The organism is Bacteroides difficilis, from assembly GCF_048319815.1.
GTDB lineage: Bacteria > Bacteroidota > Bacteroidia > Bacteroidales > Bacteroidaceae > Bacteroides > Bacteroides zhangwenhongii.
Genome location: NZ_CP182814.1, coordinates 2,768,228 through 2,825,898, shown reverse-complemented (window position 1 = coordinate 2,825,898; position 57,671 = coordinate 2,768,228). Strand labels below are relative to the sequence as shown.

49 protein-coding genes and 3 tRNA genes (2 of these 52 running past the window's edge) are annotated in these 57,671 nt (G+C 44.4%); 33 read left to right on the top strand and 19 right to left on the bottom strand.

Going from position 1 to position 57,671, the window contains the following annotated elements; all coding sequences use genetic code 11:
- The 3 genes from queC to ACNOGP_RS10520 all read right to left on the bottom strand — a co-directional run.
- A protein-coding gene (gene queC / locus ACNOGP_RS10530) for a 7-cyano-7-deazaguanine synthase QueC (protein ID WP_418212834.1) crosses the window boundary here: on the bottom strand, nt 1-223 show its 5' portion. 437 nt of this gene lie to the left of the window's left edge; the window shows 223 of its 660 coding nt (coding positions 1-223); its start codon is at nt 221-223; its stop codon lies beyond the left edge, outside the window.
- 9 nt (nt 224-232) lie between these two features.
- Nucleotides 233-913 (bottom strand): queuosine precursor transporter, encoded by a 681-nt coding sequence (locus ACNOGP_RS10525; protein WP_007765749.1) that lies wholly within the window; start codon nt 911-913, stop codon nt 233-235.
- Between the two features lie 181 nt (nt 914-1,094).
- Entirely contained in the window at nt 1,095-1,601 is a 507-nt protein-coding gene (locus ACNOGP_RS10520; protein WP_195476268.1) for an RNA polymerase sigma factor, read from the bottom strand.
- A 163-nt stretch (nt 1,602-1,764) separates the two neighbouring features.
- On the opposite strand from ACNOGP_RS10520, the gene ACNOGP_RS10515 reads away from it, so the two are divergent.
- Nucleotides 1,765-3,054 (top strand): DcaP family trimeric outer membrane transporter, encoded by a 1,290-nt coding sequence (locus ACNOGP_RS10515; protein ID WP_195476270.1) that lies wholly within the window; start codon nt 1,765-1,767, stop codon nt 3,052-3,054.
- A gap of 90 nt (nt 3,055-3,144) precedes the next feature.
- Here ACNOGP_RS10515 and ACNOGP_RS10510 read toward each other — a convergent pair whose 3' ends face one another.
- Nucleotides 3,145-4,680 carry an OmpP1/FadL family transporter gene (locus ACNOGP_RS10510; protein WP_418212833.1) on the bottom strand — a complete coding sequence of 512 codons (1,536 nt, stop codon included), beginning with the start codon at nt 4,678-4,680 and terminating at the stop codon, nt 3,145-3,147.
- A 210-nt stretch (nt 4,681-4,890) separates the two neighbouring features.
- Between ACNOGP_RS10510 and ACNOGP_RS10505 the strand changes: the two genes are divergently transcribed.
- The 6 genes from ACNOGP_RS10505 (at nt 4,891) to ACNOGP_RS10480 (ending at nt 9,650) form a co-directional block, all read left to right on the top strand.
- A complete protein-coding gene (locus ACNOGP_RS10505; RefSeq protein ID WP_007765742.1) occupies nt 4,891-5,892 on the top strand; it encodes a 2-hydroxyacid dehydrogenase in 1,002 nt (333 codons plus the stop codon).
- A 60-nt stretch (nt 5,893-5,952) separates the two neighbouring features.
- Nucleotides 5,953-6,657: a pirin family protein gene (locus ACNOGP_RS10500; protein WP_143866543.1), complete on the top strand. Its 705-nt coding sequence runs from the start codon at nt 5,953-5,955 to the stop codon at nt 6,655-6,657.
- Nucleotides 6,654-7,304 carry a pyridoxamine 5'-phosphate oxidase gene (pdxH, locus tag ACNOGP_RS10495; RefSeq protein WP_418212832.1) on the top strand — a complete coding sequence of 217 codons (651 nt, stop codon included), beginning with the start codon at nt 6,654-6,656 and terminating at the stop codon, nt 7,302-7,304. Before ACNOGP_RS10500 ends, pdxH begins: the two co-directional genes overlap by 4 nt.
- 67 nt (nt 7,305-7,371) lie before the next feature.
- Nucleotides 7,372-8,103 (top strand): MBL fold metallo-hydrolase, encoded by a 732-nt coding sequence (locus ACNOGP_RS10490; RefSeq protein WP_195476279.1) that lies wholly within the window; start codon nt 7,372-7,374, stop codon nt 8,101-8,103.
- A gap of 13 nt (nt 8,104-8,116) precedes the next feature.
- Nucleotides 8,117-9,259, top strand: a complete 1,143-nt coding sequence (locus ACNOGP_RS10485; protein WP_418212831.1) for a DUF4468 domain-containing protein — start codon at nt 8,117-8,119, stop codon at nt 9,257-9,259.
- Between the two features lie 13 nt (nt 9,260-9,272).
- Nucleotides 9,273-9,650 carry a VOC family protein gene (locus tag ACNOGP_RS10480; RefSeq protein WP_007758123.1) on the top strand — a complete coding sequence of 126 codons (378 nt, stop codon included), beginning with the start codon at nt 9,273-9,275 and terminating at the stop codon, nt 9,648-9,650.
- Nucleotides 9,651-9,706: 56 nt separating this feature from the next.
- Here the strand turns inward: ACNOGP_RS10480 and ACNOGP_RS10475 are convergent, their stop codons facing one another.
- Entirely contained in the window at nt 9,707-9,892 is a 186-nt protein-coding gene (locus ACNOGP_RS10475; protein WP_007758122.1) for a hypothetical protein, read from the bottom strand.
- Between the two features lie 96 nt (nt 9,893-9,988).
- Between ACNOGP_RS10475 and ACNOGP_RS10470 the strand changes: the two genes are divergently transcribed.
- Nucleotides 9,989-10,720: a class I SAM-dependent methyltransferase gene (locus ACNOGP_RS10470; protein ID WP_418212830.1), complete on the top strand. Its 732-nt coding sequence runs from the start codon at nt 9,989-9,991 to the stop codon at nt 10,718-10,720.
- A 97-nt stretch (nt 10,721-10,817) separates the two neighbouring features.
- Here the strand turns inward: ACNOGP_RS10470 and ACNOGP_RS10465 are convergent, their stop codons facing one another.
- Nucleotides 10,818-11,420 carry a TlpA family protein disulfide reductase gene (locus ACNOGP_RS10465; RefSeq protein ID WP_143866558.1) on the bottom strand — a complete coding sequence of 201 codons (603 nt, stop codon included), beginning with the start codon at nt 11,418-11,420 and terminating at the stop codon, nt 10,818-10,820.
- Between the two features lie 102 nt (nt 11,421-11,522).
- Here ACNOGP_RS10465 and ACNOGP_RS10460 point away from each other — a divergent pair.
- Nucleotides 11,523-11,596, top strand: a tRNA-Thr gene (locus tag ACNOGP_RS10460).
- A 64-nt stretch (nt 11,597-11,660) separates the two neighbouring features.
- Here ACNOGP_RS10460 and ACNOGP_RS10455 read toward each other — a convergent pair.
- Entirely contained in the window at nt 11,661-12,539 is an 879-nt protein-coding gene (locus ACNOGP_RS10455) for a DMT family transporter (protein WP_418212829.1), read from the bottom strand.
- 186 nt (nt 12,540-12,725) lie between these two features.
- On the opposite strand from ACNOGP_RS10455, the gene ACNOGP_RS10450 reads away from it, so the two are divergent.
- Nucleotides 12,726-13,208 carry a GNAT family N-acetyltransferase gene (locus ACNOGP_RS10450; RefSeq protein WP_418212828.1) on the top strand — a complete coding sequence of 161 codons (483 nt, stop codon included), beginning with the start codon at nt 12,726-12,728 and terminating at the stop codon, nt 13,206-13,208.
- 241 nt (nt 13,209-13,449) lie between these two features.
- On the opposite strand, the gene ACNOGP_RS10445 is transcribed toward ACNOGP_RS10450, so the two are convergent.
- The 3 genes from ACNOGP_RS10445 to ACNOGP_RS10435 are packed head-to-tail and all read right to left on the bottom strand — an operon-like array spanning nt 13,450 to nt 15,643.
- On the bottom strand, nt 13,450-14,211 hold the full coding sequence (locus ACNOGP_RS10445) for a Fic family protein (RefSeq protein WP_418212827.1): 762 nt from the start codon (nt 14,209-14,211) through the stop codon (nt 13,450-13,452).
- 2 nt (nt 14,212-14,213) lie between these two features.
- Nucleotides 14,214-14,954 carry a Fic family protein gene (locus tag ACNOGP_RS10440; RefSeq protein WP_418212826.1) on the bottom strand — a complete coding sequence of 247 codons (741 nt, stop codon included), beginning with the start codon at nt 14,952-14,954 and terminating at the stop codon, nt 14,214-14,216.
- A 26-nt stretch (nt 14,955-14,980) separates the two neighbouring features.
- A complete protein-coding gene (locus ACNOGP_RS10435; RefSeq protein ID WP_418212825.1) occupies nt 14,981-15,643 on the bottom strand; it encodes a helix-turn-helix domain-containing protein in 663 nt (220 codons plus the stop codon).
- A gap of 135 nt (nt 15,644-15,778) precedes the next feature.
- On the opposite strand from ACNOGP_RS10435, the gene ACNOGP_RS10430 reads away from it, so the two are divergent.
- Entirely contained in the window at nt 15,779-16,021 is a 243-nt protein-coding gene (locus tag ACNOGP_RS10430; RefSeq protein WP_418212824.1) for a hypothetical protein, read from the top strand.
- A 211-nt stretch (nt 16,022-16,232) separates the two neighbouring features.
- Here the strand turns inward: ACNOGP_RS10430 and ACNOGP_RS10425 are convergent, their stop codons facing one another.
- From ACNOGP_RS10425 to feoB, 4 genes are all read right to left on the bottom strand, one after another.
- Nucleotides 16,233-16,601 (bottom strand): hypothetical protein, encoded by a 369-nt coding sequence (locus tag ACNOGP_RS10425; RefSeq protein WP_418212823.1) that lies wholly within the window; start codon nt 16,599-16,601, stop codon nt 16,233-16,235.
- A gap of 139 nt (nt 16,602-16,740) precedes the next feature.
- Nucleotides 16,741-16,815 (bottom strand) — tRNA-Cys (locus tag ACNOGP_RS10420).
- Between the two features lie 51 nt (nt 16,816-16,866).
- Nucleotides 16,867-17,082 carry a hypothetical protein gene (locus tag ACNOGP_RS10415; protein WP_186968059.1) on the bottom strand — a complete coding sequence of 72 codons (216 nt, stop codon included), beginning with the start codon at nt 17,080-17,082 and terminating at the stop codon, nt 16,867-16,869.
- On the bottom strand, nt 17,079-19,565 hold the full coding sequence (feoB, locus tag ACNOGP_RS10410) for a ferrous iron transport protein B (protein WP_418212822.1): 2,487 nt from the start codon (nt 19,563-19,565) through the stop codon (nt 17,079-17,081). Before feoB ends, ACNOGP_RS10415 begins: the two co-directional genes overlap by 4 nt.
- A 164-nt stretch (nt 19,566-19,729) precedes the next feature.
- Between feoB and tilS the strand changes: the two genes are divergently transcribed.
- Nucleotides 19,730-21,010, top strand: coding sequence for a tRNA lysidine(34) synthetase TilS (gene tilS / locus ACNOGP_RS10405; protein ID WP_418212821.1), 1,281 nt, complete (start codon nt 19,730-19,732; stop codon nt 21,008-21,010).
- Here the strand turns inward: tilS and ACNOGP_RS10400 are convergent.
- Nucleotides 20,995-21,831: a 4Fe-4S binding protein gene (locus ACNOGP_RS10400; protein WP_418212820.1), complete on the bottom strand. Its 837-nt coding sequence runs from the start codon at nt 21,829-21,831 to the stop codon at nt 20,995-20,997. The two genes, tilS and ACNOGP_RS10400, sit on opposite strands and share 16 nt — an antisense overlap.
- 236 nt (nt 21,832-22,067) lie before the next feature.
- Between ACNOGP_RS10400 and rho the strand changes: the two genes are divergently transcribed.
- The 10 genes from rho to ACNOGP_RS10350 all read left to right on the top strand — a co-directional run bounded on the left by rho (nt 22,068) and on the right by ACNOGP_RS10350 (nt 36,148).
- A complete protein-coding gene (gene rho, locus ACNOGP_RS10395; RefSeq protein ID WP_418214721.1) occupies nt 22,068-24,263 on the top strand; it encodes a transcription termination factor Rho in 2,196 nt (731 codons plus the stop codon).
- 255 nt (nt 24,264-24,518) lie between these two features.
- On the top strand, nt 24,519-25,991 hold the full coding sequence (locus tag ACNOGP_RS10390) for a sulfatase (RefSeq protein WP_418214720.1): 1,473 nt from the start codon (nt 24,519-24,521) through the stop codon (nt 25,989-25,991).
- Nucleotides 25,992-26,075: 84 nt separating this feature from the next.
- Nucleotides 26,076-27,923, top strand: coding sequence for an ATP-binding protein (locus ACNOGP_RS10385; protein ID WP_418214719.1), 1,848 nt, complete (start codon nt 26,076-26,078; stop codon nt 27,921-27,923).
- Nucleotides 27,920-29,878 (top strand): histidine kinase dimerization/phospho-acceptor domain-containing protein, encoded by a 1,959-nt coding sequence (locus ACNOGP_RS10380; protein WP_418214718.1) that lies wholly within the window; start codon nt 27,920-27,922, stop codon nt 29,876-29,878. Before ACNOGP_RS10385 ends, ACNOGP_RS10380 begins: the two co-directional genes overlap by 4 nt.
- Before the next feature lie 39 nt (nt 29,879-29,917).
- Nucleotides 29,918-31,240 (top strand): MATE family efflux transporter, encoded by a 1,323-nt coding sequence (locus tag ACNOGP_RS10375; RefSeq protein WP_007765678.1) that lies wholly within the window; start codon nt 29,918-29,920, stop codon nt 31,238-31,240.
- Between the two features lie 57 nt (nt 31,241-31,297).
- Nucleotides 31,298-32,620 carry a signal recognition particle protein gene (gene ffh, locus ACNOGP_RS10370; protein WP_418214717.1) on the top strand — a complete coding sequence of 441 codons (1,323 nt, stop codon included), beginning with the start codon at nt 31,298-31,300 and terminating at the stop codon, nt 32,618-32,620.
- A gap of 24 nt (nt 32,621-32,644) precedes the next feature.
- Nucleotides 32,645-33,526: a bifunctional methylenetetrahydrofolate dehydrogenase/methenyltetrahydrofolate cyclohydrolase FolD gene (gene folD, locus ACNOGP_RS10365; RefSeq protein WP_418214716.1), complete on the top strand. Its 882-nt coding sequence runs from the start codon at nt 32,645-32,647 to the stop codon at nt 33,524-33,526.
- Nucleotides 33,523-34,677, top strand: a complete 1,155-nt coding sequence (locus ACNOGP_RS10360; RefSeq protein WP_418214715.1) for a CapA family protein — start codon at nt 33,523-33,525, stop codon at nt 34,675-34,677. Before folD ends, ACNOGP_RS10360 begins: the two co-directional genes overlap by 4 nt.
- 65 nt (nt 34,678-34,742) lie before the next feature.
- Nucleotides 34,743-34,816, top strand: a tRNA-His gene (locus tag ACNOGP_RS10355).
- A 615-nt stretch (nt 34,817-35,431) separates the two neighbouring features.
- Nucleotides 35,432-36,148, top strand: coding sequence for a DUF169 domain-containing protein (locus ACNOGP_RS10350; RefSeq protein ID WP_143866578.1), 717 nt, complete (start codon nt 35,432-35,434; stop codon nt 36,146-36,148).
- A gap of 7 nt (nt 36,149-36,155) precedes the next feature.
- Here the strand turns inward: ACNOGP_RS10350 and ACNOGP_RS10345 are convergent, their stop codons facing one another.
- Both ACNOGP_RS10345 and ACNOGP_RS10340 read right to left on the bottom strand, forming a co-directional pair.
- Nucleotides 36,156-36,959 (bottom strand): TrmH family RNA methyltransferase, encoded by an 804-nt coding sequence (locus tag ACNOGP_RS10345; protein WP_418214714.1) that lies wholly within the window; start codon nt 36,957-36,959, stop codon nt 36,156-36,158.
- A gap of 6 nt (nt 36,960-36,965) precedes the next feature.
- Complete coding sequence (locus tag ACNOGP_RS10340; protein WP_418214713.1) at nt 36,966-38,000, bottom strand: alcohol dehydrogenase; 1,035 nt, start codon at nt 37,998-38,000, stop codon at nt 36,966-36,968.
- Between the two features lie 360 nt (nt 38,001-38,360).
- On the opposite strand from ACNOGP_RS10340, the gene ACNOGP_RS10335 reads away from it, so the two are divergent.
- Together ACNOGP_RS10335 and ACNOGP_RS10330 are read left to right on the top strand one after the other, a co-directional pair.
- On the top strand, nt 38,361-39,596 hold the full coding sequence (locus ACNOGP_RS10335; RefSeq protein ID WP_004291422.1) for a site-specific integrase: 1,236 nt from the start codon (nt 38,361-38,363) through the stop codon (nt 39,594-39,596).
- An 11-nt stretch (nt 39,597-39,607) separates the two neighbouring features.
- A complete protein-coding gene (locus tag ACNOGP_RS10330; RefSeq protein WP_004291423.1) occupies nt 39,608-39,970 on the top strand; it encodes a hypothetical protein in 363 nt (120 codons plus the stop codon).
- Nucleotides 39,971-40,047: 77 nt separating this feature from the next.
- On the opposite strand, the gene ACNOGP_RS10325 is transcribed toward ACNOGP_RS10330, so the two are convergent.
- A complete protein-coding gene (locus tag ACNOGP_RS10325) occupies nt 40,048-40,353 on the bottom strand; it encodes a helix-turn-helix domain-containing protein (RefSeq protein WP_004291424.1) in 306 nt (101 codons plus the stop codon).
- A gap of 31 nt (nt 40,354-40,384) precedes the next feature.
- Entirely contained in the window at nt 40,385-40,684 is a 300-nt protein-coding gene (locus ACNOGP_RS10320) for a helix-turn-helix domain-containing protein (protein WP_004291426.1), read from the bottom strand.
- Nucleotides 40,685-40,885: 201 nt separating this feature from the next.
- Between ACNOGP_RS10320 and ACNOGP_RS10315 the strand changes: the two genes are divergently transcribed.
- From ACNOGP_RS10315 to ACNOGP_RS10275, 9 genes are all read left to right on the top strand, one after another.
- A complete protein-coding gene (locus ACNOGP_RS10315) occupies nt 40,886-41,248 on the top strand; it encodes a helix-turn-helix domain-containing protein (RefSeq protein ID WP_004304264.1) in 363 nt (120 codons plus the stop codon).
- Between the two features lie 3 nt (nt 41,249-41,251).
- Nucleotides 41,252-41,602 (top strand): helix-turn-helix domain-containing protein, encoded by a 351-nt coding sequence (locus tag ACNOGP_RS10310; protein ID WP_004291454.1) that lies wholly within the window; start codon nt 41,252-41,254, stop codon nt 41,600-41,602.
- A gap of 20 nt (nt 41,603-41,622) precedes the next feature.
- On the top strand, nt 41,623-43,194 hold the full coding sequence (locus tag ACNOGP_RS10305; RefSeq protein ID WP_004291455.1) for a DUF3945 domain-containing protein: 1,572 nt from the start codon (nt 41,623-41,625) through the stop codon (nt 43,192-43,194).
- A 60-nt stretch (nt 43,195-43,254) separates the two neighbouring features.
- A complete protein-coding gene (gene topB, locus ACNOGP_RS10300) occupies nt 43,255-45,342 on the top strand; it encodes a type IA DNA topoisomerase (protein ID WP_004291456.1) in 2,088 nt (695 codons plus the stop codon).
- A gap of 162 nt (nt 45,343-45,504) precedes the next feature.
- The gene (locus tag ACNOGP_RS10295; protein ID WP_004304266.1) at nt 45,505-45,957 is read left to right on the top strand and encodes a DUF1896 domain-containing protein; all 453 of its coding nucleotides are present in this window, start codon (nt 45,505-45,507) and stop codon (nt 45,955-45,957) included.
- Entirely contained in the window at nt 45,947-51,763 is a 5,817-nt protein-coding gene (locus ACNOGP_RS10290; protein ID WP_004291462.1) for an N-6 DNA methylase, read from the top strand. Before ACNOGP_RS10295 ends, ACNOGP_RS10290 begins: the two co-directional genes overlap by 11 nt.
- A 657-nt stretch (nt 51,764-52,420) precedes the next feature.
- Nucleotides 52,421-54,346 carry a tetracycline resistance ribosomal protection protein Tet(Q) gene (gene tet(Q) / locus ACNOGP_RS10285; protein WP_004291466.1) on the top strand — a complete coding sequence of 642 codons (1,926 nt, stop codon included), beginning with the start codon at nt 52,421-52,423 and terminating at the stop codon, nt 54,344-54,346.
- Nucleotides 54,346-56,664 (top strand): ATP-binding protein, encoded by a 2,319-nt coding sequence (locus ACNOGP_RS10280; protein ID WP_004291467.1) that lies wholly within the window; start codon nt 54,346-54,348, stop codon nt 56,662-56,664. The genes tet(Q) and ACNOGP_RS10280 overlap by 1 nt, the downstream gene beginning before the upstream one ends.
- Nucleotides 56,657-57,671 carry the 5' portion of a sigma-54-dependent transcriptional regulator gene (locus ACNOGP_RS10275; protein ID WP_004291471.1) on the top strand. Its footprint extends 308 nt past the window's final position, so 1,015 of the gene's 1,323 nt are visible here — the first part of the coding sequence; it begins with the start codon at nt 56,657-56,659; the stop codon falls past the right edge of the window. The genes ACNOGP_RS10280 and ACNOGP_RS10275 overlap by 8 nt, the downstream gene beginning before the upstream one ends.

Below are 57,671 nucleotides of genomic sequence, written 5' to 3'. Positions count from 1 at the left end.
AAGAGTTATGTCCAAGTTGCCCGACAAAAGACACGTCCATCACATCAAATTCCACTTCCGCTTTCCAGGCTATCTCCCGTGCAAACTCCACTTCTTTCTGATGTTTCTGACCATACAGGAAACTCAGGGCATACACTTTCTTAAAGTTGCGTTTTGCCCAAAACAGACACGTAGTAGAGTCTTGTCCTCCACTGAACACAACCAATGCTGCTTCTCTATTCATAAATCTATCTTAAATATCTTTGACTTTCAGTACATTATAGGAGATATCGGTATCGTAAACATCGCTACCATCTATTTGCTTAATAGCTTTCACCACACGGATAGTTACCGGAAGGATAATCACTTCGTACATGGACTTCAGCACAATTTGAATACCCATCATAATAAGCAACTCTTTCCAAGCGATGATTCCACCGAAAGCCACCGGGAAGAATATCAACGAATCCGCCGTTTCACCTACAACGGTTGACAAAATGGCACGAGCGGAAAAGTTACGCCCTTGACTGGCAATTTTCATTTTGCTCATCACATACGCATTGAGGAACGAGCCAACCAAGAAAGCCATCAGACTGGCAGCTACGATACGGGGAGCCATACCGAATACAAAATCGAAATGTTCTTCTCCTTCCCAGAAAGGGGCAGCCGGAATGGCTACGGCTATCAGTCCGAGAGTGACAACAAAGAAATTCATGGCAAAACCGCTCCAAATTATCAAGCGTGCTTTCTTGAATCCCCATACTTCGGCGATACAATCATTAATAATATAAGAAATTGGGAAAACCAACAATCCTGCAGTCACGGTCAGACTACCAATCTGGATTACTTTTGTCTCAAGAAGATTCGCCGCAATAAGGCATACATTAAATAAAATGCCCAGCAGCATAAAAGGTACGGATACTTTTTCTTTCATAATTCCTGTTTTTTACGTGGTGTTCTAGAATACACGACCGCTATTCACGGCATCATACTTTATTTTTATCTTTCGGGGTGCAAAGATAGAAAATAAAACTGAAACAAGCGCATCAAGACTGCCGAATTCTATTATCCATATATAGAAAAACAGGCACACCACTCAAAATCAAGAATTTGCTTTAAGCAGAGAAGTCTTTAAGTTCCTCCTTTAGCCGTTTGCGGATAAAGAATAAACGGCTCTTTACCGTTCCCATCGGCAACCCTAACTTGTCGGCAATCTCCCGATACTTAAATCCTGCCACAAACATCTGGAAAGGAACTTTCATTTCTTCCGGTATCGAATGTATCACACGATACAGATGTTTCATGTCGTATGTAAATTCAAATCGGTCCGCATCTTCATCCTCAATCTGATATTGTTGATTGATAGAATAATTATCATCCATGATATTCATTTCGCGAACGGTGCGACGATAGTTATTGACAAAAATGTTCCGCATCAGTGTATACATCCACCCCTTCAGGTTCTTACTGTACGTAAACTTCTCTTGATTATCCAATGCCTGCAACACACAATCCTGCACCAAATCATTGGCAGAATCACGGTCTGACGTCAACTTATATGCAAAGCGGTGTAAATCCGGCTGTATCGCTAATATTCCTTGAGTAAATTCTACTTTTTCCATCGTCGTATTTTCTTTATCTGATTACTACGGTACAAAAATCCGTCTTTTTAGAATGATTATAAATAGCAATTCTTCCGATTAGTTTGGCAATTTTTCCTTTGCCCCTCTCAACCATTTCTTTTTTTAGTTGTTCTTTGGGCATTCACCTAAAACTTAACTGATAATGAAAACTAGTTTTAAAATGGTAGCAATGCTACTGGGGATGGGAATTTTCCCCCTCTGTGCCAATGCGCAGAAAAAGGTAATCATCGAAGACGAGGAACCTAATTCCATCATGTTTATCTCCCGTGACAAAGCAGGAGACGAGATCATCCGGATTATGAACGACCGTTCGCAACTGCGTTTCCATGATCCGAATGCTCCCCGCTTCCTGCTGACTGACCAGAAAGGAAAATTCGCTTTAGGTATCGGAGGCTACGTCCGTGCGACAGCAGAATATGACTTTGGCGGTATTGTAGATGATGTGGATTTCTACCCGGCGTTGATTCCGCAACGTGGAAGCGGAAATTTCGCCAAAAATCAGTTTCAGATGGACATCACCACTTCTACCCTCTTCCTTAAATTGGTAGGACGTACGAAGCATCTCGGAGACTTTGTTGTCTATACTGCCGGAAACTTTCGTGGAGACGGGAAAACGTTTGAATTACAAAATGCTTATGCACAATTTCTCGGTTTCACCATCGGTTACAGTTACGGTTCGTTCATGGACCTCGCCGCTCTCCCTCCCACTATCGACTTTGCAGGCCCTAACGGTTCAGCATTCTACCGTACTACGCAATTAAGCTATATGTATGACAAGTTGAAAAACTGGAAGTTCGGTGTCGCTATGGAAATGCCTTCGGTAGACGGTACAACCAACAGCGATGTTTCCATCAACACGCAACGTATGCCGGACTTTGCTACTTCCGCACAATATAACTGGAACAGCAACAGCCATATCAAACTAAGCGCTATTATACGTAGCATGACTTATTCAAGTAATGTGTACGACAAAGCTTATTCCAAAACCGGATTCGGTTTGCAAGCGTCTACAACATTCAATGTCACAAAAAAATTACAGGCTTACGGACAGTTCAACTATGGCAAGGGAATCGGCTCTTATCTTAACGACTTGAGTAATCTGAATGTAGATATCGTCCCCGACCCGGACAATGAAGGTAAAATGCAGGTTCTTCCTATGTTAGGATGGTATGCAGGATTACAGTACAACTTCTGCCCAAGCTTCTTTGTTTCCGGAACGTACAGCCTGTCCAGACTATATTCCGAAAACGGATACCCAAGCGGAAATCCGGAATCATACCGCAAAGGCCAGTATTTAGTAGCCAATGCCTTCTGGAATGTCAGCAACAATATGCAGGTCGGAGTTGAATATCTGAGAGGATGGCGTACAGATTTCAGCTCTTCAACCCGTCACGCGAACCGGTTAAACTTGCTGATGCAGTATTCCTTCTAACCCACTATCATTACTACAAAAAACAAGAAAGTCATTTCAAAACAATGTTTGAAATGACTTTCTTCATATATAAAAGTTCGGATTATGAATTTAAAACTTATAGTCAAGCCCTACACCAAACACCTTATTGGTACGAGTAAAAACATCTGTACCAGCAATCCCTGTTCCATTATAATCATCCATATTTTTAGTATACTTATCATAATCAGTCCAAAAATAGGCTACATTTAATTTGAGGTTTTTCATCAAATTAAATCCAGCACCAAAACCATAAGAATAAGAACTTACAGCAAAACTCATATCTGTTTGATAATTATCCTTCACTCCATATTTAGTACGTTGCATTCCTGCACTTATTTGAGCCCATTTACAAATATCCCACTCAATACCCCCTAAATATTCATTAGTTCCATTACCTATATAATTACGTTTGTCTACCAAATCCCCAGTTATCGGATCCTGTACCGTTGCCATCTTAGCATGAGTATCAAAGAAATGATGATATCCAATAGAAGCCCGCAATGCTGGTAAGATTTCATAAGATACGCCTACTGTCAGCAAACTCGGAATATCGTGTGGTGTATTTACTCCATCACGATAATTTGCAAATTTATCGGAACCATCAGTACTAGGTGGAGGAAGATTTCCTTTTGTTTTATTCTCGACATTCAATTTCGTATTAAACTCATACTTCACACCAATATTCCATTTTCCTTTTTTAAAATCAGCACCAATAATAGGAGTTACTCCCCATCCTGATTGTTCGCAATCTAACTCCATATCAGCAGTTTGTCCAGCTACCGCTTCAGCCTTATCAGCCATAGCTGTATATTTCTCGGCAGAAGCTAAATCACCAGCAGCAGTAAAGGCTGCAGCAGCCTGACGAGCAGCAATCGCGGTATTAGTAAAAGATTGATTCAAATTTACCATATCTCCACCAGCTAAATTCGCTTGGATATTTTTTAAATATCCTGAATAAGAGTTACTCACATAATTAAAACGTGCACCTCCAAATACAGACAAATATTCATTAATTTTGTAGGTAGCACCTAACTGAAGCCCAAAGATATATTGTTTTCCCTCCATAAAGCTATTAACCGAATATTGATTAGTACCAGTATATGGATTTGTAGGAGCTAGTCCTCCTTCAACCATACCTCGTCCAGCTTCCACTAACATTGCTGGAATCAAAGCAACTTGTGATTCAAAAGAGCCAAGCCCTTCATTGAAAGTAGCCTTTCCACCACCACCAGTTATAGCAAAACTACCGGAAAAAGCCCAATTTCCTTTTTTATATACAGCAAAAAGACTTGGAACAAAAGGTGCTGAAGCTTCGCCTTTATATGTCTTGGTCTGATTTCCTCCAAAACCGGCAAATGGAGCAAAAGTAGAAGTTATCGTTCTCGTTTGATAAACATTCTGCCCATTAAAAGACAGATGAAAACCATCTTCCATAAAGGCCAAACCTGCAGGATTAGAATATATAGCATCAATTTGCGTGGATGCATCACGAGCTAACATTCTCAAAAATAAAACATGTTGATTAGTATTTGTCAGAAGCCCTCCGGCAAAAGTTGGAATTGAAACGATTAACATCACAAATCCAATCAAGGAAATTTTTCTCATCTAAATCTTTTTTAAATTATTTCGGGCGCAAAGATATAACATTATTGCACACGAAATATATGTTTGTGCATTTATTTTCTATTACGCCCCTATTTTAATTGAAAAAGCAAACTGTTTCTAATGAAACAATCTATTTTTATCACTTAATAAAGTCCAAACAAATCGACCGGCTTTTACGTTTATATTATAAGTAAATTATAGAAGAATATTATGGCCTATACAATTGCATTTTTTGGCACAAAGCCTTATGACGAATCGTCGTTTAACGATAAAAACAAAGAGTTCGGATTTGAAATACGTTATTATAAAGGACATCTGAATAAGAACAACGTACTGCTGACACAAGGCGTAGATGCGGTCTGCATCTTTGTGAATGATGTCGCTGACGCAGAAGTCATCCGCATTATGGCAGAGAACGGAGTAAAATTGCTGGCACTGCGATGTGCGGGATTCAATAACGTAGATTTGAATGCGGCGGCTACTGCCGGAATCACCGTAGTACGTGTTCCCGCTTACTCTCCCTATGCCGTTGCCGAATACACCGTAGCTCTGATGTTATCATTGAACCGGAAAATCCCCCGCGCATCCTGGCGCACGAAAGACGGAAATTTCTCCCTTCATGGTTTGATGGGATTCGATATGCATGGAAAAACAGCCGGAATCATCGGTACGGGGAAAATAGCAAAAATCCTGATTCATATCCTAAAAGGTTTCGGAATGAATGTGCTGGCATACGATCTTTATCCGGATTATAACTTTGCCAGAGAAGAACAAATTGTCTACACTTCGTTGGACGAACTGTATCATAGTTCGGATATCATTTCTCTGCATTGCCCGCTTACTGAAGAAACAAAATATCTTATTAACGACTATTCTATCAGTAAAATGAAAGACGGTGTAATGATTATCAATACCGGCCGCGGACAGTTAATTCACACCAATGCACTGATTGAAGGCCTGAAAAACAAGAAAATCGGATCGGCAGGATTGGACGTCTACGAAGAAGAGAGCGAATACTTCTATGAAGACCAGTCCGACCGTATCATCGATGATGATGTGCTTGCCCGCTTGCTCTCGTTCAACAATGTTATCGTCACTTCTCATCAAGCCTTTTTCACACGTGAAGCAATGGAAAACATAGCTATGACAACTTTACAAAATATAAAAGATTTTATCAATCACAAGCCTCTGCTAAATGAAGTGAAGAGATAAACCTTTTATCCTCCCACTTTGTTTACGAAGCATATAAACAACAAGAAAAAGGAGTTATTTATGAAAAAAGTAATACATAGAGCTGATACAAGAGGGCATTCCCAATACGATTGGCTGGATAGTTATCACACCTTCAGTTTCGATGAATATTTCGATTCCAACCGTATCAATTTCGGTGCTCTTCGCGTATTGAATGATGACAAAGTGGCGCCCGGAGAAGGATTCCAGACACATCCTCACAAGAATATGGAAATTGTATCCATTCCTCTGAAAGGACATCTGCAACATGGAGACAGCAAGAAAAACAGCCGGATTATTACCGTCGGAGAAATCCAGACTATGAGTGCCGGAACCGGAATTTTCCATAGCGAAGTGAATGCCAGTCCCGTAGAACCGGTTGAGTTCCTGCAAATCTGGATTATGCCGAGAGAACGGAACACACGCCCCGTTTATCAGGATTTCAACATCAGTGAGCTGGAACGTCCCAACGAGCTGGCAGTCATCGTATCACCTGACGGCAGTACTCCCGCATCTCTTTTGCAAGACACCTGGTTCTCAATAGGCAAAGTAGAGGCCGGCAAGAAACTGGGGTATCATATGCATCAAAGTCATGCAGGTGTATACATATTCCTTATTGAAGGAGAAATTGCAGTAGAAGGCGAGGTGCTGAAACGTCGTGACGGAATGGGGATCTACGAAACTAATAGTTTTGAATTGGAAACTTTGAAAGACTCGCATATTCTATTAATAGAAGTACCGATGTGAGAAATTACGGAAATATAGCCGATATCCGGCAAGAATATACTAAAAGCGGATTGCGGGAAAATGAACTTCCCGACGACCCGCTTTCGCTTTTCAGTCAGTGGTTGCAAGAAGCCATCGACGCAAAAGTAGATGAACCGACCGCTGTCATCGTTGGTACTGTATCTCCCGAAGGAAAGCCGTCCACACGTACCGTATTACTGAAGGGGCTCCACGACGGCAAGTTCGTCTTTTACACAAATTACGAAAGCCGTAAAGGAAAACAATTGGCACACAATCCATATATTTCCCTCTCTTTCGTATGGCATACACTCGAAAGGCAAGTACATATAGAAGGAGTAGCAAGCAAAGTGGCTCCGGAAGAGTCGGACGAATACTTCCGGAAACGCCCTTATAAGAGTAGGGTCGGTGCACGCGTTTCCCCGCAAAGCCAACCGATTTCAAGCAGAATGCAGTTGATACGTGCTTTCATCAAAGAGGCGGCACGTTGGATAGGGAAAGAAGTAGAAAGGCCTGATAATTGGGGCGGATATGCCGTTGTTCCTACCAGAATTGAGTTTTGGCAAGGACGGCCGAACCGTCTACATGACCGCTTCCTATATACGTTACAACTAAATGGAGAATGGGAAATCAGTCGTCTTGCTCCTTGATTTCGTCGATTTTTTTTGGCAACTTCAACTAGAATACTTAATATTGCAATTCTAAAATATTCAGCTTATGATACTGGATTATATATACCATAGCGGTTTCGCCATCGAAGCAGAAGGGGTAACCGTTATCATCGATTACTATAAAGATTCTTCCGAGACTGACAATAATCGGGGAATCGTACATGATTACCTTTTACAAAGGCCGGGCAAATTGTACGTACTAGCTACACACTTCCACCCCGATCACTTTAATCGTGAAATATTGACATGGAAAGAGCAACGGCCCGATATTCAGTACATCTTTTCCAAAGATATTCTGAAATCACACCGTGCCCAAAGCGAAGACGCTTTCTTCATAAAAAAAGGAGAAGCGTACGAAGATGATACGATACGAATCGATGCATTCGGTTCGACGGATGTCGGCAGTTCATTTCTGCTTCACCTCCAAGACTGGAGTATTTTCCATGCCGGTGATTTAAATAACTGGCATTGGAGCGAAGAATCTACCGAAGAAGAGATACGAAAAGCCAACGGTGATTTCCTTGCAGAAGTTAAATATTTAAAAGAAAGAGCGTCGGACATTGATTTAGTGCTGTTTCCGGTAGATCGAAGAATGGGAAAAGATTACATGAAAGGAGCAAAACAGTTCATCGAACAAATAAAAACTACTATATTTGTGCCCATGCATTTCAGTGAAGATTATGAAGGCGGTAATGCGCTTCGTAATTTTGCCGAAAATGCAGGTTGCCGTTTCGTCAACATCACCCATCGGGGCGAAAGTTTTGAGATTACCAAATAAACACATAATAATTATGAATAAATTTACAATTCTGTTTCTTACCCTGCTTCTTGCATTGCCGGTGGCAATGAAGGCAGAATCTGCAAAAGAAAAAAGAGACGACACCAGATACCTTACAGGCGCCGTTCCTGAAGTTGATGGTAAGGTCGTATTTTCCAAAGAATTTCAAATTCCGGGAATGAGTCAGGCGCAAATCTACGACACTATTATGAAATGGATGCAAGAACGCTTGAAAGAGAATAAGAATATTGAAAGCCGGGTAGTCTTCTCCGATGAAGCTAAAGGTACGGTTGCCGGTATCGGCGAAGAATGGATTGTTTTCAGTTCCAGTGCTTTGTCGTTAGACCGTACACTCATCAATTACCAGATTACCGTTACCTGTAAACCCGGTAACTGCCTGGTAGAACTGGAAAAAATCCGTTTTACTTATCGCGAAACAGAAAAATATAAGGCAGAAGAATGGATTACCGATAAATATGCGCTTAATAAGGCAAAGACCAAGTTGGTACGTGGTCTGGCTAAATGGCGTAGAAAAACGGTAGACTTCGCAGATGATATATTTATGGATGTAGCCGTCGCTTTCGGAGCACCGGATACTCGTCCTAAAGCCGAAAAGAAGAAAAAAGAGGAAGAGAAGACAACTCCGTCAATTGTCGCAGCCGCAGGTCCGATTGTCATTGGCGGCGCAGATAAAAAGACCGATATAAAGGTGACGACTGCCGAACCTGCCAATACAGTTCCTGCCGCCACTCTTACCCCCGCTACTCCGGTTGGTAAAGCTTCATCGGATATGCCGGGTTACGTAGAAATTGACTTGAAGCAAATTCCGGGTGAGGTATATGCTCTGATGGGAAGTGGCAAGCTGGTTATCAGTATCGGAAAAGACGAGTTTAACATGACCAATATGACTGCAAACGCTGGTGGTGCGTTGGGATACCAGTCCGGTAAGGCTGTAGCTTACTGTACTCTTTCCCCCGATCAGTCTTATGACGCCATAGAAAAAGCGGACAATTATACGCTGAAACTCTATGCTCCGAACCAAACAACTCCTTCGGCTGTTATAGAATGTAAGAAATTGCCTTCACAGACTACTCCACAAGCCGGACAACCCCGCACATACGTCGGAGAGATTGTGAAGCTCTTAATGAAAAAATAATAAGATTACAACAATGGAAATAAAAAGTAAATTTGACCATTTCAATATCAATGTCACGGACTTGGAACGGAGTATTGCCTTTTATGAAAAAGCGCTCGGTTTGAAAGAACACCATCGAAAAGAGGCTTCCGACGGTTCGTTCACGCTGGTTTACCTAACAGACAATGAAACAGGATTTCTTCTGGAACTGACATGGCTAAAAGATCATGCCGCTCCATATGAACTTGGAGAGAATGAAAGTCATCTTTGTTTTCGGGTGGCCGGTGACTATGATGCCATCAGAGCTTATCATAAAGAAATGAATTGTGTATGTTTCGAGAATACAGCTATGGGGCTGTATTTCATCAATGACCCGGATGACTATTGGATTGAGATACTTCCACAAAAGTAAGTATATAAAAAGACGGGGCAGGATAATCATTCTGCCCCGTCTTTTTTATGATAGACTTATTTTTTATGTCGATTTGCCCTTTTTCTCCGGATATCTGCTTTCATCTTTGCGGCACCCGAACCATGCTGTCCACGAATATAGGTTGCTTTCTTCGCTTTCGTTTTCACCTTTTCCTCTTCCTTAGGCTTATCTTTCTTGCCTTTAAAGACGATTCCGCCCTGTATTGCTTCTTCTATACTCATACAATCATTTATTAATATTCACTTTTCCGGCTACAAATATAATCCTTTTCTACGGATTTATTTATCTTTGCCAACCAAAACAATACGTAACCACTAATGGCAACAACAATTCTTCCTGCAGAAAAGGATCCGATGGGAGCCGCTATTTATGATTATTTCACTCATCACAAAGCCGATCGCTTACGAGTATTTTCTTCTCAATTTGAGGAGGATGAAATTCCTGTCAAAGAGTTATTCCGTACGATTCAATCTATGCCCGCATTGGAACGCACAGCCTTAGAAATGGCTACAGGACGGATATTGGATGTAGGAGCAGGAAGTGGATGTCATGCCTTGGCCCTCCAAGCGATGGAAAAGGAGGTGTGTGCCATTGATATTTCTCCGCTATCTGTCGAAGTAATGAAACAACGTGGAGTAAATGATGTTCGTCTTACCAATCTGTTTGACGAAACATTCGATGAGACGTTCGATACGATTTTAATGCTAATGAATGGTTCCGGCATTATCGGAAAACTAAATAATATGCCGGATTTTTTCCAACGAATGAAGCGCATGCTCCGTCCTAAAGGGTGTATACTGATGGATTCAAGCGACTTACGTTATCTTTTTGAAGAAGAAGACGGAAGTATAGTTATCGACTTGGCAGGAGATTATTACGGAGAAATTGATTTTCAGATGCAATATAAGGATATAAAAGGAGATACTTTCGATTGGTTATATGTAGATTTCCAAACACTTAACTTATATGCTTCCGAATACGGTTTCAAAGCTGAATTGGTAAAAGAAGGAAAACACTACGATTACCTGGTAAAACTCAGCCTTGCTTAGAAAATTCACAAAAACACGGGGTATGTCGTAATGAATCATAATCAGCGTAAGTTTGCATTTCAACATACCCTCATTCCCCTTTTTATAAATCCTCTATTTATTTCAGCATTTCATTAATCATTTGCACCAAAGAAGCAAATTCTTCTTCATTATACAAACGAGTTAGTTTTACTATTTTTCCCTCTTTATCTATCAATACGTTCCTTGTTATTCCGGAGTCGCGCAAAGCATACTTTGCAAAAATATCAGCTCCCGGATCTAATCCCAACGGATAAGTGATTCCGGTAGATTTGGCAAAAGCAAGGACTTTATCAAGTGGCTCATCACGGTCAATGCCGATCAATGCAAATTCCGCATTATCTTTATGCTTCAACCAAATATCTTTTTCTATGAACGGCATTTCTTTACGACAAACACCGCACCAACTTGCTGTAAACTGCAACATTACGACCTTGCCACGGAGAGAAGACAGACTCATTTGTTTTCCATCAGTCAGTGTGATTGTAAAATCCGGAGCTGTCTCTCCTACCCGAACAATATATCCTGTACTATCTGCTTCCGAAGTCATTACATCAGCAATCACTTTTGTACTATCTGCCGAAACCACAGTATCCGTCGCTCCTTTTTTCTGACCGGAGCACGCCAATACACTTATGGCTAAGAAAGCCATACCACACACATTCATAATTTTCTTTTTCATCTTCGTATAATCATTAGTGAGATTGCAAATATAAAAAAAGCACATGACGTATTTGCATTTTTAAAATAAATTCATACCTTTGCACCCGCAAAAGAAAATAACGCCTCTTTAGCTCAGTTGGCCAGAGCACGTGATTTGTAATCTCGGGGTCGTTGGTTCGAATCCGACAAGAGGCTCTTCAAAGTAGAAAGCTGTTTATCATACCGATAAGCAGCTTCTTTCATTAAAGAAAATTCTTTTCTAGTTTTTTTGCTTTCGGAATACAACCAAGCTAACAGCTATCAAAATCAGGATAATCCCAATAACACTGTTGACAGTGAAAAACTCCTCAAATACAAAAACACCGATCACGACGGCTGTCAACGGTTCCATAGCACCCAAAATAGATGTCAAAGTAGGCCCTGCATACTTTATTGCCTGTACTAAAGTGATATTGGAAATAGCCGTAGCCGGTAATGCAAGTCCTAGAATAATCAGCCATATATATCCGTCTGTTACCAAACGAAAACCGGAAGTGGTAAAAGCACCTATCAGATAAAAAAGAGTTCCCAGCCCCATGACATAGCAAGTCAATACAGTAGAATTAATTCTCACAGCTCGTGTGGTCCGCACTCCGATGATATACCCCGCATATGAGAGTACAGAAACACAAGCTGCCACTAAGCCAACCATCGCATTACCATTATTTGCGTCCAACTCTCCTAATGAAAGCAGAGCCGCACCTAACAAAGATATCAAAACAGCAAATAGCACCCAAAGCGACTTCTTCTCCCGAAAGAAAAACATCATTGCCAGAGCAACCACCAACGGATACATAAAATGAATGGTGGAAGCCACACCACTGGCTATATTTTGATAGGCAATAATCAGACTGAATGAAGTGATCGCCCGCAATAGGCTTAAGCCAAAGACAACTTTGAAGTCTTTTACGGACAAGCGGAATTTACACCCGGAAAATAAGCCTAACACAGTCAGCACAATTGATGCTACCCCCCAACGATAGGAAAGTACTTCAAAAGCTGAAAATCCAATCATTAACAAAGTGATGGAAAAGAACGGAGCCAGCCCAAAAGTGGAGGAAGATACTGCCGCATAGAGTATACCTTTTATGCGATTCATGAGGTTTTTAACTATTCTGTTTTAATCGTTTATTTACAACTACAAAGATAGACTGATATTTCTTTAAGTGCAAAGATAAAATGGAAAGATTGACTTTATTTTCTTCTTTATGGCATGATAGACTGTATTGTTTATTTTCCTATATTTGCGACGACTAATATAGGAAAAATGAATTTGAGATGCAATATGAAAACGAACTTTACGATCAGAACAGCCCGACAATCCGACAGTGTTGAACTAAGAGATTTGTACAAAAATACCGTACTTATAATAAACAGACGTGATTATTCACAGGAAGAAGTTGAAGACTGGGCTTCATGCGGAAATGATCTTTCTAAAATAGAGAAAATGATAGAAACCCATTACTTTATTGTTGCCGTTGACCAGCAATTACAAATCGTAGGTTTCTCTTCTATCACTTCGCAAGGATATCTACATTCAATGTTCGTTCACAAAGACTTTCAAGGTAAAGGCATTGCGACTATACTTTTGAAAGAAATAGAACGATATGCTATTGAACAGGGAATGGAACGAATTACATCAGAAGTGAGTTTAACTGCCCGCCCATTCTTCGAAAGACAAGGGTATACTGCGGAAAAGGAGCAGAAACGACAGGCTAATAAATTAAGTCTGACTAATTTTTGGATGCAAAAGACCTTGAATGCTTAAAAAAACAAAGAAGGACTAGAAATTACTTTCTAATCCTTCCCCAATTTGGAGGTTTCTGGCGGATTTTAAACCACCAAGATAATCCTTTTATTTACAATTAATTAGAATCTCTTTAGCTTCGCTACTGTAAAACAATTGCAAAACAAACATTCTGTTTAAATCATTTATTAATAATCACAAAGATTAAACTGATAATTTTGATCTGCAAAGAAAAAATGGAAAGATTTATTCTATTTCTTCTTTAAGCCATAATAGACAAATACTTTTGCAAGGCAGTTATCTCCGCTTCAACAACCAACTGCTGAAAGTCTTCCGTCAGATGTTCCGTGTGTGACTTTTCCAATGCCTTGTAATAATTGATTTTGGCATCGTTACTACCTTTCAGGGTAATAATAACGTAGCCATTGCGAAGAAGGTATAAGTTCATCAACAGTCGGGAAGTACGACCATTACCGTCAATAAATGGATGAATACGCACCAGCTCATCATGCAAATAAGCAGCTACGAGTACGGGATGCACTTTTTCTTCTTCCATTTGCCTAAAACGGAGCATGAAATCTTCCATCTGCTTCTCTATCAGATAAGGTTGTGGTGGCATATGCGTACTACCTGAAATCATAACGGGAACGGTACGATATCTTCCGGCATTCTCGCGGTCTATGCCATGAAGAATAAGAGCATGTATCTCTTTAATGGTACGCTCACTTATCTCTATGTCCTGTTTGGCAATATCCTTAATATAACTGATGGCTTCGGTATGATTGATAGCTTCCAAGTGTTCACGCATCGACTTTCCCGAAATCGTAACACCTTCGTTTACTACAAGGGCAGTCTCCTGCAAGGTAAGTGTATTGCCTTCTATACGATTACTCTCATAAGTATATTCAATATCCAAAGCATCTTGAATCTTCTTCAAGGCTTCTTCGGGGAGTGGACGCAAAATCGATAGTTGATCTTTGAGCACATCCACTTCATTCAGTAATTCCTTAATATCTTCATTCATGGTTACTCTATTTCTTTAATTCGTTCCACTTGCTTATTCAGAAAGTAATCGGCATAAGGAGAATAATCGCCTGTTTCGTAAAAGGCAATCAGTCTTTTCCTGTAGTTCAGTATATCGGCATCTTTGGAGGAATAGACGGGGATAATGTCAGCGTTCATTAAAGCAATGCTTTCCACCATTCGGGAAGTACGTTTGTTTCCATCAATGAAAGGTTGCAGCTTAGCTATGTTGCAATGAAGATAAACAGCCCGCTCCAATGGATTGGTATATTGCTCCTGCTGATAAAGTATTTCATTCAACTTAGCCCGAATATCGTGCAAGTCCTTCGGGGGAATATATTCCGTACCGCTGATACGGACGGCTCTTGTTCTTAAATAGCCCGATTCTTCATCGGAAACCAATCCCGTAGATATAGATTGATGCACCCTAAACAAAGTACGTTCATCAATCACTTCTTGATTCTTCCCTTTATTGATATACTCCACTTCGGAAATAAAAGTATTATATAGGTTTTTCAACATCTTAGCATCTTCATACTTCTTTTCGGAAGTAATACCATCTTTGAGCAATGCTTCTGTTTCCACATAAGTATAGGTATTACCTTCAATCTTACCTGAATAGTAGCACCACACTACCGCCAAATCTTTTATTTCATTTGAGCGCAAATCCGATAGCTTAGCTAAAGGATGATTCAAAATGAATTGCGCTTTTTCCTGCTGTTCCTTATTTAATATCTGTTCCATAATCATAAAACAATTGTAGCCTATGGTTAGATTTTATTGTTCCCTATAATACTTTTCCCCTCATAATACTTAACCCTACCTTTCAGTTCATCAATATCCTTCTTGATAGAATCCGTAACAGGAATATTGTGCTTATCCAAAAAAGACATAAGTTTCTGTAGTTCTTCTTGTGCTTCCATCTTTCGGATACCATAGTAGTAGGTAGACGTAAAGTCGAATTCATCTTTAGACATCAATACCCTTGCCACATCTTTCGGGGTGGTTTTATCTGTTATCGTAATTTCCGATTCTAACAACGAGGAAATATATTTCAAATCCGCAGCATCAGGACTATACTGTTTCTTTAGTATATCGAAGTATGAATTAAACTTTTGTTCTTGGGCATCCCATTCGAGTTTTACCATCCCGAAGCCGTGAATCGAATAGGCTATTACCTTTTTCAGTAATCCTTCCAACTCTCCTTTATCAATACATATGCTATTCTCTATATTAGGAGAGTAGTTATCAAAGAAATAGGCAGGCTCTACATTAAAGTATTGAGCTATAGTTAGCAGCGTATCTATCTTGGTAGAGTTCGCTTTGATGATTTTATGCAAACTCTGCTCCGTCATGCCCAGTTCAACAGCAGCCTGTTTCATTGTCACGTTCTTCTTTTCGCACAACTCTTTTATTCTTTCAAGATGAACCATAAGATTGTATTTAAAAGTTAAATACTAAATAAATAATTTAGCCTTAATATATTCTTTCTATATTAGCAGCCACAAAGATAAGAAATAAAATTTAGTTCTAACAATATAAACGAAAATTCTAATCAGAAAGAAAAGATGGAAACAGTGATTGTAACTACAGAAGCCGTTATCGAAAAGATAATGGAGAGAGTGTTGAATAAGAAGTTGCCGCAACTGCCTGAAGCGAGTGTTGAAAAGACTTATAGTATTAACCAAGTGGCGAGAATGATGGGACGTTCTCACAAAAATATTTCAAACCTTGTTGCAGCAGGCGTACTGAAAGCGACTGCCGATAATCGGATTTTTGAGAGTTCTATTAAAGAATATAATAACAAGTAAAGCCGATTGCTAAACAAAAAGTTGAATATGCAGGTTTCTTTTTCATCCACCACACGAGAAAGTAAAGTTACACTTCCCGGATGGGGCGTTACCTTGTAAATGAATTGACATGATAACCCCTGATAATATGCCTGATCAACAAAAAGATAGTTTTCCTATCTCCGTTTTCCCTAAACCGATACGGGAAATAATAAGCGAAACAAAAGCCTGCCTAAATTATCCGACAGACTACATTGCTTCTGCTATCTGCTTTACCCTTTCCGTTGGTATAGGTATTGCCGTGATGTTTATCTTTCAGGCGTTCCAAGAATTGAGGGATAGGCAACGATGTAAAGAAGTTCTCCATTACTATCGTATCTGCCTTCTGATCAACTTCACTGGTGATTTTGTTGTAGTAGTAACAACGAGGTTCAGAACCACGTACCATGTTCGATACCTTGTTCCAATGTTTGGGGTAAACTGCTATGTTCATACTAATTAAAGTAGAACGACGGTAAGCAGTGTAACGCAGACAAACCATCTGTTTGCCTTCTTTGGTTGCGTAATCCTTGCACAACTCAATCTTAATCGTAGCTTTCATTACAATTTTGGGCTGTTTTACTGTAAAACAAAAGCTGAAAACTATGAAATTTTTTCTTCCAATCCTTCCACCACAGAGGACGTAAGTACTTAAAAAAACAGAAGGATTAGAAATTTTCTTTCTAATCCTTTCTTGCTTTTGGAGGTTCCTGGCGGATTCGAACCGCCGTACACGGTTTTGCAGACCGCTGACTAAGCCACTCATCCAAGGAACCGTCTTTTCTCGTTTGCGGTTGCAAAGGTAGTACAAATTTTGAAACTACCAACTATCCACAGCAATTTTTCTTTGTACTTTTTTTCTTTACACCGCACTCCTTTCTTTTCTTTTCCATCATATCCTTTAGTTCACAGCCACTTACACAACTGTCACAAGGATTTCCACTATCTCGCGTACGACGAAAAAAAGTATAAATACCATATACCAATCGGGCAATGCAGAGTACAACCAGTACTCCCACTACCCATTCCTGCCAATTATTCATACAAACAATCCTCCAATCTGATAAACAGTAAATGACACAATCCATGCCAATACCGTAGTATAGCAAGCTGCAAAAAGCGCCCATTTCCAACTTCCGGATTCCTGTTTGATAGCTGCCAATGCCGCAATACATGGAAAGTAAATCAAAACAAACAACATATAGCAGAATGCAACCAACGGTGTTATCGGAATCCGTTCAGCCAAACTAGCCTCATCAGCCTCCGGATCATCCACATATAAAACCCCCAAAGTACTTACCACCAACTCTTTCGCTCCTACTCCCGAAATCAGACCGATACCCAGCTTCCAATCAAACCCCATAGGCTTAATCACCGGTTCTATCGCACGCCCAAGCTGACCTATATATGAATTTTCCTGCTGTTCGGCTACCGTCTCATACGCATCATGATTCGGATAGTATCCCAGAAACCAAATGATAATAGAAGCAATCATAATAATTCCTCCCATCTTTTTCAAATATTGCACCCCTTTCTCCCATGTATGACGGAAGATAGATTTTGCTGTCGGCATCCGGTACGGAGGAAGCTCCATCACAAACGGAGTATCGTCCCCTTTCACCAAAAACTTACTAAACAGTCTCGCTAACAAGACCGCCAAAAATATACCTATTGCATAAATACTCAACAAGACCAGACTCGCATTGTTCGGGAAAAATGCTCCTACCAATAATAAATAGATAGGCAGACGAGCACTGCAAGACATCAACGGATTAACCAACATGGTAATAAGCCGACTTTTTCGATTCTCTATCGTACGGGAAGCCATAATAGCGGGCACGTTACATCCGAACCCCATAATGAGCGGAATAAACGATTTGCCATGCAGCCCCATTTTATGCATGATCTTATCCATTATAAATGCAGCACGTGCCATATATCCGGAGTCCTCCATCAACGATATACAGAAATACAGAATCAAGATGTTCGGCAGAAAAACAATCACACCTCCTACTCCGCCAACGATACCGTCAACCAGCATATCTTTCAATGGCCCTTCAGACATATTATTACGAATCAAATCACCAATCTGCTCAACCAGCCATTCAATCCCCATCATGGGATATTCGCCGAGTACAAATGTCCCTTCAAACATCAAATACATAAACAGGAAGAAAATAGGATAGCCCCAAATACGGTGAGTAACGATAGCATCCAACACTTTGGTCGTCTGCGTCTGTTCCAAATGATTATCAGTAAATGTTTCTTTCAATGCACCACTGATGAAACCGTATTTCGCATCTGTTATGGCAGACTCACAATCTTCATTCATCGTGCTCTGTATGCGTTTCACCATCTTATCACGAATACCGATAATGCTTTCAGCATTCGGCAAAGTACGTACAAAACGTTCTATATCCGGATCATTCTCCAATAACTTAATAGAAAGAAAACGAGTGGAATATTTATGGCGAATATATTCATTCTTTGATACTTCCTCTTTCACAGCCTCAATAGCCCTCTCCAAATCGGGACCATGATTAATATGAATATGGCGAAAGACACGTCCGGTCTTCCGATGTTCCCGCACATAATCTTCGAGATGTTCCTCTTCATGGTGTTTCCGGTCTTCCAAAGAATCATGCCATTCAGTCAAATCTTTGAGAACTTCCGGATTCATATTTCCGTGTTTATCAAAGAAGTCGACTCCCTCATAAAGATTTATAACGACATGAAACAAGGTATCCAATCCACGATTTTTTTTACTGACAGTAGGCACCATAGGCACTCCGAACAATTTACTCAATAAACGATAGTCCAATGTATTTCCACTGTTCTCCAATTCATCATAAATATTCAAAGCCACGACCATGCGGACATTCATATCAATCAATTGGGTAGTCAGATATAAATTCCGTTCCAAATTGGAAGAGTCCACCACATTAATAATGACATCCGGAGTTTCGTCGATAATATGGCGACGGACATAAATTTCTTCGGGTGTATAAGCAGACAAAGAGTATGTTCCCGGTAAATCAACGATCCGGAAATGATAACCTTCGAAATCGAAATACCCTTCTTTGGCGTCCACGGTCACACCACTATAATTTCCCACATGCTCGTGAGCACCGGAAGCTAAATTAAATAAAGAAGTCTTGCCACTGTTTGGATTGCCGACCAAAGCGACATTAATGGTACGGCGTTTACCCAGCGCCAGCCGTTTCATGTCTTCTTCTTTTACAGAAATATCCTCAGGCAGTCCCTCGTGGTAAATAGTCTCTTCAGCCAATTTCTTAGCCTCTTCTTCACTGACCACCTCAATCATTTCGGCTTCCTGACGACGAAGAGAAATTTCATAACCTAGAACCTTATATTTAATGGGATCTCTTAGTGGAGCATTCAACAGCACTTCAACCGTTTTTCCCTTAATGAAGCCCATCTCCACAATACGTTTACGAAAACCACCGTGCCCCAATACTTTAACGATGACACCTTTTTCGCCTGTTTTTAATTCGGACAAACGCATAACTCTCAAAATTTTCGGCAAAGATAATTCATAACTTTGGAGCACGCAAATTATTTAGATTGTTTTTAAATAACAGATATTTTCATCCACAAAATATCCATCTGCCATTAAAAACAAGCGACATTCACTTGAGATACTTCAATAAACCATTATCTTTGCAAAATATGATACAACATCGGGTTACACAATATATAGAAAAAGAAGGTTTATTCTCTTCTGAAAATAAGATTCTGGTGGCATTGAGCGGTGGTGCCGACTCAGTTGCATTGTTATGCATCCTGCATACAGCAGGTTACCGTTGTGAAGCTGCGCATTGTAATTTCCACCTGCGCGGTGAAGAATCAAATCGAGACGAGCAGTTCGTCCGCCAATTATGCGAAAAATATAAAATAAACCTGCATACCATTGATTTTGATACTACCCGACACGCAACCGAAAAACATATTTCCATCGAAATGGCCGCCCGTGAACTACGTTATAATTGGTTTGAAAAAACGAGGAAGGATTGCCAGGCGGATGTCATCGCCGTCGCCCATCATCAAGATGACAGCGTAGAAACAATATTGCTGAATCTCATCAGAGGAACAGGAATCACCGGTTTGTTAGGAATCCGTCCCCGTAACGGAGTAGTCGTACGCCCTTTACTTTGTATTAATAGGGAAGAAATCATTCACTACCTTCAAAGTATCCAACAGGAATACGTAACCGACAGCACGAATCTGGAAGATGAATACACCCGCAACAAAATACGCCTCAACCTTCTTCCACTCATGCAGACGATCAATCCGTCCGTCAAAAACAACTTGATAGAAACCAGCAATTACTTAAATGATGTAGCCACTCTATATAATAAATATATAGAAGAAGCCAAGACAAAAATCATTACAGCAGAAGGTATACGGATCAGTTCTCTGCTAAAAGAGCCAGCCCCCGAAGCCATCCTTTTTGAGGTGTTGCATCCATTAGGCTTCAACTCTACACAAATAAAAGACATCGCCAGTTCGCTCCACAGTCAACCGGGAAAGCAATTTTGCTGTAAAGAATGGAGAATAATAAAAGATAGAGAATTCTTGTTATTGGAAGCCGTTCAATCTGTAAGCAAAGCGACTCCTCCTTTTCAACTGATCAGAGAAGAACAAGAATATACTTCCGACTTTCAGATTCCACAAGAGAAACAAACAGCCTGTTTCGATGCAGACAAACTGAATGAAGAAATCTGTTGCCGGAAATGGCAGACCGGTGACACCTTTGTGCCCTTCGGAATGAAAGGAAAGAAAAAAATAAGCGATTATCTGACCGACCGCAAGTTTTCTATCAGCCAAAAGGAACGTCAATGGGTACTCTGCTGCGGAGAACGCATCGCATGGTTGATAGGTGAACGAACAGATAACCGCTTTCGTATTGACGAAACAACTAAACGGGTGATTATCTATAGAATGGTCTGAGGAAGTTTCTGTTTTTTGAAACAGTCAGACAGCAAAGCTGCAAAAGGAGTATCATAGATTCGCGCTTTCTTAGTACAGGCTTTCACACAGGCACAACATTTGATACATTTAGTCTCATCCGTATGCAATTCATCTCCTTTCGTTATAGCTCCTACCGGACAACGCGTCACGCACAATCCACAATGAGTACACATACTCTCATCTTCTACCCACGGAGTACGGGGAAGAGGTATACCACTTTTGCGCAACTTAATAACCTTTCTCAAAAAACGGAACAAAGGGAAAAAAGGCTGACTCGGACGTTTGATGGCGCGCACATCTACCGGATAAAGTTTATCCATATTCTCGGCAACCTGCACCTTTTCCATTATTTTTTTCCCAAAATCCGCAGCAAAAGCCAAATCAGAATCATCAGGACGTCCGGCTGAGATCGGATACTTGTCAGTACTATACGAATGCTCCCCTATAAAAGTAGCCCCGGCAATCACCTTCATTCCATGAGGTGTGGCAAAAGCGTCCAACTCCATCAAAGCCTTTTCATAAGCCCGATTTCCATAGACCGCCACCAACACCGTAGGAGCATCCAAACCACGAATGTTCCGTAAACGTTCCATCGCCAAAGGAGCGACATGCCCTCCATATACAGGAACTACCACAATGGCTAATGCAGATGCAGGAATCACAACTTCCTCCGCTGCTTGCTGAGTTACATTTATAGGAAAAATATTTTTTATGCCTGCCCCTTGAACAATCGCTTCCGCTATTTGTTTAGAAGTATGGGTGGGCGAAAAATAAATTAAATAAGCTTCATTTACTGTCATACTATTTTCTTTTATCTAGCAAAGATACACTTTTACGTGGAAAAAAACGGTTGATTGTATATGAATCCAAAAAAAATTATTATCTTTGCCCCGTTGAAACATTCTACGATTCAACATATACATCCCTAATTCATAATAAAGAACAAACATATATGCTCGCATATCTATGGCCATGAGCTATAGCAATACTGTCCATAATTCAGCAAAAAAGAAATATTAATAACTTACCATACTATATGTATAACATTATCCAATTAAACGACAAAGATCTGTCGGAACTTCAAATTATTGCCAAAGAACTAGGCATAAAAAAAACAGACTCATACAAGAAAGAAGACCTTGTTTACAAAATACTCGATGAACAAGCTATTGTAGGAGCCACCAAGAAAGTAGCCGCAGACAAACTCAAGGAAGAACGCAAGGAAGAAAAGAAAAAGCGCTCACGTGTAACTCCGGCTAAAAAAGAGGACAAAGTGGTTTCCGCAACAAAGACCGGAGAAGTAACAAAAACAAAAGAAGCTGCTCCTGCAAAAGCACAGCAAGCTCCCAAAGAAGAAACAACAAACAAAGAAAAAGAAACTCCTGCTGTTGAAACCAAAACAGAAAACGCTGTTGCTCCTAAACGTAAAGTAGGCCGTCCGCGCAAAAATTCAGATACAACTGATAAAAAAGAAGTTGAAGAAACGAAGCAGGTAGCTTCCAACAGTGTCGAAGCGAAGCCTGTAGTTGCGGAGAAAGCACCCGAAACAACGGAAAAAACAACTCCGGCACAGCAACAATCTACCGAGAAGAAAGAAAAGCCTAGCAAACCTGCTGTGGAAAAAGATAAACCCGCTGCAGAAAAAGCTGTAGAAAAAAAGGTGGTTGCCAAACCGCAAAAGAAATCTGAACCGGTTATCGATGAAGAAAGTAATATCCTGACCGGTGCTGACGATGATGATTTCATTCCAATTGAAGATCTGCCGTCTGAAAAGATTGAACTTCCGACAGAACTCTTCGGTAAGTTTGAAGCAACAAAGACAGAGCCTGTGCAATCAGCTCCCGAACAAGTAGCCCAACCTCAGCAACAACAGTCTCAATCTCAACAACAACGTCCACGCATTGTCCGTCCACGCGACAACAACAATGCAAACAATAACGCTAATAATAATTTCCAGCGTAACAACAACCAAAATCAAGGCCAAAATCAGAATCAGCACCAACAACGCTTGCCAATGCCACGCGCTACGCAGCAAAACAATGCGAGCGAAAACCTTCCGGCACAGCAACCGCAAGAGCGTAAAGTGATTGAGCGTGAGAAACCTTACGAATTTGATGACATCCTCAACGGAGTAGGAGTTTTAGAAATTATGCAGGACGGATACGGTTTCCTCCGTTCGTCCGATTACAATTACCTTTCCTCTCCGGATGACATCTATGTATCGCAATCTCAAATCAAATTATTTGGCTTGAAAACAGGCGACGTAGTAGAAGGAGTGATTCGTCCACCTAAGGAAGGAGAAAAATATTTTCCGCTAGTAAAAGTCTCGAAAATCAACGGACGTGACGCTGCTTTCGTCCGCGACCGTGTTCCTTTTGAACACTTAACCCCTCTTTTCCCGGATGAAAAGTTCAAACTCTGCAAAGGCGGTTATTCTGATTCTATGTCTGCCCGTGTAGTAGATCTTTTCGCTCCGATCGGTAAAGGTCAACGTGCATTGATCGTTGCTCAGCCTAAGACGGGTAAGACTATCTTAATGAAAGACATCGCCAACGCAATCGCAGCCAATCATCCCGAAGTATACATGATTATGTTGCTGATTGACGAACGTCCGGAGGAGGTGACCGATATGGCACGCAGCGTAAACGCGGAAGTTATCGCTTCCACTTTCGACGAGCCGGCAGAACGTCACGTGAAAATCGCGGGTATCGTATTGGAAAAAGCAAAACGTTTGGTAGAATGCGGTCATGACGTAGTAATCTTCTTGGACTCTATCACTCGCCTGGCACGTGCATACAATACAGTTTCTCCAGCATCAGGTAAAGTACTTTCCGGTGGTGTTGATGCAAATGCACTTCACAAGCCGAAACGTTTCTTCGGAGCTGCGCGTAACATCGAAAACGGCGGTTCACTGACTATCATTGCTACTGCCCTGATTGACACCGGTTCTAAGATGGATGAAGTTATCTTCGAAGAATTTAAAGGTACAGGTAACATGGAATTGCAGCTTGACCGCAACCTGTCTAACAAACGTATCTTCCCAGCTGTCAACATCACTGCATCCAGCACTCGTCGCGATGACTTGTTACTTGACAAAACGACTCTTGACCGTATGTGGATATTACGTAAATACCTTGCAGATATGAATCCGATTGAAGCTATGGATTTTGTAAAAGACCGTCTGGAAAAAACCAGAGATAACGATGAATTCCTTATGAGTATGAACAGCTAAAAAGGAAATCAACAAATAAATTCTTAAGAATGCAGATTAACACAGATTGCCGCAGATTAATTCTTATTATCTGTTCCAGTCTGTGTTAATCTGCATTTTAACTACAGCCTATTCCACTTCTCTCCTCCTCGACACTATTCCATTTTTGTACAAATTACTATCACTGACGTCCAAAACGACTCCCCTAGTCTTTTCTGCATTCTCTTTTTTGCTACTTTTGCTTCCAAATCAATTATTACTTAATTCTAACCAGAAATGAAAACGATTTATCCATTCATGGGATTAGCCTTATGTAGCGTAGCAGCTCAGGCACAAGAAAAGCCCAATTTCCTGATTATCCAATGCGACCATTTAACACAACGTGTCGTAGGAGCTTACGGACAAACACAAGGTTGCACCCTCCCTATGGACGAAGTTGCTTCCAGAGGAGTGATCTTCTCCAATGCCTATGTGGGCTGTCCCCTCAGCCAACCTTCACGTGCAGCGTTATGGAGTGGTATGATGCCTCACGAAACAAATGTACGTTCCAATTCCAGTGAACCTATCAACACACGCATACCGGAAAACATACCGACATTAGGAAGCCTTTTCTCCGAAAACGGTTATGATGCAGTACACTTTGGAAAGACTCACGACATGGGCTCACTAAGAGGTTTTAAACATAAAGAACCGGTAGCCAAACCATTTACCGATCCGGAATTTCCAGTCAACAACGACAGCTTCCTGGATGTAGGAACTTGTGAAGATGCAGTAGCCTATTTAAGTAATCCTCCCCAAAAGCCTTTTATTTGCATTGCCGATTTCCAAAATCCACACAATATATGCGGATTTGTAGGAGCAAACGAAGGAGTACACACCGATCGTCCTATTAGCGGTACTCTTCCCGAACTACCTGCCAATTTCGACGTAGAAGATTGGAACAACATACCTACTCCGGTACAATATATTTGTTGCAGCCATCGACGAATGACACAAGCCTCACATTGGAGTGAAGAAAACTACCGCCATTACATTGCCGCTTTCCAACATTATACAAAAATGGTATCCAAGCAAGTAGACAGCGTTTTAAAAGCACTCTATTCCACACCTGCCGGTAAGAATACCATCATAGTCATCTTAGCCGATCACGGTGACGGAATGGCTTCCCACCGTATGGTAACTAAACACATCAGTTTCTACGATGAAATGACAAATGTTCCGTTTATCTTTGCAGGACCCGGCATCAAACAACAGAAAAAGCCCGTAGACCATCTCCTCACACAACCGACACTCGACCTCTTGCCTACCCTTTGTGATTTAGCAGGAATTTCCGTTCCAGCCGGAAAAGCAGGAATCAGCCTTGCCCCGACATTAAAGGGAGCAAAGCAGATGAAAACTCATCCGTATGTAGTATCCGAATGGCACAGCGAATATGAATATATCACTACTCCCGGACGCATGGTGCGTGGACCAAGATACAAATACACCCACTATCTGGAAGGTAACGGAGAAGAACTTTACGACATGAAGAAAGATCCGGGAGAACGTAAAAATCTCGCTAAAGATCCTAAATACGCCAAAGTTCTTGCAGAACACCGTGCAATGCTCGATGACTATATCAAACGTACTAAAGATGATTACCATACTCTGAAAGTAGACGCCGACCCACGTTGCAGAAAACATACTCCGGGTTATCCCAACCACGAAGGTCCCGGAGCACGCGAAATTCTCAAAAAGAAAATAAAATAGTAAAAAGAGCGAAGATTGTTTTGTAATCTTCGCTCTTTTTACTTCTTTTGCAGATGAACTAACAAGCAAGCAGCTAATTATTAAGTGAATAAGCACAAACATCATATTATAGCAGTAGCTGTAGCCATGCTTATATCGGCTACTCTATATGCGGCGCACACCAACCAGGTACGCCTGTCTCTGCTAAAACCGTTAATCAAATACAATACACCATTCAGTGCCGAGGTTTCTACCGACAGTATTACTGCATGGGATAAATTATTGGAACCCGAATTAGAAGAGCAACAACATTATTCACTTTTATTCCAATTAAAGCTACTGACTGTCCGGGCATTGATTACAGAAGGTCATTTCAGTTTGGCCATAGACAAAGCGAACTCGATGTATCAAAAAGCGAAAGAGATGAGTTACCCGCTAGGAACAGCACTTTCGCTGCAAGCAATCGGAAATACTTACTTAAATTCATCAACGCCTTTAGCGGCAATCGAATCTTATAAAGAAGCATTGGAAATCATCAAAAAAATACCTGATGCAGACCAATATGCCAAGAAGATTTTAACTCATATCATTCTGACAAAGCTTAAATTCCGGCAAATGACAAATATAGAAGCAGATATCCGGCAATTGGAAGCTCTTTCAAACAAAAACAAAAATCTCGGAGATGATTTTTATCTTAATTATTGTCAGGCATTCTATAATATTCAGACGCGTCATCTACCGGAAGCCCTTAATTATTTGCAACAAGCCGAGTCTATAAACCGACAATGCCAGCATTCCTATTTCTTTTTGATGATTGAATATCTGTATGCTTGTTACTATACCGAATCAAAAGAATACACCAAAGCATTAAATATATTCGATACAATTTTATCACATACTCAAACTGCCGATTCATATAAATCTCTTCTCATACAACAAGAACGAGCTCAATTATTGGCATTGATGGGAAAGAATGAAGAGGCATGCCAAGCCTACGAATCCCTTAACACACTCAAAGACTCGCTGGATGCAACGAATTATATCCAGCAAATCAATGAGCTTCATACTCTTTACCAAATTGATAAAAATGAACTGGACAACCTAAACAGGCAAAAAACAATTCTCTATTGGAGTTGGCTCACGATCTCGTGTATTGTCATACTTATTATATTATTTATCATATTGATTAAACGAAGTAACAAAAAGTTGCAGCAATCACAACAAAAACTGGAAATAGCCAGGAAACAAGAAGAGAATTCTATCCGTGCCAAAAGTCTTTTTTTATCTAATATGAGCCATGAGATCCGTACGCCACTCAACGCTCTTTCCGGTTTCTCTTCTATTTTAACAGAAGAAACTATTGATAATGAAACTCGACAACAATGCAGCGATATCATCTTACTAAATTCCGAGTTGCTGCTTAAACTGATCAATGATGTTATTGATCTGTCTAGTCTTGAGGTAGGTAAAATGACATTCAACTACGAACAATGTGACGCAGTGGCAATATGTAGGAATGTAATCGATATGGTTGAAAAGATTAAGCAAACAAATGCAGAAGTACGTTTCTCCTCTATCCTTCAATCACTCCAACTGACCACAGACAATGCCAGATTACAACAACTATTAATTAATCTGCTCATAAACGCCACAAAATTCACTCCGCAAGGAACTATCACATTGGAGTTGGAAAAACAGACAGAAGATACAGCACTATTCTCTGTAACCGACACAGGTTGCGGAATTCCCAAAGATCACCAAAACAAGATATTCAACCGCTTTGAGAAACTAGACGAGAATGCACAAGGCACAGGACTCGGCCTATCCATCTGCCAACTCATTATCGAACAATTAGGCGGCAAAATATGGATTGATCCGGACTACAATCAAGGAGCACGCTTCCTATTCACACATCCCATTTACAGACAATCAAGAAAGGAGGACATCGCATGAAACAAATAATCCTCCTGCTTTTTGCGCTATGCTGTTCCCTAAATGGGAAAGCAAGTATCTACACTTCCGCATCTGACAGTTTGCTGAGAGTATTACAGACAATACCTCACGATACCATTCGTCTGAATATCATTAGCCAAATCATCAGAATAGAACAGAATAATAGCCGATGTGTCCAATACGCAGATACATTAATGAAAGAAGCATTACTATCAAACAACGATAAATACGCCGGAATGTCAGCTTATTATCACATCCTGTACTATTATAATCATAACGACCAAGATAGTGTAAGTAAATGGTTGAACATCATGCGACCTTACGTCAAGAAGTCCGAATTATGGGACTATTTCTTTGAAGCAAAACGCTTCCAGATAAACTTATATACCAACAGCAGACAATATGAACTTGCGATCAGTGAGGCCCAAAGAATGAAGCAGCAATCTATCCAAATAAACAATAAACGAGGTTTCATAGCCGCATACCAATGCCTAAGCAATGCTTATGTAGGTAGTCAGCGTTGGGATGAAGGTATTAAGGCTTTGGAAGAGGCTTACCGAATGCTTACTGCAAAAGATCATCCCGTAGACCGAATTTCAGTACTGTCACAGTTAATATCAGTCACTAAAGAAAAGAAAGATAATCAAAGACTACTCAAATATATACAAGAACAAGAAAATATCCTTCACAAACATATTGCCGAGAATCCTTCTTTGAAAGAGGGATTTACCGATGCATACCTTTTCAATGAACTTTTTTACAGTTATTATTATCTGAATATCAACGCTCCCGAACAAGCATATCCCCATCTGATAAAATCTAAGGAATACTTAAATAAGAATACATATTTCACATACAGAATACTCTATTTCGATACACTCGCTCAATACAACCGAGCTATAGGAAAGTATCAACAAGCCTTGAACTATATCGATACAACATTGACAATGCTGAAAAAGGATTTTCCCAACGACTATGCCGAACAGTTACTTGAAAAAGCAAGAATATGGAAACAGGTAGGGCAAAATGAGAAAGCTATCCAATTCTACGAACAGGCGTTGTCCCTAAAAGATTCTGTCACAACAGTACTTTCAAACACCCAGATGAAACAGATAAAAAAGAAATACAATATAGAAAAGAATGAATTAGAACAGGAGAGACGAAATAACAGGACTCAACTCCTATATCTAGTTTTTATATTCGTTATTCTGATTTTGCTGTTTATTTTCATGGCAAGGCTCTTCATGATACGCAAAGCTTTAAAACATTCGGAATACGAAATCCGGAAAGCTATGGAAGCTGTGCGACAAACCAACGAAATGAAAAATCGCTTTTTGTCAAAAATGAGCTATAATATCCGTACTCCGCTCAACAATGTGGTCGGTTTTTCACAACTCATTGCCTGCGAACCGAATATAAACAAGGAGACAAGACAGGAATACGCTAATATCATACACCAAAGTTCGGAGAAATTAATGAAACTCGTCAATGACGTCCTCGATTTATCCCGACTGGAAGCTCAAATGATGAAATTTCAAGTACAAGATTATGATGCCATCGAACTATGTAAAGAGGTGTGTTATATGGCACGTGTACAAAATGAGCAAACAGGTATCAATGTCGATTTCTCTACCGAGATAGATAGCCCAATAATCATCCATACCGATACAAGACGACTGACACAGGCTTTACTCAGTGCATTGGTTTATCCGCAAGAGCATCGACAAGAGAGGAATATCCGCTTCATATTAAGCCGGGAAGGAGACGTATTACATTTCCAAATCAGCAATTCACCTTTGGCAGACCCTGCGTTTGTATCGCAAGAGACCATCATACGGCATGATATCAACCTGTTATTATTACAGCATTTCGGTGGAAACTACTTCGTTAATCAGAAAGCTCCCGAAAATCCGGAAATAGTTTTCATCTACCCTATTGTTTCCGAATCGAAATAAAGCGTTATCTTTGCAAAATGTAAACTTAAACGCTTAATTATGTATACCAACAAACAAATTTGGAGTGTCAGTTACCCGATACTGCTAAGCTTGCTGGCACAAAATGTTATCAATGTCACTGATACGGCATTCCTCGGGCACGTAAGTGAAGTAGCACTCGGAGCTTCCGCAATGGGGGGATTGTTCTATATATGTGTATTCACCATTGCATTCGGATTCAGTACCGGTTCACAAATAGTTATTGCCCGGCGTAATGGTGAAGGACGTTATACAGATGTAGGTCCGGTTATGATTCAGGGAGTCATGTTCTTGTTTGCTATGGCATTGTTGCTGTTCGGATTCACCAAAGCATTCGGAGGAGATATCATGCACTTGCTCGTTTCTTCCGAGTCCATTTACGAAGGGACAATGGAATTTCTGGACTGGCGTATCTATGGTTTCTTCTTCTCATTCGTCAACGTTATGTTCCGGGCGTTATATATCGGTATCACACGCACCAAAGTATTAACAATCAATGCTGTTGTCATGGCACTGACCAATGTGATATTAGATTATATGCTGATCTTCGGAAAGTTCGGTATGCCCGAAATGGGAATTAAAGGAGCTGCTATTGCATCCGTACTGGCAGAAGCCTCCTCTATTCTCTTCTTCCTCATCTACACATATATCACGGTCGACCTGAAAAAATACGGTCTGAATCGATTACGCACATTCGATCCGGCGTTATTGATGCGGATTCTGAGTATTTCCTGTTTCACAATGCTACAATACTTCCTGTCGATGGCCACTTGGTTCGTATTTTTCGTAGCCGTTGAACGATTGGGACAGCGGGAACTGGCTATCGCCAACATCGTCCGGAGTATTTATGTAGTATTGCTAATCCCAGTCAATGCGCTGGCAACCACGACCAATAGCCTTGTGAGCAATGCCATCGGTGCGGGAGGTATCCGATATGTAATGCCGCTCATCAACAAAATCGCCCGGTTCTCATTTTTCATTATGCTAGGGCTGGTTGCATTATCAGCATTGTTCCCGCAGTTCCTGCTTTCCGTTTATACCAGTGAAAACGCACTCATTACAGAATCCGTACCTTCAGTATATGTCATCTGTTGCGCCATGCTGATTGCATCGGTAGCCAATGTCGTGTTCAATGGTATCTCAGGAACAGGAAACACACAAGCGGCTTTGTTGCTCGAAACGATCACAATAATCATCTACGGGTCATATATCATCTTCATTGGAATGTGGCTGAAAGCACCGATTGAAATCTGCTTTACAATTGAGATACTGTACTATACCTTACTGCTGATAACAAGTTATATTTACCTCAAAAAAGCAAAATGGCAGAATAAAAAGATATAAATACGAGAGATTTTTGTACATTTGCAGGCTCAAATATTAATTAGTAATTAAACAACTATGTTCGATAATTTAAGTGAAAGACTAGAACGGTCATTCAAGATTCTGAAAGGTGAAGGCAAAATCACCGAAATCAACGTAGCGGAGACGCTGAAAGACGTACGCAAGGCTCTTCTTGATGCCGACGTAAACTACAAAGTGGCAAAGAATTTCACTGATACGGTGAAAGAGAAAGCGCTTGGTCAGAACGTGCTTACGGCAGTGAAACCGAGCCAGTTGATGGTGAAGATTGTGCACGACGAACTTACTCAGTTAATGGGAGGAGAGACAGCCGAGATTAATATCGATTCTCGCCCGGCAGTGATCCTGATGTCAGGTCTGCAAGGTTCGGGTAAGACTACTTTCTCCGGCAAATTGGCACGAATGCTGAAAAGTAAAAAGAATCGCAAACCGTTACTGGTAGCTTGTGACGTATATCGTCCGGCAGCTATCGAACAGTTACGCGTATTGGCTGAACAAATAGAAGTACCGATGTACTGCGAACTGGACAGCAAAAATCCGGTAGAAATCGCACAGCACGCTATTCAGGAAGCTAAAGCTAAAGGATACGATCTCGTCATTGTCGATACCGCCGGACGTCTGGCAGTAGACGAACAAATGATGAACGAGATTGCAGCCATCAAAGAAGCAATCAACCCGAACGAAATTTTGTTCGTGGTAGACTCCATGACCGGTCAGGATGCAGTAAATACAGCCAAAGAATTTAACGATCGTCTGGACTTTAACGGTGTAGTACTGACCAAACTCGATGGTGACACACGTGGCGGTGCAGCTCTTTCCATCCGTTCGGTAGTCAATAAACCTATCAAATTCGTCGGTACAGGCGAAAAGTTGGACGCAATAGATCAGTTCCACCCAGCTCGTATGGCCGACCGTATTCTCGGTATGGGTGATATCGTATCACTGGTGGAACGTGCGCAAGAACAATATGACGAAGAAGAAGCTAAACGCTTGCAGAAGAAGATTGCAAAGAATCAATTTGACTTCAATGACTTCCTCAGCCAGATTGCCCAAATCAAGAAAATGGGTAACTTGAAAGATCTTGCTTCCATGATTCCGGGAGTAGGAAAAGCAATCAAAGATATCGATATTGACGATAATGCGTTCAAAAGTATCGAAGCTATCATTTACTCCATGACTCCGGCAGAGCGTTCCAACCCGGAAATATTGAACGGTTCACGTCGTACACGTATCGCCAAAGGTAGCGGAACGACCATTCAGGAAGTCAATCGCCTGCTGAAACAGTTTGACCAGACTCGCAAGATGATGAAGATGGTTACCAGCAGCAAAATGGGCAAAATGATGCCGAAGATAAAAAGATAACCCACCAATAAATACCTTGAAAATATGACACTGATAGATGGAAAAGCAATTTCCGAACAAGTGAAACAAGAAATTGCCGCTGAGGTAGCTGAAATTGTTGCACGCGGCGGTAAACGCCCGCACTTGGCAGCTATCCTCGTAGGGCACGACGGTGGCAGTGAAACATACGTAGCCGCCAAAGTAAAAGCTTGCGAAATTTGTGGATTCAAATCTTCTCTTATTCGTTATGAGAGTGATGTGACTGAAGAAGAACTGCTGGCCAAAGTGCGTGAGCTGAATGAAGACAATGATGTAGACGGTTTTATCGTTCAGCTTCCGTTGCCGAAACATATCTCCGAACAGAAGGTAATCGAAACAATCGACTACCGTAAGGATGTGGACGGTTTTCATCCGATCAATGTAGGTCGTATGTCTATCGGACTTCCTTGCTATGTATCTGCCACCCCTAATGGTATTCTTGAATTACTGAAACGCTATCAGATAGAAACTTCAGGTAAAAAGTGCGTAGTTCTCGGACGTAGTAATATCGTAGGCAAACCAATGGCTGCATTAATGATGCAGAAAGCATATCCGGGAGATGCGACTGTTACCGTATGCCACAGCCGCAGCAAGGATCTGGTAAAAGAATGCCAAGAAGCCGATATCATTATCGCTGCTTTGGGACAACCTAATTTCGTAAAAGCCGAAATGGTGAAAGAAGGCGCGGTAGTAATCGACGTAGGTACCACCCGCGTACCGGATTCCACTAAAAAATCCGGGTTCAAACTGACAGGTGATGTTAAGTTCGACGAAGTGGCACCCAAATGCTCCTACATCACTCCGGTACCAGGTGGTGTCGGACCGATGACGATTGTATCGTTAATGAAAAATACACTTTTAGCCGGTAAGAAAGCCATCTATCAATGAGATACACATTGTTTTTGGTAATCATATTTCTCTCCTTGTCTTGCACTTCACGGTCGCAGACAAGGAGAGATTCTATTAATAACAACTCGCTTGACACACTCTCGGCTAGCAAAAGTTGCATACCTGCCGATACTCTCCGTCTTCTCTTTGTGGGAGACCTTATGCAACATCAGGGGCAGATCAATGCAGCACGAACCGCTAAAGGATATGACTATACTACCTGCTTCGAGTATGTCAAAGAGGAAATAGGGAAAGCAGACCTCGCCATAGCTAATCTTGAGGTGACTTTAGGAGGAAAACCATACAAAGGTTATCCTGCTTTCAGTGCACCGGATGAGTTTCTCACCGCCATACACAATGCCGGATTTAATGTTCTTGTCACAGCCAACAATCATAGCCTTGACCGTGGCAAACCGGGATTGGAACGTACGATCCGCTTAATCGACTCCTTGTCCATTCCTCACGCCGGAACATATATTAATCCCGAAGAACGTGAAAAGAAATATCCGCTCATTCTTGAAAAAAAAGGATTTCGCATTGCTCTACTTAACTATACGTATGGCACGAACGGCATATACGTTACTCCTCCTAACATCGTCAATTATATTGATACCGCAATCATTGCCAAAGATATAGAAACAAGTAAAGTAATGAAGCCGGATGCTATTATCGCCTGTATGCACTGGGGAATCGAATACCAGTCGTTACCGGATAAGGAACAGAAATTCCTTGCAGACTGGTTGATTCAAAAAGGAGTAAATCATGTGATCGGTTCCCACCCTCACGTTGTTCAGCCAATTGAGGTTCGTGAAGATAGTGTGACAAATGATAAACATCTTGTAGTTTATTCATTGGGGAATTATATTTCCAATATGTCTGCACGTCACACAGACGGAGGACTTATGGTAAAGATGGAGTTGGTAAAAGACAGCGCAACCCGTCTCAACAAATGTGAGTATAGTTTAGTATGGACTGCCCGACCTACACAATCAGGAAAGAAAAATCACCAATTACTCCCTGTCAACTTACCGACAGACTCCATTCCTGTAAATGCTCGTAACTCTCTGAAGATCTTCGTAAATGATACGCGATCCCTCTTCAACAAGTACAATCGAGGAATAAAAGAATATACTTTTTACAAAAAAAAGTAGTAGAATCTTTTGGAGATTAAAAGATAATATCTATCTTTGCACCGCGTTAGAGAAACGCAGATATGGTGGCTGTAGTTCAGTTGGTTAGAGCGTCAGATTGTGGTTCTGAATGTCGTGGGTTCGAGTCCCATCTGCCACCCAAGATAAGTCCTTATAAGTTAAATACTTATGAGGACTTTTTCTTTTATTGATGGTAATCATTCAGAAGCCGAAATTAGGTTAAATCAGCACTATTGTTTCCTAATAGTTTCCTAATTTAAAATGAACTAATTAAGGGATCCATCCGAAACTCCAGTTGTTTTCAATTTGTTTCTTTTGATTTGTTTTGAATTAAACAATGATAGCCTTCCTATTCTTATTAATTTCTATAGACATTCTTTTATAATCGATTCACTATTTAGACTCATTTCATTCGTTACTTTTACTTCGTATAACTATAGTATACTTTGCGTATGACTATAGTTATACGCAAAGTATACTATAGTTACTCTTGCGGAAGACTATAGTCAAACGCAAAAAGAATAAGTAACGCGGCTAATCTGATTAGGCAGAAAAAGAAATAAAAATAGTATTTGGCTCCTTTCCGTACAGTATAGAGTTCAAACCGGTTTTGGGGGACTGTTCCAAATTAAGGCTCAGCAGATTCTTCGATAAAAACAAGTTGGAGTTCTTATCTCAATCTGTATTTTATTACAATACATGATGAAAATTGAAATTAAACTTATAACTTTGAAGAAAGTTAATGTGATACACCATGATACAGAAATTCTTGCAAACATATAAGGAGGCGTTCGGTAATGCAGTTCCACTTCCTGTCACTTTCGGATATAGCCATATACCTGTTACAGAGATAAATAAAATACCGCGTTGCATGATAGGTACCATTCGCAAAGTATGTGAAGGTGATTCACTGACTCTAAGTGCCGACAATGTACTGTGCGGTGGAGGAAGCCTGTACACTGCCTTTGCCCCTATGCAAGAAAGGCTACCCAAATTTGTGTCAGAAACGGAACACTACAAGCAGACTCCCGAACAAATCAAGAAATACATACATCGCTTAGACATCCACCTGACGGATAAGCCTTATTTGAATTTTGTCCGTATGGATAAACTATCCTCTCTCGATGAAGTGGAAGGTATTTTGTTTTTCGCCACACCTGATATACTTTCGGGCTTGTGTACATGGGCTTTTTACGACAACGATGCAGATGATGCTGTATGTACACGGTTCGCATCGGGATGTTGTAGCATTGTGACCTTTGCCATACAAGAAAACCGGAAGAATGGTCGAAGTTGCTTTATCGGTATGTTAGACCCGTCTGCACGTCCGTTGATACCGACAAATGAGCTTACCTTTGTTATACCAATACACCGTTTCCATGAAATGATGCAGACGATGGAACATTCCGCTTTGTTCCAAAAGGCATATTCCATAGTAAGAAAACGAATAAATGGAGAGATTGGGAAATGAAAAGAACTTACGGAACGCGAAGTTGCCAAAAAGCTACAGCAGCCGCAGCAGCCACATTAAGTGAATCAACACCATACGACATCGGAATACGGACTACGTAATCAGCCTCCGCAATCGTTTCATGTGCGAGCCCATCCCCTTCACTACCCACCACAATAGCTAATTTAAGTTCAGCCATCAAGATAGGATCATCAATGGATACCGAATTATCTGTAAGTGCCATAGCAGCTGTACGAAAGCCCAAATTACTAAGATCAGAGAGAGAACCGTCCATCCATGTCCACGGAATACAGAAAACAGCTCCCATAGATACTCTGACCGCACGGCGGTTCAACGGATCACAAGAATTGCGCCTCAGCAATACAGCATCCATCCCTAATGCTGCCGCTGAACGAAAAATAGCACCAATATTAGTGGCATCAACAACGCCATCAATCACGACAATACGCCGGGCCTCATGACAGATTTCTTCCACCCTACGTAAAATAGGACGATGCATTGCACAAAGGACACCGCGCGTCAGAACATAACCAGTAAGCTTAGAAAGCAATTCCCTGCTACCAGTATAGACTGGTAAATCATTACCATATCGTTCTATTATATCAGAAGCATCACCAATAATATGTTTATGTTCACACAAAATTGCCAAAGGCTCATAGCCAGCCTCTAAGGCCCTTTTGATAACCTTCGGACTTTCTACTATAAAAAGCCCTTTATCAAGTTCAATGTGATTACGCAACTGAGCTTCAGTGAGAGCGCTGAATATCTCAACTCCAGGATGAGATAAAGATGATATTTCAATAATAGGCATAATGGATTATTTATAAATTGCTACTTTAATAACCCCATCCAACTTGTTCTCGAAAATACGGTAAGCCTCCTCAATCTCATTCAATGGGAATCGATGTGTAATAAGAGGAGTGGTATCAATTTTACCTTCCTCAATCAGCGCAAGGATTTCGGCACAGTCGCAGCCATCCACTCCCCCTGTTTTGAAAATCAAATTCTTGCCATACATATCAGGTAAAGGAAGAAGCTGTGGATTATCATAGAGGGCTACAATCGTGACAACAGCATTAGGACGGGCACAATTCCAAGCCAAATGGAAGGAATCGTCACTCCCTGCCACTTCCAAAACAACATCTGCACCACCATGGTCACTGTTCTTGAGAACAAATTCCTTGCAGTTTTCCGGTTCAGTCACCAACACATCAGGATAATGCTCGCGAACAAACCGAATTCTTTCTGGAGACTTTTCACAGATAATAATGCGTTTTGGCTTCTTCAGCATCACACACAACAAAGTACAAATCCCGGTAGGTCCGGCACCGATGATAAGAACAGTATCTTCCTCGGTAATTTCCGAGATGCGTGCTGCCCAAAAACCTGTTGCAAGCACATCACCGACAAACAAAGCTTGTTCATCACTCACTGTATCCGGAATACGGTTCAACCCCTGATCCGCATAAGGAACTCTGACATATTCCGCCTGACCGCCATCAATTCGACAACCTAAAGCCCAACCGCCATTAGGATCAGTACAGTTATTCACATATCCATGCTTACAGAAAAAACACTCACCGCAGAAAGTTTCGACATTCACAGTCACCCTGTCACCAGGCTTCACCGAAGTGACATCAGCTCCCACTTGTTCTACCACACCTACCATCTCATGCCCGACAGTTATTCCGGGCACAGCACGCGGCACACTGCCATGTTTAATATGAAGATCACTGGTGCAGATGCTACCAAGTGTTACACGTACGATTGCATCCCGTGAATCCTTTATTTCCGGTCTCGCTTTCTCCTGCAATTCAAACTTTCCGTGTTCAATATATGTGTATGCAAGCATAATATCCTCCTCGTTCATTAATATATACCTTGCAAAGTTACTACAAAAAAGTGAAATGCGGAAAGATATAGTGATAGAATTGAGTTACAAGGGTTTTGGTTGAAGTGGCGATAATCCGTGAAGCCATTACAATCCCTGCCGAAGCCAAATCCTGACGCCGCTACGTTACTTGTTCGTAACCATGCCCGAAAATGCGACAAACGGGTACGAATAGCGAAACAAGGCTCTAAGGAATAGTGAGTTATCCATAACTCATGCGAAAAATCAGGTTACGGAAAAAGATTGCGCCGTTCCTCCCCGTTTTGCGTACCAACACCGGACTCTTCACCAACTAATTTTGAAACCCAAAAATTAAGGACAATGAAGAGTACATTTTCAGTAATCTACTACCTCAAGCGTCAGGTAGTGAAAAAGGACGGGACAGTTCCCGTCATGGGACGCATCACGGTGGACGGCAGCCAGACACAGTTCAGCTGCAAACTGACTGTCGATCCGAAACTGTGGGACACCAAAGGTGGACGTGTCACGGGCAGAAGCACGGCGGCACTCGAAACGAACCGTATGCTTGACAAGATGCGGGTACGCATCAACAGGCATTATCAGGAAATCATGGAGCGTGACAACTTCGTCACGGCGGAGAAGGTGAAGAACGCCTTTCTCGGACTGGAACACCGCTACCACACGCTGATGCAGGTGTTCCGCCAGCACAACGAGGACTACGAGAAGCAGGTGGAGGCAGGCATGAAAGCCAAAGGCACGCTGCTGAAGTACCGCACCGTTTACAAGCACATGCAAGAGTTCCTCGACATCCGCTACCATGTGAAGGACATCGCCCTAAAAGAGCTTACCCCGGCTTTCATCTCCGACTTCGAGATGTTCCTGCGCACGGACAAGCACTGCTGCACCAATACCGTGTGGCTGTACGTCTGCCCGTTACGGACGATGGTATTCATCGCCATCAACAACGAGTGGCTGACGCGCGACCCGTTCCGCGAGTATGAAATCAAGAAGGAGGAAACAACACGCAGTTTCCTGACCAAAGATGAGATCCGCCTGCTGATGGAGGGGAAACTGAAAAACGCCAAACAGGAATTGTACCGCGACCTCTACCTGTTCTGCGCCTTCACGGGGCTGTCGTTCGCGGATATGCGCAACCTTACGGAAGAGAATATCCGCACCTACTTCGACGAACACGAGTGGATAAACATCAACCGCCAGAAAACGGGCGTGGTGTCCAACATCCGCCTGCTCGACATCGCCAACCGCATAATCGGCAAATACCGGGGACTGTGCGGGGACGGCAGGATATTTCCCGTTCCGCATTATAACACGTGCCTTGCCGGTATCCGTGCCGTCGCCAAGCGTTGCGGCATCACCAAGCATATCACGTGGCATCAGAGCCGCCACACGGCAGCCACGACGATATTCCTCTCCAACGGTGTTCCCATCGAAACGGTCAGCTCCATGCTCGGACACAAGAGCATAAAGACGACGCAGATTTACGCAAAGATAACCAAAGAGAAGCTCAATCAGGACATGGAGAACCTTGCCGCAAGATTGAACGGCGTCGAGGAATTTGCAGGTTGCACCATCTAAAAAGAAAAGCCATGAAACGTGACACAATCATCATCGAGGACAAGGCAGTCAGCGTAACCGGTAACGACGTGTGGATGACCGCCACCGAAATAGCCGGATTGTTCCATACGACCGTCCCGGCAGTGAACGCCGCCATCAGAGCCGTCCGCAAGTCGGACGTGCTGAACGACTACGAGGTGTGCCGCTACATGCAGCTTGAAAACGGGCTGCACGCGGACGTGTACGCCCTTGAAATCATCATCCCGGTCGCTTTCAGGGTGAATACCTACAACACCCACCTGTTCCGCACATGGCTGGTGGGAAAGGCACTCTCACAAGAGAAACGGCAGACATACGTGATGTTCATACAGAACGGAAAAGCCGGGTATTGCTGATTGCACATACCCCATAAGACAAGTAAACGGGTAGCACCACAAAAGGTGTCACCCGTTTACTTTTTCATGAAACCGCCTCACTCCAGCGGCTTGCGGTAGTTCGCTTCCAGTACCCCGCGCAGCCCCGTTTCCGGGTAAAGCACCTTCCCTCCCAAAAGTATGAAGGGCAACACGCGGTTGTTGCGGTATTCCTGCAAGGTGCGCCGGCTCACACGGAGCAGTTCCGACACCTCGCCGTCCGTCAGGTAACGTTCCCCGTCCAGCGGAGGACGGTAGCTTTCCAGAAATGCGGACAGCCATTTCGAGCCTTTGCGCATATCCTGCACCACAGAGGCTATCGGCTCGTCTTCCATCGTAAAAACATCGTTGTTCTCGTTCATCATAACTTCGGATTCAGTGGGTGAATAAATCAAATCATCTGCCGTGCGGATAGAGCGTGCCGACAAGCGGTATCAGCCGCTTCACCTCCTCTGGCTTGTAATAGAACCTGCGGTTTATCTGCGAGTAGCCGATAAGCCGCCTGTCACGCAGCGTCTGCAACGTGCGCGGGCTTATTCTCAACTGCCCGCAGACCTCCTCGCCCGTGAGCCATCTTTCCATGCGCCCCGTGTCGCTTTTGCGCCTCAGGGCGGCGACCTTCTCCGAGAGTGCGCCGAATGCCGCCACCATCATCTCGAAAGTCTTTTTCTCGATAGATACTATTTCCATATTCATGTCATTTAGAGTTTGCCGCAAAGGTAACGAAACGGCATACAAGACGTATCGTTTTCCGCTGAAAGGCTGCCTGTTGCGCCGTTTGACCGGGTTACGGAGCCATCTTCCGCAAAAATCTTACGTGAGTCACGTAGTGAGTTGTTAAAGCCCCTTTTGTTTATTGCCGAATTTTGTCGCAGAAACAAAAAGAAAGGACTGAACATGAAAGTGATAACAATGGAAAGTTCCGCCTACAAGGAGATGATGGCGCAGATTGCGAACATCGCAGGGTACATCCGCGAGGCAAGGGACGAGAAGAAACGGAAGCGGGAAACCGAAGACAAGCTGCTTGACACGGCACAGGCGGCGAAGATGCTCAACGTGAGCAAGCGCACCATGCAGCGTATGCGCACCGACCACCGTATCGAGTATGTGGTGGTACGCGGAAGCTGCCGCTACCGCCTTTCCGAGATACTGCGGCTATTGGAGGACAACACAGTAAGGAACGAGGAAGGGACAATAGACACCCTGTTCCACAACCACACGCTGCGCACGGGCGGCAAACCAAAAGGAAGGAGGACATAGGTCATGGAACTGCTCACACGAAACAACTTCGAGGGCTGGATGCAGAAGCTGATGGAACGGCTCGACCGTCAGGACGAACTGCTGCTGGCGATGAAGGCTGAGGGGAAACAGCCCACTATCACGGAAAGCATCCGCCTTTTCGACAATCAGGATTTGTGCATGTTGCTCCAGATAAGCAAACGCACCCTCCAACGCTACCGCAGCGTAGGCGCATTGCCCTACAAGACGCTGGGCAAGAAGACCTATTACAGCGAGGAGGACGTGCTGACATTCCTTTCCAACCATATCAAGGACTTCAAAAAGGAAGATATAGCCTTCTACAAGGCTCGTATCCATAATTTCTTTCATAAATAACCCATTAAAACATTTTTCAGATGGCAAAGAAAAAAGACGAAAAGGACGTGCTGGTAGTCCGTGACGAGAAGACAGGCGAGATCAGCGTGGTAGCCGGGCTGAACGCGGACGGCACACCCAAGCGCACCCCCGCAAAAGCGGAGAACGCGCAGAGTTTCCTGCAATTCGACCGACATGGCGACGTGCTGGACAACTTCTTCAAGAACTTCTTCCGGCAGTGCAAGGAACCCAGCCGCTTCGGTTTCTACCGCATTGCGGCAGACCAAGCTGAAAATCTCTTAGAGGTGATGAAGCAACTGCTGAAAGACCCCGAAGCGAACAAGGAGCTGCTCGCCCCTCACAAGGTGGACACCTCCGACTATGAGAAGAAGGTGCAGGAAGAGATGGCAGCACAACAGACAGAGAAACAAGAACCTCAAAAACAGGAGAACATGGAACAACGGAAAGAACAGCAACAGGACAAATCCGAACAGATGCAGGGCAAACGTGGCTACCAGCCCATCGACGAGAGTAAAATCAACTGGCAGGAGCTGGAGGACAGATGGGGCGTAAAGCGGGACAACCTTGAAAAGTCCGGCGACCTTACGAAGATGCTCAACTATGGCAAGTCCGACTTGGTAAAGGTCAAACCGACCTTCGGCGGCGAATCATTCGAGCTGGACGCCCGCCTCTCCTTCAAGAAGGACGGTGAGGGAAACATCAGCCTCGTGCCGCACTTCATCCGCAAGGAGCAGAAGCTGGATGAGTACAAGGAACACAAATTCTCCGACAATGACCGGAAGAACCTCCGCGAAACGGGCAATCTCGGTAGGGTCGTGGACATTGTGGACAGGGAAACGGGCGAGATCATCCCCTCCTACATCAGCATCGACCGCAAGACGAATGAAATCACGGACATTCCGGCAAGCAGGGTGCGCATCCCGGAGCGCATCGGCAAGACGGAAATCACCACGCAGGAGCGGGACATGCTCCGCGCCGGACTGCCCGTACGCGACAAGCTCATCGAGCGCAACGACGGCAGAAAGTTCGTCACCACCCTGCAAGTGAACGTGGAGCAGCGCGGCGTGGAGTTCGTGCCGGGAACCGGCAAGTCGCCCCGTACCGCACAGACACAGGAAACCAAAGGCGACACATCGAAAAGTCAGGCGCAGGGCGGGGAAAATGCCGCACAGACCAAGAAGGAGCAACGCCGCAACACGTGGACGAACGAGGACGGCAGCATCCGCCCCATCAGCAAATGGAGCGGCGTGAGCTTCACCGACCAGCAGAAAGCCGACTATGTGGCGGGTAAAGCCGTGAAGCTGGAGAACGTGACCGACAAGCAGGGCTTCCATGCCACGATGTATATCAAGTTCAACCCGGAGAAGGGACGCCCGTACCGCTACGACACGAACCCTGACAATGCACAGCAGGTTGCTCCGTCCAACGAGAGCCGCACGCAGGTGGCGGTGAACAACGATGGCAAGACCAACGAGGCTACAAAGAATCTGAGAGAGCCGTTGCAGAAAGGTCAGACCAACCCGAAGGACGCCCGCCAGCAACAGCAGCAGGAGAAGCCGCAGAAGAAAACGGGCAAGGGCATGAAAATGTAATCCCGTGTCCGCCACTGAATCCAAAATAAAATCCAAAGTATCAACAAAAAAGAAGAAGACATGAAGACAATCATTGCAGAAAAGCCCTCCGTGGCACGTGAAATCGCCCGCATCGTGGGCGCGACAAAGAGAGAGGAAGGATATTTCGAGGGAGGCGGTTATGCCGTGACATGGGCATTCGGACACCTCGTTCAGCTTGCCATGCCCGACGGCTACGGCGTGCGCGGATTTGTCCGTGACAACCTCCCGATTATTCCCGACACATTCACGCTCGTCCCCCGTCAGGTCAGGACGGAGAAAGGTTACAAGCCCGACAGCGGCGTGGTGTCGCAGATAAAAGTCATCAAAAGACTGTTCGACACAAGCGAACATATCATCGTGGCGACCGATGCCGGACGCGAGGGAGAGCTTATCTTCCGCTACCTCTACCACTATACGGGTTGCACCACTCCTTTCGTGCGCCTGTGGATCAGCTCTCTCACCGACAAAGCTATCCGCGAGGGACTGCGGAAACTCGAAGACGGCAGCAAATACGACAACCTCTACCTCGCCGCCAAAGCGCGGAGCGAATCCGACTGGCTCGTGGGCATCAACGGCACACAGGCGTTATCCATCGCCGCCGGACACGGCACGTATTCCGTGGGGCGGGTGCAGACACCAACGTTGGCTATGGTATGTGAACGCTACTGGGAGAACCGCCGCTTTACGTCCGAAGCATTCTGGCAGCTCCATATCGCAACGGACGGTTGCGACGGCGAAGTCGTGAAATTCTCATCCTCCGAGAAATGGAAAGAGAAAGAACCGGCGATGGAACTATATAATAAGGTAAAGGCGGCAGGTTGCGCCACTGTCACGAAAGCCGAGCGCAAGGAGAAGACGGAGGAAACTCCCTTGCTCTACGACCTGACCACGCTCCAGAAAGAAGCCAACGCCAAGCACGGCTTCACGGCGGAACAGACGCTTGAAATCGCGCAGAAACTCTACGAAAAGAAGTTGATAACCTATCCGAGAACGGGAAGCCGCTACATCCCCGAAGACGTGTTTGCCGAAATTCCCAAACTGCTCGCTTTCATCGGCACACAGCCCGAATGGAAAGACAAGGTGCGGGCAAAAGCCGCCCCGACACGCCGCAGCGTGGACGACGGCAAGGTGACAGACCACCATGCCCTGCTCGTCACGGGTGAGAAACCGCTCTTCCTCTCCAAAGAGGACAATACCATCTATCAGATGATTGCCGGGCGCATGGTCGAGGCATTCTCTGAGAAATGCGTCAAGGATGTGACCACTGTCACGGCGGAATGTGCCGGAGTGGAGTTTACCGTAAAAGGCAGCGTCGTGAAGCAAACCGGATGGCGTGCCGTCTATGGCGAGGAAAAAGAGGAAATTACCATCCCCGGCTGGCAGGAAGGCGACACGCTGACACCGAAAGGCTCGTCCATTACCGAAGGAAAGACCAAACCCAAGCCGCTGCATACCGAAGCCACCCTGCTCTCGGCAATGGAAACGGCGGGCAAGGAAATTGAGGACGACGCACTGCGGCAGGCGATGAAGGACTGTGGCATCGGTACTCCCGCCACACGCGCCTCCATCATCGAAACGCTTTTCAAGCGCGGTTACATGGAACGCTGCAAGAAGTCGCTTGTTCCCACCGAAAAAGGACTTGCCCTCAATTCCGTCGTCAAGACGATGCGCATCGCCGATGTTGCCATGACGGGCGAATGGGAAAAGGAGCTGGCGCGTATCGAGCGCGGGGAACTGTCCGACGACACCTTCCGCAAGGAGATAGAGGCGTACACACGTGAGATAACCTCCGAACTGATCTCGTGCGACAAGCTCTTCGGCAGCCGTGACTCCGGCTGCGCGTGTCCCAAGTGTGGCACGGGCAGGATGCGGTTCTACGGCAAGGTGGTACGCTGCGACAACACGGAGTGCGGACTGCCCGTGTTCCGGCTGAAAGCGGGACGCACCCTGTCCGACGATGAAATCAAAGACCTGCTCACCGAAGGGCATACCAAGCTGCTCAAAGGGTTCAAGAGCAAACAGGGCAAGAGTTTCGATGCTGTTGTCGCCTTTGACGGGGAATATAACACGACTTTTGTGTTCCCGGAGGCTAAAAAGGACAAGAAATTTTCAGGACGGAAGAAATAGTATTAACTTTGCCACTTGTTCAGAGTAATGAATTGTTCTTCGATACCGGATTACACTCATACTTTGGATTTAGTGGTGGCACTCGGAGGGATACCGAGTGCCTTTTTCTTCCTTTTTCCAACCGATTATCCCGTTAATTATCAATCCGCTAAATCCAAAGTAATGAACAACAAGAAGAAAAACGAGGGTCAGACCGACTTTTCCTATTACGGTCTGTACCTGCTGGACTATCTCCGCACGAACAAGTTTGAACAGGCTGACGACACCGCTTTCATACGGGAACGGGCCGACCGTGCCGCCGAAACGTATGAGAGGGCACGGCTTGAAGGCTATCCCGCCGATGGTGCGCAGGAACTGGCGATGGACACGCTGCTGCGCGGGCTGCATTATTCCCGTTACGCCATCCTCCGCGAAGTCGTGGAAAACGAGTTTGCCGATGAAGTGCCGGAAGAGAAGCGTGAAGCCTTTGTCCTGAAACTGCTGCCGCTTGTCGGCAACGTGTTCTCCGTCTATGACCTCTCGGATGACAATTTCGCCCTGTCTTCCGATTACGACCTGCTCTACACGGAGCTGACGGGAGCAACCGTCCTTTACTTAGACGAATATGGCGTTTAACCGCAAACAGAAACTGCGGGACAACATCGAGGCGATACGGACGGCATTCATCCTTGACAGGGAAAATAGGACAGCGACAACCGAAGAGCGTGCCATACTTCAAAGGTACTGCGGTTTCGGCGGTCTGAAATGTATCCTCAACCCTGCAAAGGAACTGACGGATGCCGTCCGGTGGGCGAAATCCGACCTCGAACTGTTCGCCCCGACGGTGGAGCTGCACAGGCTTATCCGTGAGAACAGCAAGGACGAAACAGAGTACAAGCGGTTTGTGGATTCGCTGAAAGCGTCCGTGCTGACCGCTTTCTACACCCCCAAAGAGATAACCGACACCATCGCGGACGTGCTGGCAGATTACAGCGTCCGCCCCGCCCGTATGCTCGAACCGTCGGCAGGTGTCGGCGTGTTCGTGGATTCCATGCTGCGGCACAGCCCCAATGCGGATGTGATGGCTTTCGAGAAGGATCTGCTCACGGGTACAATCTTGAGGCATCTCTATCCCGACCAGAAAATGCGCACCTGCGGTTTTGAGAAAATCGAAAGACCGTTCAACAATTATTTCGACTTGGCGGTGTCCAACATTCCGTTCGGTGACATTGCCGTGTTCGACGCGGAGTTTCAGCGGAGCGACTCTTTCGGCAGACGCTCCGCCCAGAAAACCATCCACAACTATTTCTTTCTCAAAGGACTGGATGCCGTGCGTGACGGCGGTATCGTGGCGTTCATCACCTCGCAAGGGGTATTGAATAGCACCAAGACCTCCGTGCGTAACGAGCTGTTCAGTCAGGCCAATCTGGTATCCGCGATACGCCTGCCCAACAACCTGTTCACGGACAACGCGGGCACGGAGGTGGGCAGTGACCTGATTGTCCTGCAAAAGAACCTCAGCAAGAAGGAAATGTCGCAGGACGAGCGGCTGATGACCGTGATACAGACGGACACGAAAACCGCCCTGACCGACAACGCCTATTTCATCCACCACCCGGAACGCATCGTGCATACGATGGCGAAACTTGACACAGACCCCTACGGGAAGCCCGCTATGGTTTATCTGCACGAGGGCAAGGCAGCAGGCATCGCCGGGGATTTGCGCCGTATGCTCGACGAGGATTTCCATTACAGGCTTGCCATGCGCTTGTATTCGGGTTCAATCCGGCAGGCAGGAACGGAAGAAAAAGTTGCCGTTCAAAATAAAGTAGAGCGTCCTGCCATAAAATTGGAAACAGTATCCTCGGCGCAGACGGTGGAAACTCCGACAGAAAAGCCGCAACCCGCAGATGAAAAGCCGGAGATAGAACCGCGCCCGCAATATTCCGCAGGCGTGCAGCTCACCCTGCTTGACCTCTGGGGGATGACGGAAGAGGTCAGCCAACCGAAAACCTCCAAAAAGAAAAAGACGGTGAAAAAGGCAGTTACGGCAAAGTCCACTCCGCCCAAACCGAAAGTCACGGTTACACCGACAGCTCCAACTGCAAAACCCGCAATGGAGAATAAGGAGGTGAAAGCGGAGAACACCGCCAAGCCTGCCGACCCGGACGACATCTATGCCACACTGGACTGGGATACCAATCCTCCCATCAACGGTTTCTATGAAATGATGATGGGTTTGACGCCGGAGCGTAGGAAAGAACTTCGGGAACTGGCAAGGCAGCATAACGAGAAACAAGTGGCGGAAAAGACGGAAGTGAAAGCCGTGCCGGAAACTTCCCGTGAGCAGCCACGACAGGAGGAAACACAGCCGGAGGCAGTCGCCGCACCTGCCGTTACAGATACCCCATCGGAAGCGGTGGGGACTTTCCTTTTCCCCGACATCGAAGCGGAAAAGCCGAAGGAGGAAGTCGTGGACCTTTCTCCGCGTGCCTACCACCGCACGCCGGAGATGCACCTGCGCGAAGGGTCGCTGGTGGCTGACCGGGGGCGTCATAACATCGGCTACCTGAAAGACATCACGCCATACGGGGCGACATTCCAGCCGCTCGACCTGAAAGGATACCAGAAGGAAAAGGCGTTGTTGTATGTGTCGCTGCGTGACGCCTACGAGCGTCTGTACCGTTATGAATCGCTCCGGCGCGAGGCAAATGTTCCGTGGCGAGAGCATCTGAATACCTGTTACGATGAGTTTGTCATGCGCTACGGCAACCTCAACGCCAAGCAGAACGTGAAGTTAGTGATGATGGATGCGGGCGGGCGCGACATCCTTTCGCTGGAACGGATGGAAAACGGAAAGTTCGTCAAGGCGGACATCTTCGAGCATCCTGTTTCCTTCGCGGTGGAGAGCCATGCCAACGTAGGCTCTCCCGAAGAAGCCCTGTCTGCGTCGCTCAACAAATATGGTACGGTCAATCTCGACTATATGCGGGAGATAACCGACAGCACGGCGGAGGATTTGCTCACTGCCCTGCAAGGGCGCATCTACTACAATCCGCTCGTGACCGGTTACGAAATCAAAGACCGTTTCATCGCCGGAAATGTCATAGAGAAAGCGGAACGCATAGAGGCATGGATGGGTGACAATCCCGAAAATGAGCGTATGCCGGAGGTGAAGCAGGCGTTGGAGGCTCTGAAAGATGCCGAGCCGCAGCGCATCGCCTTCGAGGATCTGGACTTCAATTTCGGGGAACGCTGGATTCCGACGGGTGTCTATGCCGCCTACATGAGCCGGCTGTTCGACACGGAGGTGAAAATCGCCTATTCCGCAAGCATGGACGAGTTTTCGGTGGTGTGCGGCTACCGCACCATGAAAATCACGGACGAGTTTCTGGTGAAGGGGTATTACCGGAACTATGACGGTATGCACCTCCTAAAACACGCCCTGCACAACACCTGCCCTGACATGATGAAGTCCATCGGCAAGGACGAGCATGGCAACGACATCAAGATGCGCGACAGCGAGGGAATACAACTCGCCAACGCCAAGATTGACGAGATACGAAACGGCTTCTCCGAATGGCTCGAAGAGCAGTCGCCGCAGTTCAAGGAGCGGCTTGTGACGATGTATAACCGCAAGTTCAACTGTTTCGTGCGCCCGCGCTACGACGGCTCCCATCAGACCTTTCCCGACCTCAACCTGAAAGGGCTGGCAAGCCGGGGTATCAAGAGCGTCTATCCCTCACAGATGGATTGCGTCTGGATGTTGAAACAGAACGGCGGCGGAATTTGCGACCACGAGGTGGGAACCGGTAAGACGCTGATAATGTGCATCGCCGCGCATGAGATGAAGCGTCTGAATTTGGCACACAAGCCGATGATTATCGGGCTGAAAGCCAACGTTGCGGAGATTGCAGCCACCTATCAGGCGGCATATCCCAACGCACGTATTCTGTACGCTTCGGAGAAGGACTTTTCGACCGCCAACCGTGTGCGCTTCTTCAATAATATAAAGAACAACGACTACGATTGCGTCATCATGTCGCACGACCAGTTCGGCAAGATACCGCAGTCGCCGGAATTGCAGCAGCGCATCCTGCAAGCAGAGCTTGACACGGTGGAGGAAAACCTCGAAGTGCTACGGCAGCAGGGAAAGAACGTGTCGCGGGCGATGCTGAAAGGATTGGAGAAGCGCAAGCACAACCTTGAAGCGAAGCTGGAGAAGGTGGAACACGCCATAAAGTCACGCACGGACGACGTGGTGGATTTCAAGCAGATGGGCATCGACCACATCTTCATAGATGAGAGCCACCAGTTCAAGAATCTGACTTTCAACACGCGCCACGACCGTGTGGCGGGATTGGGAAACAGCGAGGGAAGCCAGAAGGCACTTAACATGCTCTTTGCCATACGCACCATACAGGAGCGCACAGGAAAAGACTTGGGTGCGACCTTCCTCTCCGGCACGACTATCAGCAACTCACTGACTGAATTGTACCTGCTGTTCAAGTACCTGCGCCCGAAGGAGCTGGAACGGCAGGACATAAGGTGTTTCGACGCTTGGGCGGCGATATTTGCCAAGAAGACGACGGATTTTGAATTTAACGTGACGAACAATGTGGTCCAGAAGGAGCGTTTCCGCTACTTCATCAAAGTGCCGGAGCTTGCCGCCTTCTATAATGAAATCACGGACTACCGCACGGCGGAGGATGTGGGCGTTGACCGTCCTGCCAAGAACGAGATACTGCACCATATACCGCCCACGCCGGAACAGGAGGACTTCATACAGAAACTGATGCAGTTCGCCAAGACGGGCGATGCCACCTTGTTGGGCAGGCTGCCGCTTTCGGAAACGGAAGAAAAGGCGAAGATGCTCATCGCCACGGACTATGCCCGGAAAATGGCACTCGACATGCGCATGATAGACCCGAATTACGAAGATCATCCCGACAACAAAGCGAGTCACTGTGCCAAGATGATCGCGGAGTATTATCAAAAATACGACGCCCAGAAAGGCACGCAGTTCGTTTTCTCTGATTTGGGGACATACCAGCCGGGCGACGGGTGGAACGTCTATTCGGAAATCAAGCGCAAACTGACGGAGGACTACGGTATACCGCCAAGCGAGGTGCGCTTCATTCAGGAGTGCAAGACCGACAAGGCGCGGAAGGCGGTGATAGACGCCATGAACGCCGGGACGGTGCGTGTGCTGTTCGGCTCTACCTCTATGCTCGGAACGGGTGTGAACGCCCAGAAACGGTGTGTGGCTATCCATCATCTCGATACGCCGTGGCGACCGTCCGACTTGCAACAGCGTGACGGACGCGGAGTTAGGGCAGGTAATGAGATTGCCAAACATTTCGCCGGGAACAACGTGGATGTAATCATCTACGCGGTGGAGAAGTCACTGGACAGCTACAAGTTCAACCTCCTGCACTGCAAGCAGACTTTCATAAGCCAGCTCAAAAGCGGTGCGATGGGTGCGCGTACCATCGACGAGGGGGCAATGGACGAAAAATCGGGCATGAATTTCTCGGAATACATGGCGTTGCTCTCCGGCAATACCGACCTGTTGGACAAGGCGAAACTGGAAAAGCGGATCGCATCGCTCGAAGGGGAACGCAAGTCGTTCAACAAGGGCAAGCGTGATTCGGAGTTCAAGCTGGAGTCAAAGACCGGCGAGTTGCGCAACAACACGGCTTTCATAGATGCCATGACGGAGGACTGGAACCGCTTCCTGTCGGTGGTGCAGACCGACAAGGAGGGCAACCGCCTTAATATAATAAAGGTGGACGGAGTGGATTCCGCCGATGAGAAGGTCATCGGAAAGCGTTTGCAGGAGATAGCCAAGAATGCCACGACCGGAGGGTTGTACACGCAGGTCGGTGAACTTTACGGTTTTCCGATAAAGGTGGTGAGCGAAAGGATACTCAAAGAGGGATTGGAGTTCACCGACAACCGCTTCGTGGTCGAGGGGAACTACAAGTACACCTACAACAACGGGCATCTGGCGATGGCTGACCCGTTGGCCGCCGCCCGCAACTTCCTCAACGCGATGGAGAGGATACCCTCCATCATCGACCAGTACAAGGCGAAGAACGAGGTGCTGGAGATGGAGATACCGCAGTTACAGGAGATAGCGGGTAAGGTGTGGAAGAAGGAGGACGAGCTGAAGCAGTTGAAGTCCGAACTTGCCGCCCTTGACCGAAAAATTCAGCTGGAGCTTGCGCCACCCACGCCCGAAGTCGCAGAAAAGGAGAATGAAGGGCAACAGCTCAAGCCGGAAGCGGAAGATGTGAGGAACAGGCAGGCGCAATATCCCGAAAATGCACCGCCGCAGATACGCAGTCCGGCGGATAGTATCGTTGCCAACCATGTCATAATCGGGCGTCCGGGACTGTATGCCAAGGAGGAAACCCGGTCCAAAGGATTGAAAATATAACCTAAGGAATTTTATCTGAAGTATTAATAAGGGCTATCCCAAAAGGTCTAAAAGTAAATTTTATCCTTTCTGCAAGTATCTATAGGATGGCAACTGCATTTTTTTCTTTTTGGGCAGCCCTTATTAAAATTTATTCTTATTTTAGGTTATATACATTCATGTCCATTTATGTAAAAAATTCCTGCTGACCTTGTTTATGTCTTGTCAGTCACCATTTGCAAAACCATATTTGACCCTCAAAGAGGCTGAATTTGATAAGTAACTTGCTACATACTCATAATAAGGAGCTAAATAGAACACGAATGGGAAATACACAAATGCTAAACTAAAGAAGATATTGGCCAAAATAAACGCTATACCGAGAGAGAAACTTGATTTTTCAACTTCCTAAAACGGTGTTGTTCAAACATTTCTACTTATTTGTACTTGCCAGTTGAACCTACGCTTCCCTAATAAAATGTCTATGGTAAAAAGTTAAAAAATCCTCCCACTTTTGTTAGATATATTTTTTTGTGTAATTTTGTAATCGTTATGCGGCAGTAATAATATACATATTAATACGAGTTAGTAATCCTGTAGTTCTCATATGCTACGAGGAGGTATTAAAAGGTGCGTTTCGACAATGCATCTACTGTAGTATATTATTGCTTAATCCAAATGAATATTATAAATTTAGGAATTCTTGCTCACATTGATGCAGGAAAAACTTCCGTAACCGAGAATCTGCTGTTTGCCAGTGGAGCAACGGAAAAGTGCGGCCGTGTGGATAATGGTGACACCATAACGGACTCTATGGATATAGAGAAACGTAGAGGAATTACTGTCCGGGCTTCTACGACATCTATTATCTGGAATGGAGTGAAATGCAATATCATTGACACTCCGGGACACATGGATTTTATTGCGGAAGTGGAGCGGACATTCAAAATGCTTGATGGAGCAGTCCTCATCTTATCCGCAAAGGAAGGCATACAAGCGCAGACAAAGTTGCTGTTCAGTACTTTACAAAAGCTGCAAATCCCGACAATTATATTTATCAATAAGATTGACCGTGCCGGTGTGAATTTGGAGCGTTTGTATATGGATATAAAAACAAATCTGTCGCAAGATGTCCTGTTTATGCAAACTGTTGTCGATGGATCGGTTTATCCGGTTTGCTCCCAAACATATATAAAGGAAGAATACAAAGAATTTGTATGCAACCATGACGACGATATATTAGAACGATATTTGGCGGATAGCGAAATTTCACCGGCTGATTATTGGAATACGATAATCGCTCTTGTGGCAAAAGCCAAAGTCTATCCGGTGCTACATGGATCAGCAATGTTCAATATCGGTATCAATGAGTTGTTGGACGCCATTTCTTCTTTTATACTTCCTCCGGCATCAGTCTCAAACAGACTTTCAGCTTATCTCTATAAGATAGAGCATGACCCCAAAGGGCATAAAAGAAGTTTTCTTAAAATAATTGACGGAAGTCTGAGACTTCGAGACGTTGTAAGAATCAACGATTCGGAAAAATTCATCAAGATTAAAAATCTAAAGACTATTTATCAGGGCAGAGAGATAAATGTTGATGAAGTGGGTGCCAATGATATCGCGATTGTAGAAGATATAGAAGATTTTCGAATCGGAGATTATTTAGGTGCTAAACCTTGTTTGATTCAAGGATTATCTCATCAGCATCCCGCTCTCAAATCCTCCGTCCGGCCAAATAAGCCCGAAGAGAGAAGCAAGGTGATATCCGCTCTGAATACATTGTGGATTGAAGACCCGTCTTTGTCCTTTTCCATAAACTCATATAGTGATGAATTGGAAATCTCGTTATATGGTTTGACCCAAAAGGAAATCATACAGACATTGCTGGAAGAACGATTTTCCGTAAAGGTCCATTTTGATGAGATCAAGACTATCTACAAAGAACGACCTATAAAAAAGGTCAATAAGATTATTCAGATCGAAGTACCACCCAACCCTTACTGGGCCACAATAGGGCTGACTCTTGAACCCTTACCGTTAGGGGCAGGGTTGCAAATCGAAAGTGACATCTCCTATGGTTATCTGAACCATTCTTTTCAAAATGCCGTTTTTGAAGGGATTCGTATGTCTTGCCAATCTGGTTTACATGGATGGGAAGTGACAGATCTGAAAGTAACTTTTACTCAAGCCGAGTATTATAGCCCGGTAAGTACACCTGCTGATTTCAGACAGCTGACCCCTTATGTCTTCAGGCTGGCTTTGCAACAGTCAGGTGTGGACATTCTCGAACCGATGCTCTGTTTTGAGTTGCAGATACCCCAAGTAGCGAGTTCCAAAGCTATTACAGATTTGCAAAAACTGATGTCTGAGATTGAAGACATCAGTTGTAATAATGAGTGGTGTCATATTAAAGGGAAAGTTCCATTAAATACAAGTAAAGACTATGCCTCAGAAGTAAGTTCGTACACTAAGGGCTTAGGCATTTTTATGGTTAAGCCATGTGGGTATCAAATAACAAAAGACGGTTATTCTGATAATATCCGCATGAACGAAAAAGATAAACTTTTATTCATGTTCCAAAAATCAATGTCATTAAAATAATGGAGCGGTCAGGAAATTTCTATAAGGCAATACGGTTGGGATATATACTTATCTCCATTCTTATCGGATGTATGGCATATAATAGCCTCTATGAATGGCAGGAGATAGAAGCATTAGAACTTGGCAATAAAAAAATAGACGAGCTCCGAAAAGAAATAAACAATATCAATATTCAAATGATAAAATTTTCTCTATTGGGTGAAACAATACTGGAATGGAACGATAAAGATATCGAGCATTACCATGCACGGCGTATGGCAATGGACAGTATGCTCTGCCGTTTCAAGGCCACCTATCCAGCAGAGCGCATCGATAGTGTGCGCAGTCTTTTAGAGGATAAGGAACGACAGATGTTCCAGATAGTCCGGTTAATGGATGAACAACAATCTATTAACAAGAAGATAGCCAATCAAATTCCGGTTATTGTACAGAAAAGTGTGCAGGAACAGTCCAAAAAGCCAAAACGAAAAGGTTTCTTAGGCATATTCGGCAAAAAAAAGGAAGTAACTCCAGCAGTATCAACCACTATCCTTCATTCGGTCAATAGAAACGTAATCAGCGAACAGAAAGTGCAGGATCGCCAATTGTCGGAACAAGCCGACAGCCTTGCAGCTCGTAATGCAGAACTTAACAGACAACTGCAAGAATTGATTTGCCAAATAGAAGAAAAGGTACAAACCGAACTGCAAAGCCGGGAAAACGAAATAGTTGCCATGCGTGAAAAGTCATTTATGCAAGTAGGCGGTTTAATGGGATTCGTTCTTCTATTGTTGTTAATTTCCTACATCATCATACATCGTGATGCAAAAAGCATTAAACAATACAAGCACAAGACAACTGATTTGATAAGGCAACTGGAACAATCCGTACAACGGAACGAGGCACTGATAACGTCAAGGAAGAAGGCGGTACATACTATCACCCATGAACTGCGCACACCGCTGACAGCAATAACAGGCTATGCCGGACTGATACGGAAAGAACAGTGTGAGGATAAGTCCGGGCAGTATATCCAAAACATACTGCAATCCTCCGACCGTATGCGGGATATGCTTAACACTTTGCTTGACTTCTTCCGCCTGGACAACGGCAAGGAACAGCCCCGTCTGTCACCCTGCCGGATTTCAGCAATCACGCACACACTTGAAACGGAGTTCATGCCTGTTGCCGTGAACAAAGGGCTGTCCTTGTCCGTGAAGACTGGACACGATGCCATTGTATTGACCGACAAAGAGCGAATAATACAAATCGGGAATAACCTGCTGTCAAACGCTGTCAAGTTCACAGAAGAAGGCGGTGTTTCTTTGATTACTGAATATGATAATGGAGTTCTGACACTGGTCGTTGAAGATACAGGTACAGGCATGACAGAAGAGGAACAGAAACAAGCGTTCGGTGCGTTTGAACGTCTATCAAATGCCGCCGCAAAGGAGGGTTTCGGGCTTGGGCTTGCCATAATGCGTAATATTGTGTCGATGCTTGGCGGAACAATCCGTTTAGACAGCAAGAAAGGGAAAGGCAGTCGTTTCACAGTTGAAATTTCTATGCAGGAAGCTGAAGAACAGCTTGGATATACAAGCAATACACCTGTTTATCATAACAATAAATTCCATGATGTTGTCGCCATTGACAATGATGAGGTATTACTTCTGATGCTGAAAGAGATGTATTCCCAAGAAGGAATACACTGCGACACTTGCACCGATGCTGCGGCACTGATGGAAATGATACGCCAGAAAGAATACAGCCTGTTGCTGACAGACTTGAATATGCCCGATATAAACGGTTTCGAATTGCTGGAACTGTTGCGTTCGTCCAACGTGGGCAATTCACCAACAATCCCGGTGGTTGTGGCAACCGCTTCGGGCAGTTGTAACAAAGGGGAACTATTGGCAAAAGGCTTTGCCGGATGCCTGTTCAAACCGTTCTCCATATCGGAACTGATGGAGGTTTCCGACAGGTGTGCCATAAAAGCGACACCGGACGGGAAACCGGACTTTTCCGCCTTATTGTCCTATGGCAATGAAGCCGTCATGCTGGAAAAGTTGATAACTGAAACAGAAAAGGAAATGCAGGCGGTACGGGATGCAGCAAAAGAAAAAGACCTGCAAAAGCTGGATTCCCTGATCCACCACCTGCGCAGTTCGTGGGAGGTGCTCCGTGCCGACCAACCGCTGAATGTACTTTACGGATTGCTTCGTGGCGATGCTCTCCCGGATGGTGAAGCGTTAAGCCATGCCGTGACTGCCGTGCTGGATAAGGGAGTGGAAATAATACGGTTGGCAGAAGAGGAAAGGAGAAAATACGAAGATGAATAAGACAAAAATAATTGTGGTGGAAGACAACATCGTGTATTGCGAATATGTCTGCAATATGCTGTCACGGGAGGGCTACCGCAATATGAAGGCTTACCACCTCTCAACCGCGAAGAAACATCTGCAACAGGCAACAGATAATGATATCGTGGTTGCCGACCTGCGTCTGCCTGACGGCAGTGGCATAGACCTTTTGTGCTGGATGCGAAAGGAGGGAAAGATGCAGCCCTTCATCATTATGACCGACTACGCCGAAGTTAATACCGCCGTGGAAAGCATGAAACTCGGCTCGATAGACTATATTCCCAAACAGCTTGTGGAGGATAAACTTGTCCCCCTGATCCGTTCCATACTGAAAGAACGTCAGGCAGGACAACGCCGTATGCCTATATTCGCCCGTGAAGGTTCCGCCTTTCAGAAAATCATGCACCGCATAAGGCTGGTAGCCGCCACCGATATGAGCGTGATGATATTTGGTGAGAACGGCACGGGCAAGGAGCATATTGCCCACCTGTTGCATGACAAGAGCAAACGTGCAGGCAAGCCATTTGTGGCGGTGGACTGCGGTTCACTCTCCAAAGAGCTTGCACCGTCGGCTTTCTTCGGACACGTCAAAGGTGCATTTACAGGTGCGGACAATGCCAAGAAAGGATATTTCCATGAGGCGGAAGGCGGCACGTTGTTTCTGGACGAGGTAGGAAACCTCGCGTTGGAAACCCAACAGATGTTGCTCCGTGCCATACAGGAGAGGCGGTATCGCCCGGTCGGAGACAAGGCAGACCGGAATTTCAATGTCCGCATCATCGCTGCTACCAATGAAGATTTGGAGGTATCGGTGAATGAAAAGCGTTTTCGGCAGGATCTTCTGTACCGCCTGCACGACTTCGGGATAACCGTTCCTCCGTTGCGTGACTGTCAAGAAGACATTATGCCGCTGGCAGAGTTCTTCCGTGATATGGCAAACAGAGAGCTGGAGTGTAGCGTGAGCGGGTTCAGTTCCGAAGCACGTA

What these genes read in the sequence shown, in the direction of transcription:
- ACNOGP_RS10325 (WP_004291424.1), bottom strand. Translation starts at nt 40,353, where the DNA reads ATGATGAACGAGAACAACGATGTTTTTACGATGGAAGACGAGCCGATA.
- ACNOGP_RS10390 (WP_418214720.1), top strand. Translation starts at nt 24,519, where the DNA reads ATGAAAACGATTTATCCATTCATGGGATTAGCCTTATGTAGCGTAGCA.
- ACNOGP_RS10290 (WP_004291462.1), top strand. Translation starts at nt 45,947, where the DNA reads ATGGCGTTTAACCGCAAACAGAAACTGCGGGACAACATCGAGGCGATA.
- ACNOGP_RS10490 (WP_195476279.1), top strand. Translation starts at nt 7,372, where the DNA reads ATGATACTGGATTATATATACCATAGCGGTTTCGCCATCGAAGCAGAA.
- ACNOGP_RS10315 (WP_004304264.1), top strand. Translation starts at nt 40,886, where the DNA reads ATGAAAGTGATAACAATGGAAAGTTCCGCCTACAAGGAGATGATGGCG.
- ffh (WP_418214717.1), top strand. Translation starts at nt 31,298, where the DNA reads ATGTTCGATAATTTAAGTGAAAGACTAGAACGGTCATTCAAGATTCTG.
- ACNOGP_RS10280 (WP_004291467.1), top strand. Translation starts at nt 54,346, where the DNA reads ATGGAGCGGTCAGGAAATTTCTATAAGGCAATACGGTTGGGATATATA.
- ACNOGP_RS10310 (WP_004291454.1), top strand. Translation starts at nt 41,252, where the DNA reads ATGGAACTGCTCACACGAAACAACTTCGAGGGCTGGATGCAGAAGCTG.
- ACNOGP_RS10305 (WP_004291455.1), top strand. Translation starts at nt 41,623, where the DNA reads ATGGCAAAGAAAAAAGACGAAAAGGACGTGCTGGTAGTCCGTGACGAG.
- ACNOGP_RS10345 (WP_418214714.1), bottom strand. Translation starts at nt 36,959, where the DNA reads ATGCCTATTATTGAAATATCATCTTTATCTCATCCTGGAGTTGAGATA.
- ACNOGP_RS10520 (WP_195476268.1), bottom strand. Translation starts at nt 1,601, where the DNA reads ATGGAAAAAGTAGAATTTACTCAAGGAATATTAGCGATACAGCCGGAT.
- tilS (WP_418212821.1), top strand. Translation starts at nt 19,730, where the DNA reads ATGATACAACATCGGGTTACACAATATATAGAAAAAGAAGGTTTATTC.
- ACNOGP_RS10525 (WP_007765749.1), bottom strand. Translation starts at nt 913, where the DNA reads ATGAAAGAAAAAGTATCCGTACCTTTTATGCTGCTGGGCATTTTATTT.
- ACNOGP_RS10505 (WP_007765742.1), top strand. Translation starts at nt 4,891, where the DNA reads ATGGCCTATACAATTGCATTTTTTGGCACAAAGCCTTATGACGAATCG.
- ACNOGP_RS10330 (WP_004291423.1), top strand. Translation starts at nt 39,608, where the DNA reads ATGAAACGTGACACAATCATCATCGAGGACAAGGCAGTCAGCGTAACC.
- ACNOGP_RS10485 (WP_418212831.1), top strand. Translation starts at nt 8,117, where the DNA reads ATGAATAAATTTACAATTCTGTTTCTTACCCTGCTTCTTGCATTGCCG.
- ACNOGP_RS10335 (WP_004291422.1), top strand. Translation starts at nt 38,361, where the DNA reads ATGAAGAGTACATTTTCAGTAATCTACTACCTCAAGCGTCAGGTAGTG.
- ACNOGP_RS10380 (WP_418214718.1), top strand. Translation starts at nt 27,920, where the DNA reads ATGAAACAAATAATCCTCCTGCTTTTTGCGCTATGCTGTTCCCTAAAT.
- ACNOGP_RS10470 (WP_418212830.1), top strand. Translation starts at nt 9,989, where the DNA reads ATGGCAACAACAATTCTTCCTGCAGAAAAGGATCCGATGGGAGCCGCT.
- topB (WP_004291456.1), top strand. Translation starts at nt 43,255, where the DNA reads ATGAAGACAATCATTGCAGAAAAGCCCTCCGTGGCACGTGAAATCGCC.
- ACNOGP_RS10480 (WP_007758123.1), top strand. Translation starts at nt 9,273, where the DNA reads ATGGAAATAAAAAGTAAATTTGACCATTTCAATATCAATGTCACGGAC.
- ACNOGP_RS10320 (WP_004291426.1), bottom strand. Translation starts at nt 40,684, where the DNA reads ATGAATATGGAAATAGTATCTATCGAGAAAAAGACTTTCGAGATGATG.
- ACNOGP_RS10425 (WP_418212823.1), bottom strand. Translation starts at nt 16,601, where the DNA reads ATGAAAGCTACGATTAAGATTGAGTTGTGCAAGGATTACGCAACCAAA.
- ACNOGP_RS10440 (WP_418212826.1), bottom strand. Translation starts at nt 14,954, where the DNA reads ATGGAACAGATATTAAATAAGGAACAGCAGGAAAAAGCGCAATTCATT.
- ACNOGP_RS10415 (WP_186968059.1), bottom strand. Translation starts at nt 17,082, where the DNA reads ATGAATAATTGGCAGGAATGGGTAGTGGGAGTACTGGTTGTACTCTGC.
- ACNOGP_RS10375 (WP_007765678.1), top strand. Translation starts at nt 29,918, where the DNA reads ATGTATACCAACAAACAAATTTGGAGTGTCAGTTACCCGATACTGCTA.
- ACNOGP_RS10445 (WP_418212827.1), bottom strand. Translation starts at nt 14,211, where the DNA reads ATGAATGAAGATATTAAGGAATTACTGAATGAAGTGGATGTGCTCAAA.
- ACNOGP_RS10455 (WP_418212829.1), bottom strand. Translation starts at nt 12,539, where the DNA reads ATGAATCGCATAAAAGGTATACTCTATGCGGCAGTATCTTCCTCCACT.
- ACNOGP_RS10350 (WP_143866578.1), top strand. Translation starts at nt 35,432, where the DNA reads ATGATACAGAAATTCTTGCAAACATATAAGGAGGCGTTCGGTAATGCA.
- ACNOGP_RS10435 (WP_418212825.1), bottom strand. Translation starts at nt 15,643, where the DNA reads ATGGTTCATCTTGAAAGAATAAAAGAGTTGTGCGAAAAGAAGAACGTG.
- rho (WP_418214721.1), top strand. Translation starts at nt 22,068, where the DNA reads ATGTATAACATTATCCAATTAAACGACAAAGATCTGTCGGAACTTCAA.
- folD (WP_418214716.1), top strand. Translation starts at nt 32,645, where the DNA reads ATGACACTGATAGATGGAAAAGCAATTTCCGAACAAGTGAAACAAGAA.
- feoB (WP_418212822.1), bottom strand. Translation starts at nt 19,565, where the DNA reads ATGCGTTTGTCCGAATTAAAAACAGGCGAAAAAGGTGTCATCGTTAAA.
- ACNOGP_RS10475 (WP_007758122.1), bottom strand. Translation starts at nt 9,892, where the DNA reads ATGAGTATAGAAGAAGCAATACAGGGCGGAATCGTCTTTAAAGGCAAG.
- ACNOGP_RS10340 (WP_418214713.1), bottom strand. Translation starts at nt 38,000, where the DNA reads ATGCTTGCATACACATATATTGAACACGGAAAGTTTGAATTGCAGGAG.
- ACNOGP_RS10400 (WP_418212820.1), bottom strand. Translation starts at nt 21,831, where the DNA reads ATGACAGTAAATGAAGCTTATTTAATTTATTTTTCGCCCACCCATACT.
- ACNOGP_RS10360 (WP_418214715.1), top strand. Translation starts at nt 33,523, where the DNA reads ATGAGATACACATTGTTTTTGGTAATCATATTTCTCTCCTTGTCTTGC.
- ACNOGP_RS10295 (WP_004304266.1), top strand. Translation starts at nt 45,505, where the DNA reads ATGAACAACAAGAAGAAAAACGAGGGTCAGACCGACTTTTCCTATTAC.
- ACNOGP_RS10500 (WP_143866543.1), top strand. Translation starts at nt 5,953, where the DNA reads ATGAAAAAAGTAATACATAGAGCTGATACAAGAGGGCATTCCCAATAC.
- ACNOGP_RS10465 (WP_143866558.1), bottom strand. Translation starts at nt 11,420, where the DNA reads ATGAAAAAGAAAATTATGAATGTGTGTGGTATGGCTTTCTTAGCCATA.
- ACNOGP_RS10510 (WP_418212833.1), bottom strand. Translation starts at nt 4,680, where the DNA reads ATGAGAAAAATTTCCTTGATTGGATTTGTGATGTTAATCGTTTCAATT.
- ACNOGP_RS10450 (WP_418212828.1), top strand. Translation starts at nt 12,726, where the DNA reads ATGAAAACGAACTTTACGATCAGAACAGCCCGACAATCCGACAGTGTT.
- ACNOGP_RS10515 (WP_195476270.1), top strand. Translation starts at nt 1,765, where the DNA reads ATGAAAACTAGTTTTAAAATGGTAGCAATGCTACTGGGGATGGGAATT.
- ACNOGP_RS10430 (WP_418212824.1), top strand. Translation starts at nt 15,779, where the DNA reads ATGGAAACAGTGATTGTAACTACAGAAGCCGTTATCGAAAAGATAATG.